Origin of the sequence: Deinococcus terrestris, from assembly GCF_009377345.1 — a bacterium.
Taxonomy (GTDB): domain Bacteria; phylum Deinococcota; class Deinococci; order Deinococcales; family Deinococcaceae; genus Deinococcus; species Deinococcus terrestris.
In genome coordinates, this window is record NZ_WBSL01000007.1 from 57672 (window position 1) to 100231 (window position 42560).

General features: G+C 70.2%; 37 protein-coding genes (1 of these 37 only partly in view). 17 read left to right on the plus strand and 20 right to left on the minus strand.

Annotated features, from left to right (window positions below):
• Positions 1-689, plus strand: the 3' portion of a protein-coding gene (locus F8S09_RS13310) for a MetQ/NlpA family ABC transporter substrate-binding protein (protein ID WP_152871980.1). Its footprint begins 82 nt before the window's first position; only the last 689 of its 771 coding nucleotides appear in the window; the start codon falls outside the window, past its left edge; the stop codon is at positions 687-689.
• Between the two features lie 50 nt (positions 690-739).
• On the opposite strand, the gene F8S09_RS13315 is transcribed toward F8S09_RS13310, so the two are convergent.
• The 3 genes from F8S09_RS13315 to uvrA form a co-directional block, all read right to left on the minus strand.
• Positions 740-2137 carry a hypothetical protein gene (locus F8S09_RS13315; RefSeq protein ID WP_152871981.1) on the minus strand — a complete coding sequence of 466 codons (1398 nt, stop codon included), beginning with the start codon at positions 2135-2137 and terminating at the stop codon, positions 740-742.
• 507 nt (positions 2138-2644) lie between these two features.
• The gene (locus F8S09_RS13320) at positions 2645-3829 is read right to left on the minus strand and encodes a baeRF10 domain-containing protein (protein WP_152871982.1); all 1185 of its coding nucleotides are present in this window, start codon (positions 3827-3829) and stop codon (positions 2645-2647) included.
• A gap of 110 nt (positions 3830-3939) precedes the next feature.
• On the minus strand, positions 3940-6468 hold the full coding sequence (uvrA, locus tag F8S09_RS13325; RefSeq protein WP_152872014.1) for an excinuclease ABC subunit UvrA: 2529 nt from the start codon (positions 6466-6468) through the stop codon (positions 3940-3942).
• Between the two features lie 145 nt (positions 6469-6613).
• Between uvrA and F8S09_RS13330 the strand changes: the two genes are divergently transcribed.
• Positions 6614-6883 carry a hypothetical protein gene (locus tag F8S09_RS13330; protein WP_152871983.1) on the plus strand — a complete coding sequence of 90 codons (270 nt, stop codon included), beginning with the start codon at positions 6614-6616 and terminating at the stop codon, positions 6881-6883.
• Between the two features lie 33 nt (positions 6884-6916).
• Here the strand turns inward: F8S09_RS13330 and F8S09_RS13335 are convergent, their stop codons facing one another.
• On the minus strand, positions 6917-8134 hold the full coding sequence (locus tag F8S09_RS13335; protein WP_152871984.1) for an MFS transporter: 1218 nt from the start codon (positions 8132-8134) through the stop codon (positions 6917-6919).
• Positions 8135-8620: 486 nt separating this feature from the next.
• Between F8S09_RS13335 and F8S09_RS13340 the strand changes: the two genes are divergently transcribed.
• Together F8S09_RS13340 and sufU are read left to right on the plus strand one after the other, a co-directional pair.
• Positions 8621-9433, plus strand: coding sequence for an alpha/beta fold hydrolase (locus F8S09_RS13340; RefSeq protein ID WP_152871985.1), 813 nt, complete (start codon positions 8621-8623; stop codon positions 9431-9433).
• A 181-nt stretch (positions 9434-9614) separates the two neighbouring features.
• Positions 9615-10049, plus strand: a complete 435-nt coding sequence (gene sufU, locus F8S09_RS13345) for a Fe-S cluster assembly sulfur transfer protein SufU (protein WP_152871986.1) — start codon at positions 9615-9617, stop codon at positions 10047-10049.
• Between the two features lie 52 nt (positions 10050-10101).
• Here sufU and F8S09_RS13350 read toward each other — a convergent pair whose 3' ends face one another.
• Positions 10102-11367, minus strand: coding sequence for a cysteine desulfurase (locus F8S09_RS13350; protein WP_152871987.1), 1266 nt, complete (start codon positions 11365-11367; stop codon positions 10102-10104).
• 340 nt (positions 11368-11707) lie between these two features.
• Here F8S09_RS13350 and F8S09_RS13355 point away from each other — a divergent pair, with 340 nt between their 5' ends.
• On the plus strand, positions 11708-12832 hold the full coding sequence (locus tag F8S09_RS13355) for an META domain-containing protein (RefSeq protein WP_152871988.1): 1125 nt from the start codon (positions 11708-11710) through the stop codon (positions 12830-12832).
• Positions 12833-13098: 266 nt separating this feature from the next.
• Here F8S09_RS13355 and F8S09_RS13360 read toward each other — a convergent pair whose 3' ends face one another.
• The gene (locus tag F8S09_RS13360; RefSeq protein WP_152871989.1) at positions 13099-14037 is read right to left on the minus strand and encodes a universal stress protein; all 939 of its coding nucleotides are present in this window, start codon (positions 14035-14037) and stop codon (positions 13099-13101) included.
• Positions 14034-14861: a cysteine hydrolase family protein gene (locus F8S09_RS13365; RefSeq protein ID WP_152871990.1), complete on the minus strand. Its 828-nt coding sequence runs from the start codon at positions 14859-14861 to the stop codon at positions 14034-14036. The genes F8S09_RS13360 and F8S09_RS13365 overlap by 4 nt, the downstream gene beginning before the upstream one ends.
• Positions 14862-15140: 279 nt before the next feature.
• On the opposite strand from F8S09_RS13365, the gene F8S09_RS13370 reads away from it, so the two are divergent.
• The 3 genes from F8S09_RS13370 (at position 15141) to F8S09_RS13380 (ending at position 17015) form a co-directional block, all read left to right on the plus strand.
• Complete coding sequence (locus F8S09_RS13370; protein ID WP_152871991.1) at positions 15141-15647, plus strand: hemerythrin domain-containing protein; 507 nt, start codon at positions 15141-15143, stop codon at positions 15645-15647.
• A 51-nt stretch (positions 15648-15698) separates the two neighbouring features.
• A complete protein-coding gene (locus F8S09_RS13375) occupies positions 15699-16289 on the plus strand; it encodes a hypothetical protein (protein ID WP_227978688.1) in 591 nt (196 codons plus the stop codon).
• A gap of 120 nt (positions 16290-16409) precedes the next feature.
• A complete protein-coding gene (locus F8S09_RS13380) occupies positions 16410-17015 on the plus strand; it encodes an FmdE family protein (protein ID WP_322618826.1) in 606 nt (201 codons plus the stop codon).
• 209 nt (positions 17016-17224) lie between these two features.
• Here F8S09_RS13380 and F8S09_RS17710 read toward each other — a convergent pair whose 3' ends face one another.
• Both F8S09_RS17710 and F8S09_RS13385 read right to left on the minus strand, forming a co-directional pair.
• Positions 17225-17380 (minus strand): hypothetical protein, encoded by a 156-nt coding sequence (locus tag F8S09_RS17710; RefSeq protein ID WP_194165345.1) that lies wholly within the window; start codon positions 17378-17380, stop codon positions 17225-17227.
• 475 nt (positions 17381-17855) lie between these two features.
• Positions 17856-18731 (minus strand): hypothetical protein, encoded by an 876-nt coding sequence (locus F8S09_RS13385; RefSeq protein ID WP_152871992.1) that lies wholly within the window; start codon positions 18729-18731, stop codon positions 17856-17858.
• A gap of 574 nt (positions 18732-19305) precedes the next feature.
• On the opposite strand from F8S09_RS13385, the gene F8S09_RS13390 reads away from it, so the two are divergent.
• Positions 19306-20256 carry a tyrosine-type recombinase/integrase gene (locus F8S09_RS13390; protein WP_152871993.1) on the plus strand — a complete coding sequence of 317 codons (951 nt, stop codon included), beginning with the start codon at positions 19306-19308 and terminating at the stop codon, positions 20254-20256.
• Between the two features lie 392 nt (positions 20257-20648).
• Here the strand turns inward: F8S09_RS13390 and F8S09_RS13395 are convergent, their stop codons facing one another.
• A complete protein-coding gene (locus tag F8S09_RS13395; protein ID WP_152871994.1) occupies positions 20649-21803 on the minus strand; it encodes an N-acetylglucosamine-6-phosphate deacetylase in 1155 nt (384 codons plus the stop codon).
• A 56-nt stretch (positions 21804-21859) separates the two neighbouring features.
• On the opposite strand from F8S09_RS13395, the gene F8S09_RS18190 reads away from it, so the two are divergent.
• The gene (locus F8S09_RS18190) at positions 21860-24064 is read left to right on the plus strand and encodes a phospholipase D-like domain-containing protein (protein WP_152871995.1); all 2205 of its coding nucleotides are present in this window, start codon (positions 21860-21862) and stop codon (positions 24062-24064) included.
• 292 nt (positions 24065-24356) lie between these two features.
• Here the strand turns inward: F8S09_RS18190 and F8S09_RS13405 are convergent, their stop codons facing one another.
• The 6 genes from F8S09_RS13405 to F8S09_RS13430 form a co-directional block, all read right to left on the minus strand.
• Positions 24357-25067 (minus strand): ABC transporter permease, encoded by a 711-nt coding sequence (locus F8S09_RS13405; RefSeq protein ID WP_322618827.1) that lies wholly within the window; start codon positions 25065-25067, stop codon positions 24357-24359.
• Positions 25064-26005, minus strand: a complete 942-nt coding sequence (locus F8S09_RS13410; protein ID WP_322618828.1) for an ABC transporter ATP-binding protein — start codon at positions 26003-26005, stop codon at positions 25064-25066. Before F8S09_RS13410 ends, F8S09_RS13405 begins: the two co-directional genes overlap by 4 nt.
• On the minus strand, positions 26002-27159 hold the full coding sequence (locus tag F8S09_RS13415) for an ABC transporter permease (protein ID WP_322618829.1): 1158 nt from the start codon (positions 27157-27159) through the stop codon (positions 26002-26004). The genes F8S09_RS13410 and F8S09_RS13415 overlap by 4 nt, the downstream gene beginning before the upstream one ends.
• A complete protein-coding gene (locus F8S09_RS13420) occupies positions 27156-28058 on the minus strand; it encodes an ABC transporter substrate-binding protein (protein WP_152871996.1) in 903 nt (300 codons plus the stop codon). Before F8S09_RS13420 ends, F8S09_RS13415 begins: the two co-directional genes overlap by 4 nt.
• Positions 28059-28209: 151 nt before the next feature.
• Positions 28210-28923, minus strand: coding sequence for a gamma-glutamyl-gamma-aminobutyrate hydrolase family protein (locus tag F8S09_RS13425; protein ID WP_322618830.1), 714 nt, complete (start codon positions 28921-28923; stop codon positions 28210-28212).
• Positions 28920-29333: a hypothetical protein gene (locus tag F8S09_RS13430; protein WP_152871997.1), complete on the minus strand. Its 414-nt coding sequence runs from the start codon at positions 29331-29333 to the stop codon at positions 28920-28922. Before F8S09_RS13430 ends, F8S09_RS13425 begins: the two co-directional genes overlap by 4 nt.
• Before the next feature lie 236 nt (positions 29334-29569).
• On the opposite strand from F8S09_RS13430, the gene F8S09_RS13435 reads away from it, so the two are divergent.
• Positions 29570-32989 carry an ATP-binding protein gene (locus F8S09_RS13435; RefSeq protein ID WP_152871998.1) on the plus strand — a complete coding sequence of 1140 codons (3420 nt, stop codon included), beginning with the start codon at positions 29570-29572 and terminating at the stop codon, positions 32987-32989.
• 422 nt (positions 32990-33411) lie between these two features.
• Here F8S09_RS13435 and F8S09_RS13440 read toward each other — a convergent pair whose 3' ends face one another.
• Together F8S09_RS13440 and F8S09_RS13445 are read right to left on the minus strand one after the other, a co-directional pair.
• Positions 33412-34152 (minus strand): tyrosine-type recombinase/integrase, encoded by a 741-nt coding sequence (locus F8S09_RS13440; RefSeq protein WP_152871999.1) that lies wholly within the window; start codon positions 34150-34152, stop codon positions 33412-33414.
• Between the two features lie 164 nt (positions 34153-34316).
• Complete coding sequence (locus tag F8S09_RS13445) at positions 34317-34754, minus strand: MerR family transcriptional regulator (RefSeq protein WP_152872000.1); 438 nt, start codon at positions 34752-34754, stop codon at positions 34317-34319.
• An 88-nt stretch (positions 34755-34842) separates the two neighbouring features.
• Between F8S09_RS13445 and F8S09_RS13450 the strand changes: the two genes are divergently transcribed.
• Positions 34843-35367 carry a DUF5946 family protein gene (locus F8S09_RS13450; RefSeq protein ID WP_194165346.1) on the plus strand — a complete coding sequence of 175 codons (525 nt, stop codon included), beginning with the start codon at positions 34843-34845 and terminating at the stop codon, positions 35365-35367.
• A 375-nt stretch (positions 35368-35742) separates the two neighbouring features.
• Positions 35743-36018 carry a VOC family protein gene (locus F8S09_RS13455; RefSeq protein WP_227978689.1) on the plus strand — a complete coding sequence of 92 codons (276 nt, stop codon included), beginning with the start codon at positions 35743-35745 and terminating at the stop codon, positions 36016-36018.
• A 47-nt stretch (positions 36019-36065) separates the two neighbouring features.
• Here F8S09_RS13455 and F8S09_RS13460 read toward each other — a convergent pair whose 3' ends face one another.
• Positions 36066-36989 carry a MerR family transcriptional regulator gene (locus F8S09_RS13460; RefSeq protein ID WP_152872001.1) on the minus strand — a complete coding sequence of 308 codons (924 nt, stop codon included), beginning with the start codon at positions 36987-36989 and terminating at the stop codon, positions 36066-36068.
• Between the two features lie 55 nt (positions 36990-37044).
• Between F8S09_RS13460 and F8S09_RS13465 the strand changes: the two genes are divergently transcribed.
• Together F8S09_RS13465 and F8S09_RS13470 are read left to right on the plus strand one after the other, a co-directional pair.
• On the plus strand, positions 37045-37935 hold the full coding sequence (locus tag F8S09_RS13465; RefSeq protein ID WP_152872002.1) for a DUF2268 domain-containing protein: 891 nt from the start codon (positions 37045-37047) through the stop codon (positions 37933-37935).
• Positions 37936-38153: 218 nt separating this feature from the next.
• A complete protein-coding gene (locus F8S09_RS13470; protein WP_152872003.1) occupies positions 38154-41090 on the plus strand; it encodes a Tn3 family transposase in 2937 nt (978 codons plus the stop codon).
• On the opposite strand, the gene F8S09_RS13475 is transcribed toward F8S09_RS13470, so the two are convergent.
• Complete coding sequence (locus tag F8S09_RS13475) at positions 41069-41527, minus strand: metallophosphoesterase family protein (RefSeq protein ID WP_152872004.1); 459 nt, start codon at positions 41525-41527, stop codon at positions 41069-41071. The two genes, F8S09_RS13470 and F8S09_RS13475, sit on opposite strands and share 22 nt — an antisense overlap.
• A 66-nt stretch (positions 41528-41593) precedes the next feature.
• On the opposite strand from F8S09_RS13475, the gene F8S09_RS13480 reads away from it, so the two are divergent.
• A complete protein-coding gene (locus F8S09_RS13480; protein ID WP_194165347.1) occupies positions 41594-41977 on the plus strand; it encodes a DUF559 domain-containing protein in 384 nt (127 codons plus the stop codon).
• A gap of 44 nt (positions 41978-42021) precedes the next feature.
• A complete protein-coding gene (locus F8S09_RS17715; protein ID WP_194165348.1) occupies positions 42022-42495 on the plus strand; it encodes a P-loop NTPase family protein in 474 nt (157 codons plus the stop codon).
• Positions 42496-42560: the final 65 nt, after the last annotated feature.

A 42560-nucleotide genomic window follows, 5' to 3' on the forward strand; every position in this document is an offset into this window, starting at 1 on the left:
TGCCGCACGCCGAGCTGCTGGAGTTCGTGAGGCCCACCCTCGCCAAGCAGGGCGTCAACCTCGTGATCCGCGAGTTCACCGACTACGTGCAGCCCAACCTCGCGCTGGCGGACGGCAGCATCGACGTGAACTTCTTCCAGCACCTCCCCTACCTGCAGGAGTTCCAGAAGAACCGCCCGCTGGGGCTGGTCGCCGGGGCGAAGGTGCATGTGGAGCCCATGGGCCTGTACAGCCGCCGGGTGCGGTCGCTGCGGGAGCTGCGCTCCGGGGCCACCGTCGCCCTGCCCAACGACCCCAGCAACAGCGGGCAGGCCCTGAAGCTGCTGGAGCGGGCCGGGCTGATTCGCCTCAAACCCGGCGTGGGCGTGCAGGCGACCGTGCGCGACATCACGGCCAACGTTGGGCGCCTGCGCTTCCGCGAGCTGGAAGCCGCGCAGCTTCCCCGTGCCCTGGCCGATGTGGACGCGGCGGTCATCAATACCAACTACGCGCTGGAGGCGGGACTCAACCCCCTGAAAGACGCGCTGATTTTCGAAGACCGCCGCAGTCCCTACGCGAACCTGCTCGTCGCCAAACCCTCGACCCTGAAAAACTCGGATTATCTCAAGCTGGTGCGGGTGCTCCAGAGCCCCGAGGTGAGGGCCTTTATCCTGAAGAAGTACGGGGGGGCGGTCGTCCCGGCCTTCTGAGCTGACGTTCTTCGTCCAACCACCGTTCCCAACGGTGGTTTTTAATGGGCTCACTTCGGCCGCGTGGCCTGCAGCCGCTGGTAGTGCTGCACGATCAGGGGGTCATTGGTCTGGGCGCCCCGCACGCAGGCGTCGGCCTGGGCAGCCCACTCGCGCGGCGCACAGGTCAGGGCGGCGACGGCCCATTCGAACCGGGCGCGGCCGTCCTCGGTGGCCTGCGCGAGGGGCAGGGTCGTGTGGAGCAGCGCCCGCGCCTCCTCACGCTCGCCTTGCCGGTGGAGGATGCGGGCCTCCAGGGAAGCGGCGATCACCCGCAGGCTGAGGACCGGGTGGGATGCGTTGACACGCAGGGTGTGCAGGGCCTCGCCGAGTTCGCCCAGCCGGAACTGCGCGGTGCCCAGCGACTGGTGGATGTAGGCGGTCATGCTGAAGTCCCCCTGGTCGAGCGCCTCGGCGGCGAGCATCTGGGCGCGGGCACTGTCGCCGGTCGCGTTGAGGTGCCACAGGTAGAAGGTGAGCACCCCGCAGTGGTCCTGGGCGGAGGGAGCAGCCCGCGCTGCCTGGAGGGCCAGTTCGTGCCACAGCCGCGCCGCCCGGAAGTCCTGGCGGGAATCGTGGGCGCTGGCGACCGTCGCGTACCACAGGGCGGGGGACCGCGCCGGGGCGAGGTGCGCGAGCCCCAGCAGGGCGAGGCGCTCGGCCCGCACCGGCTCTCCCGTCAGGTCCGCGAGGTACCCGGCTGTGTAGCAGATGTCGGCCTGCGGCTCCGGCGTCGCCCGCAGCGCCCTACCGCAGTACTCGCGGGCCAGGGCGTACTCGTCGCGCCCGATGGCCTGGTGGGTCAGCACGTCGAGGGCCAGCGCCGCCCCCTCGCCGCGCGGCGTCAGGTCGAGCGCGGCGCGGGCGGCGGCCTCGGCCTCGCCGGGCCGGTCCAGGCGGGCGGCCCCCAGGGCCTCCTGCCCCAGGTCCAGCGCCCGCCGGTCAGGGGACGTTCGCCGCCGGGCCGGGAGCGGCTGGAGGTGCCCCAGCAGCCGCGCCTCGGTGCGCTCGGCCCATTCCAGCCACTGCTCGGGGCCGTCCGCCCGGTGCCCGGCCATGAATTCGCGCCAGGTTCCCTCCAGCGCGAGGTCGGCCGAGGTCAGCCCCAGCACGTCGACCTCCACCCGCGCGAGGTCGAGGTGAAGCTGGTGCCCGCGCTCGGTCAACACGTCGGCGTGCTGGCCCAGCACCCGCCGCAGGGTGTAGAGGGTGGTCCGCAGGTTGTGCAGGACCCGCCCGCTCCCGCCGCTCCACAGCAGGTCCGCCACCCGCCGCCGGGGCTGGGGGCCGTCCAGCGCCAGCACCGCCAGCAGCCGCAGCGCCCGCGCCGGACAGCGCGGCCAGCCCTCCTCCACCCGTAACGCGGCCCCACCCAGCAGGCGGAGACCCAGCGGCCTGCCCTTGGACATGTCGCTTTCCCCCCACCCAGCGTAGCCGGGTCAGGGATAGGGAAAAGAGGGGAATGAGGTCGGCGACTCTTCATGAGCTTGACCTCCTGCCGTGCAGAGCGGGGAAGACGGGCAGGGCGTCCTGGAAGGTGTCAAGCGTGTCCAGTCCAGGTCGGAGGCTGGCGACGCACTCCGGGAACGAACGAGTCCCGAACAGTGCTCGCCAGGTCCAATCGGGTCAGGGTCCCGGTGTTCCTGGAGGGCTCAGCCGGACTCGCGAAGCTGCGTCGGCACAGGGAGCAGGAACAAAAATAAAATGGTCGCTGGGCCAAAGGATTGGAATCACGCCACTACAGTCCCCGGAGCTGTCCACACGCTTAATGGGGGTGGGTTAAGGAGTTGCTGCCAAGTGAAAAGTGAACCGGTGGACTGGGGCAGGGTCTTTGTCACCCCAGTCCACCGCTTTACCTGTGCCCGGCCGCGCCCCGTTCAGCGGGCGCCGGGGGGAATCGGTCGGGCACCTGGATTTCAGTAGCGCGGCAGCCCGGCGAGCCCGCCGTATTCCCGGACCAGCTTCCCGGCGTGGTCGCCGTGGACGCGCCGGACCTCCAGCCCGTACAGTTCCTGCAACTGCGGCAGCACCTCTTCCAGCGTCACCCGCGTCATCAGGGAACCGTCGAGGGGACTGTCCTGCACGTCCTTGCGGGCCGTGAAGTAGGGCACCTCGGGGTTGTGGCTGCGGAAGATATGGAGCCCCGAGCCGTCCTCCGGAATCACGAGCTGGTAGATGCGGCCCTGCTGCACCATCTCCAGCACGCGCTCCATCTCCATGACGCCCTGCTCCTGAAGCTGCTCCATCAGCCGGGCCTCGTCCTGCCGGGCGAAGTCTTCCAGCAGGGGGGGCAATCGGTCGATGATGGTCTGCTCGGGGGCGCTGCCGGTACCGACCTCCACGTTCGTCTCCCCGATCACCTCGAAGGAGGCGGTGGCGGGAATCTCGGCGCGGAACTCGGCCAGCCGGGCGACCGGCCCGACGAGGACCAGATGCTTCAGGCCACGGGCTTTCAGCTCCCCGGACAGCTCGCCCGCCGTCTCGTTGTAGAAGCGCTGTTGGAGGGCGTCGACGTGGCGCTGGTAGAGCTCGGCGCCGCTGTCGCTGCGCGGCCCGCTGCCCTGGGCGCTGAAGCCACTGCCGTCCTGGGCACGGGCGGCGCCAGGAGCGCCGGGCACGGCGGTGGTGGATTCGGTGTAGTTGTCGCGCTCCAGGTCCTCCAGCTCGGTGTTGCGCTCGCGGCGCACCTCGGTCAGCTCGCCCTGGTCGAAGACGAAGAGCCGCGCCCAGTCGCGGTCGACCGCCAGCACCCCCACGCGGGGCAGGGCGTGGGCCGCGTTCTCGACCAGGGTCGGGAGGGGCCGCCCGAAATGGAAGCGCTCGGGCAAGTCGAGTTGCACGTCGAAGCGTTCGTCCACGTCCTCGCCCAGCACGTACACGGCACTCTTGCCACGGGCCTCGCGGGCACGGGCCACGTCGTCGAGCAACCGCCCGGCCAGGGTGGGCGGCACCCCAAGGTCGTTCAGGGCGCTCTTGACGCGGGTGGTGAGGGCGTCGCCGTGGTTGTCCTGATCGGCGGGGTTGACGTGGACCACCGCCATCAGGACTGAGCCGTTCTCGGGCAGGCTGCGGATACGCTTGAGGTCGTCGGGCGTGATCATGGGGCCTCCTTGCCGGGTGAGGCGGCGTCAGAGCCAAGGAGTCAGTGGGGGCGTCCGCCTCTTCCACCCCGACCCTAACGCGGCCCCCGGTCAGGAACCTGAGCCGGGCCTTAAGGAGCGTCGGCGGCGGCCAGCCCCAGCGCCCGTGCCAGATACGGGGCTGTCCGGCTTTCCTCCGCCCGCACCACCTCCTCCGGCGTGCCCTCGGCCACGACCTGCCCGCCCGCCTCGCCCGCGCCGGGACCGATGTCAAGAACCCAGTCGCTGACGGTCACCACGCCCAGGTCGTGCTCGACGGCGATCACGGTGTGCCCCGCGTCCACCAGCCGCCCGAGCTGCCGGGTCAGCCGCTCCACGTCGGCGGGATGCAAGCCGGTGGTGGGCTCGTCGAGGACGTAGACCGCGTGTCCCCGCCCGGCCCGCTGCAACTCGGTCGCCAGCTTGATGCGCTGCGCCTCGCCGCCCGAGAGTTCGGTCGCGGGCTGCCCCAGCCGCAGGTACCCCAGCCCCACCTCGCGCAGGGTGTCCAGCGCCCGGAAGACGGCCGGGTCGTCCCGGAAAAACTCCCAGGCCGCGTCCACCGTCATCCCCAGCACGTCGGCGATGTTCTTTCCCCGCTCCTTGACCTCCAGCGTTTGGGCGTTGTAGCGCGTGCCGTGGCACACCGGACAGGGCGCGTACACGCTGGGCAGGAACAGCAGTTCGACCATCACCCACCCTTCGCCCTGGCAGTGCTCGCAGCGCCCGCCCTTCACGTTGAAGGAAAAGCGGCCCGGCCCGTACCCGCGTTCCCGCGCGAGCGGCGTCGCGGCGAACAGCTTGCGGACGTGATCGAAGAGGCCCGTGTACGTCGCCAGGTTGCTGCGCGGCGTGCGCCCGATGGGTTTCTGGTCCACCCGGACGAGGCGCGAGACTAAGGCCACGTCGCCCCCGAGGTGCGCGGTGGTAGGGGTGGGGGCGTCTTCGGCCTCCTCTTCCTCTTCCCCTTCCGCCAAGTTCTGCCCCAGCCGGGCCGCCAGCGTCTCGACGAGGACCTGACTCACCAGCGTCGATTTGCCTGACCCCGACACCCCCGTCACGCTCGTCAGGACCCCCAGCGGAAAGCGCACGGACAGGTCTTTCAGGTTATGGCGGGTCACGCCCTTCAGCTCCAGCCAGCCCGATGGGGAGCGCGGCTCGTGCGGCTCACGGGCCTCCTCCCGGAAAAGGTAGCGGGCCGTCTGAGACGCCTCCACCCCGCGCAAGCCCTCCGGCGGCCCGCTGTAGAGGATCTCGCCGCCCCCCTCGCCCGCGCCCGGCCCCACGTCGACCAGCCAGTCGGCCTGGCGCACCACATCGAGGTCGTGCTCGACCACGAACAGCGAGTTTCCGGCGGCCTTCAGCCCCGCCAGCGCCGCGAGCAGCGCCTCGGTGTCGGCGGGATGCAGCCCGGCGGAGGGTTCGTCGAGGACATACACCACGCCGAAGAGGTGCGAGTAGAGCTGCGTGGCGAGCCGCAGCCGCTGAAGTTCCCCTGGCGAGAGGGTCGGGGTCGAGCGTTCGAGGTGCAGGTACCCCAGCCCCAGATTCAGCAGCACTTCCAGCCGCGCCACGAGGTCCCCGGCGAGCCGCTGCCGGGCGAGGGCCTGCTCGGGGTGAGCCTCGGCCTTGCCGTCGTGGTCCTGTTTCTCCGAATAAGGCCGCAGCAACTCGGCCACCTGCGCCAGCGGCAGCCTGGAAAACTCGGTGATGTCGTAGCCCGCGAAATGCACGGCCAGCGCCTCCGGCCGCAGCCGTTTGCCGTGGCAGACCGGGCACTCGGTGGCGATCATGTACTCCTGCACCCGCCGCCGCATCGCCGCGCTCCCGGTGTGGGCGAAGGTGTGCATCACGTGCCGCCGGGCGCTGGAAAAGGTGCCCATGTAGTCGGGCGGGTCGCCGCGTTTCACGGCCCGCCGCGTCTCCTCCGGGGTGCAGCCGGGGTAGACGGGCACAACCGGCTGCTCGTCGGTGAAGAGAATCCAGTCGCGCGTCTCCTGCGGCAGCTCGCGCCAGGGCACGTCCACGTCGATCCCCAGGGTCACCAGAATGTCACGCTGGTTCTGCCCGCCCCACGCCTGCGGCCAGGCGGCGACCGCCCGCTCGCGGATGGTGAGCGAGGGATCAGGCACCATCGAGGCCTCGGTCACCTCATAGACCCGCCCCTGCCCATGGCAGTTCGGGCAGGCCCCCTCCGGCGTGTTCGGGGAAAAGCCCTCGGCGTAGACGATGCCCTGCCCCGGCGGGTAGTCCCCGGCCCGCGAGTAGAGCATCCGCACCAGATTCGACAGGGTGGTCACGCTTCCCACCGAGGACCGGGTGCCCGGCGCCCCGCGCTGCTGCTGGAGGGCCACCGCCGGGGGCAGCCCCTCGATGGCGTCCACGTCTGGAGCACCGACCTGATGAAAGAGGCGCCGGGCATAGGGCGAGACCGACTCCAGATACCGCCGCTGCGCCTCGGCATACAGCGTCCCGAAGGCCAGCGAGGACTTGCCGGAGCCGGAGATCCCGGTAAACACCACCAGGGCGTCGCGGGGAATCCGCACCGACACGTCCCTCAGGTTGTGTTCCCGCGCCCCACGCACCTGCACGAATCCGGAATCCTCGCGCGAGAAGGTCATCGCCCCGCAGTATGGAGAGCCCTCCGCGCGGGGGCGGGCGAGTCCCAAGGTTGGCCCAATCCGCCAGGTCCCACGCGGGCGTTCCCCGGCGGCCAGGTCGAGCACCACCTCGAAGTCGCGCAACTCGCAGCTCATCAGCATCTCGTTGAGGCTCAGGCGCGTCATTCGCCGCGGCAGCCGCAGCAGGCGCTGCAAGAAGCCCCTGACGCTCGACACCGGGCTGGACCTGGCCGCGCAGTACTTCATCCGCTCGTTTCTGCACCTGACCGAGTGGTGGCTCGCGCCGCCGGACGCGCAGGCGCACGGCCCCGAGCGTATGGGCGAGATCTACGCTGAGCTGATCTTGCGCCCCACCCTGGCCGCTGCCCTGCGGGCCAGCGTCACCCGCCCCCCGGCCGATACGGGTTCCGGCTGAACAGTCGGCCTCACGCTCAACCGGAATCCAGATTCAGTTCCCCATTCTCTCCGGCGCTTCCTCTCCACCGCCCACCCGCGTGAAGACCTCGTAGAGGGCCAGCAGCAGCGCGGCGAGCACGGCGATAGAAGCCCCGATCAGTTCCAGGCCACCCCAGCGCGAGAGCACGCCCACCAGCGCGGTGAGGGCGGCTCCGCCCAGCCCGGCGGCGGCGACCTGAAAGCCGATGGCGCTGTCGGCGTGCGCCTGCCCGACGCGCCCCGGCGTCAGGCTGATCAGCGAGGCGAAGATGGGCGCGAGGAAAAAGCCGATCATCATCAGCCCGGCGGCCGAGAGGGCCTGGGTCGGCTCCAGCCAGAACAGCAGCGCCCCGGCCACGCTGGCGATCAGGCACAGCCGCAGCGTGCCCACCAGCGGCACCCGGTTGGCGACCGCCCCGAACAGAATTCGCCCCACCATCAGGCTGCCCCAGTACAGGCTGACGAACAGCCCCGCCGCCCCCTCCGGCACGCCCCGGCCCAGCGTGAGCAGTGAGTAGCTCCACTGGGCGGTCACGGCCTCGACCCCGGTGTACAGGAAAAAGGTCAGCATCCCCAGCCACACGGCGGGGCGGCGCAGCGTGTCGCGCGTGCGGGCCGCCGGGACGGGCGCAGCGCCCGCTCCACCCGCCGGCGTCCCCTCTACCCAGCGCCGCCGGGTCAGGAAAAAGGTCAGCGCCAGGGCGAGCTGGGCGCCTCCCACGATCACGTAACTCCAGCGCCAGACGTTCCCCGACCCCAGCACCGCCGTCACGATCAGTGGCCCCAGAGTGGTGCCCAGCCCGAAAAAGGCGTGCAGCCAGTTCAGCGTCCGGGCGCTGAAGTGCCTCGCGCCGTAGGCGTTGAGCCCCGCGTCCACCGCCCCCCCGCCCAGCCCCGCCAGGAAGCCGAAGGCGAGCAGCAGCGGCCAGGCAGGCGCGACGGCAAAGCCCAGCAGCGCGGCGGCGGCGGCCAGCGTCGAGAGCGCCAGCACCGTGCCGATGGGCATGACCCGCAGCAGGCGCCCGCTCAGGAAGCTGGAGGTGAGATACCCCGCCGTCTGCACCGCCGCGAGCAGCCCCAGCGCGTCGAGGGGCACCCCGAACGTTTCCCGCATGGACGGCCACGACACCCCCAGCAGGCCGTCCGGCAGCCCCAGGCTGATAAAGGCGAGAAAGGCCAGCAGCGCGAGCAAGGGGCGGCGGGACGCGGCGGCGGGCGAGGGCAGGGTCATCCACTTCCATTACAGCAGAGGGAGCGGGAGCGCCCAGGGATCGGTCGTCGCCAGGGTCCAGTTGCGGTGCCCGCAGAGGCAGGGGGAGGCCGTGCCGGACTGAACCCGCTCACAGGCACGGCAGGCCACCAGCCCGGCATAGTCGCCAGGCACGGTGGGCGGCGGCTGGAGGTCCCAGGGCGGCGCGGTGGGCAGGCTCCGGCGGCAGCAACACCGAGAGGTGTCCCCCCTTGCTCCAGGTAGGTCCGCCGCACCTGCCCGAGGTGCTCGCCCCCCTCTCCACGATCACGCCGCCCCGCATCACTGCCCGTCATCCGCAGCAGCAGCCGGGGCCAGTCGAAGGCCTGAGAGCCTGGGTCACCCGGCGCACCCATACGGCGGGGCCGTCCAGCAGGGGAGAGGAGCCGTACCCTGTCCATGCGGGCATCACTGGCGAGGCCACGCGGACACCTCGGCCCCAGCGCGTGTGGCAGACTTCCCCGGTTGATGGCCCTCCCCCTGCCCACCTCCGAAGACCGCTGGGTCGAGCATCCGCAGGGTCGCCTCTTTGCCTGCGTCTGGCACCCGGCGGTCCTGGCAGCGCAGACCCCCCTCCTCCTCTTTCACGACTCGCTGGGATCGGTGGAGCTGTGGCGCTCCTTTCCCCAGGCGCTGTGCGCCGCGACCGGGCGCCGGGTGGTCGCCTACGACCGCCTGGGTTTCGGGCGCTCTGACCCCCGGCGCGGCCCCCTCCCCCCCGACTTCATCGCGGACGAGGCGCGGACGTTCCTGCCCGTGCTGCGCGAGCAGTTGGACTTGACCACTTTCATCGCCTTCGGCCACAGTGTCGGCGGGGCAATGGCGGCAGAGTGCGCGGCCCAGTGGCCGGAGGCGTGCCGGGCCCTCGTCACCGAGTCGGCGCAGGCCTTTGTGGAGGACCGCACCCTGGAGGGCATCCGCGTGGCCCAGAAGCAGTTCGCGGCGCCGGGACAACTCGGGCGCTTGGAGCGGTATCACGGCAGCAAGGCCCGCTGGGTGCTGGAAGCCTGGACCGGAACGTGGCTGGCCCCGGCCTTCGCCGCGTGGTCGCTGGCCCCCGCGCTGCCGGGAGTGCGCTGCCCGCTGCTCGTGCTGCACGGTACCCACGACGAGTATGGGTCGCCCCGCCACCCGCAGCGGATTGCCGCGCTCTCGGGTGGACTGGCGTGGATGGAACTGCTGGAGGGCCTTCACCACGTGCCGCACCGGGAGGACCCCGCGCGGGTGCTCGCGCTGGTGGCCGAGTTTCTGGCCCCCTGGACTGATACGGAGTCCGGTTGAACAGTTTGGATACCTGTTCAACCCGGCCGGAGGGAAAGGGAACAAAACGTTGGCCGGGAAAGGAGATCTCCCAGCGGCGCCCTCCCAATGGGAGAACGGATTGGACGGAAAACAGGTGACCCCCACCGGAGTCATGGTGGGGGAGGGGCCGGGCGAGCTAGCCTCCGGCCAGGAGGGTGAGATGAACAGGGCCGAAGAACTGTACCGAACGGTGATTCTCGATCACTCGCGCCGTCCCCGCCACCACGGCACGCTGGCCGCTCCGACCGTGACCCAGGCGGGCCTGAACGCCTCGTGCGGGGACCGCCTCTCGCTGCAACTCCGGGTCGAGGACGGGGTGATCGCGGACGTGGCCTTTACTGGCTCGGGCTGCGCCGTGTCCCAGGGCACCGCCTCGCTGATGACCGTGGCGCTGAGGGGCCGCCGGGTGGAGGACGGCCTCGCCCTCGCGGGGGCCTTCGAGGCCATGCTGCGCGGCGCCCACCCCGACCCGGCCCTGGGCGACCTCGTGGCGCTGCAGGGCGTGGCGCGGCTGCACGCCCGGACGAAGTGTGCCCTGCTGCCCTGGGACACCTTCCGGGCGGCGGTGGGGCAGGTCGGGGGGCGCTCCCACTAGGAAAGAGGCCGGGGGCGGGTGTCCGCCGCCCCCCGGCTCCCGCGTGTGCGGTTCAGGCGGACGCGAAGAAGGCCGCGCAGCGCTCCACCGCCCGGAGGAAGGCGTCCACGTCCTCCGGGGTGGTGTACACGCCGAAGGAAGCCCGCGCCGTGGCGTCCACCCCCAGCGCCCGCATGGCCGGTTGGGCGCAGTGCTGCCCGGCCCGGACAGTCACGCCGTCCTCGTCGAGAAAGGTCGCCACGTCGTGCGGGTGCACCCCGCGCACGTTGAAGGAGATCACGCCCGCCCGGTCCTCCCCCTGGGGGCCATAGGTCACCACATCGGGCAGGGCGTCCAGACCCCGCAAGGCCCGTTCCAGCAGCGCCGCCTCATGCGCCCGCACGCGGTCCAGACCGATCGCCTCCAGGAAGCGCACCGCCGCCGCCAGCCCCACCGCCTGCGCGGCAGGCGGCGTGCCCGGCTCGAAGCGCAGGGGCGGGGGCGCGAAGGTCGATTCCCCGATCTCCACGGTCTCGATCATCTCCCCGCCCCCCATGAAGGGCGGCATCGCCTCCAGCAGCTCGGCCCGGCCCCACAGCGCCCCGATACCGGTGGGGCCGTACATCTTGTGTCCGGACAGGGCGTAGAAGTCGGCGCCCAGCGCCTGCACGTCCACCGCCCGGTGCCCGGCGGCCTGCGCCCCGTCCACCAGACACAGCGCTCCCGCTGCGTGCGCCAGCCGCGCAATCTGCGCGACCGGATGCACCGTCCCCAGCACGTTGCTGACATGGGCTACGGCGACCATCCGCACCCGGCCCGAGGCCAGCAGTTCGCGCAGGTGCCCGAGGTCGAGGCGGCCCTCCGGCGTCAGGCGGACGGCCCGCAGCCGCGCCCCGGTCGCGCCCGCTGCGAGCTGCCACGGCACGAGGTTGCTGTGGTGCTCCAGCTCGGTCACCACGATCTCGTCGCCGGGCCGGAGCGCGTACCGGCCCCAGGCGTGCGCGACGAGGTTGATCGCCTCGGTCGTGCCCCGCGTGAACACCAGGTTGCGGGGGTCCGGCGCGTTCAGGAAGGCCGCCAGCGTGGTGCGGGCAGCCTCGTACAGCTCGGTGGCTTCCTGGGCGAGTCCGTACACGCCCCGGTGCACGTTGGCGTTGTGGACGGTGAAAAACGAGTCCGTCGCCTCCAGCACCGCGCGGGGTTTCTGGCTGGTGGCGGCGGTGTCGAGGTAGACCAGCGGGTGCCCGTTTTCCAGGCGACTCAGCAGGGGAAAATCGGCCCGCACGTCCAGGTCGGTCCATGATGGACCGCTGGAGGTCGGCCGGGAAGAGAGGGTCATGGCAACTCCGGTCTCCGCCGCGTCGGCGGGTCAGGAAAGCGGGCAGGCGCCTGCATGGGCGAACTCAGGCCGGGGAGCGCGGCGCTGTGGTCCCCGCCCCCCGCCAGCCTAGCCCAGCTCAGGTCGGGCGAATGCCCCCGTCCTGGGCGGACTCCTTCTGACGCGCCAGCGTCACGCTGAAGGTGGCTCCCTCCCGACCCGCGTGCAGCGCCAGCGGCGAGAGGTCACCCGACAGGGCCGTGACGAGGCCGTGGGGGTTGGGGTGCGGGTGGGTGGGTCGGCCAACACGAGGTCATACACCCCTCAGCCTCCCGTCAGGTCGGCGCATTACAACGGCAACATGCGGACCCTTGCTGCCCTGACCACCCTGACGGCCCTCGTCCTCGCGGGGGCGGCGGAGGCCCGGTCTTCCGCCGCGCAGACCCCGCCCGTGTCCGGCATCACCTGGACACTGGCCCAGCTTCAGCAGGATGGCCGGACCCTCATCCCCGTGGGCACCGAACGGCCCACCCTGCGCCTTGACGGGCGCACCGCCTCGGGCTCCACCGGCTGCAACACCTACCGGGGGGCCTACGCGAGTCGGTCGGACGTGCTGCGCTTCGGCCCGCTGGCGACCACCCGCCGGGCCTGCCCCGCTGCCTTGGAGGGGCAGGAGACGCGCTTTCTAAACCTGATGCGGCAGGTCACGGGCTACCAGCTCAGCGGCCAGACCCTGACGCTCTTCGCTGGTGCCCGTGACCGACTGATCTTCCGCGCCGGCAGCGCGGTCACGACCCCGGAGAACACCGTGAGCCTGAACGGCGGTTGGCAGTTGGCGGGCGGCACCGCCCTGACTCCCGTCGCGGGCAGCGTGCCCAGCCTGACCCTCGCGGGAAACCGGGTGAGCGGTTCGGCAGGCTGTAACCGCCTGACTGGGGGCGTGGAGGTGCAGGGGAGCCGGATCACCTTTGGTCCCCTGGCGACCACCCGGATGGCCTGTGCCCCCGCCGTGAATGCCCAGGAAGCGGCCTTCCTGCGGTTCCTGACCCAGCCTGGCCTGCGGGCCAGCGTACAGGTCCAGACCCTGACGCTGACGGCGGCGAACGGCCGCACCTTGATCTTCCGCCGTGCGGGCAGCGGCCCGGAGAGCGGAACATTCAACCCGGCCGCGCTGACTGGACAGACCTATACCCTGGCGGCCGTCAATGGCCGTCCCGCCGCCACAGCCCAGCCCGTGACCCTGACTTTCGAGGCCGGTCGCCTCGGCGGCAGCGACGGCTGCAACCAGTACGGCGCCCCCTACCGGCTGGTGGGCCCGACCCTGGTGCTGACGGGCGAGCCGGTCAGCACCCTGCGGGCCTGCCTGGACCAGCCCGCGACCGTCGACCTGCCCACCTTCCTGGCGTCGCGGCCCACGGTCACCGTGACGGCGACAGGGCTGACGCTGCGGGCTCGGGGAACCACCCTGACCTTCACCCGTTCCTGAGGCTCATCCCAGTACAGCAGAGTTGCTGCCGGGCTTCGGCCGTTCCGCGACCCACACGCCGATCTGGCCTGTTCTTTTCGCAACGAACGCGGTCGAAACAGTCCTTCGCCCAACGTCAGGACGCTCCTGGGGTGGGGCGAGGGACCCCCACGGTGCCCCGGCGGCACGCCTTGATGACCCCACTTGTCGGTATGTGGCCCTGCGCTTTCCTGCGGAGCCAACCTCCGGGGCCGACGGCCGGACGCGTGCTTGACCGACGGGCGCCCTTAGATGTCCGGCTGCGGTTCCGCCAGGTCCCGCGCTGTCAGCACCGGGATGGGCGACTCGCGGACGATGCGGAGGGCCACCGATCCCAGCATCAGCCGCGAGAGGCCTCCCTTGCTGGAGGTGCCGACCGCTAGCAGGTCGTACTCGCCGCTCGCCGCGCGGTCCAGCGCGATCTGCGCGGGGTCCCCCCGGACCACCTCACCGCCGCCCAGTTCGGCTACCCTCGCCCGCGCTTCCTGCTCCCAGGCGGCATTGCGCTCTTCCAGCATGGCGGAGCTGACGCCCCGCAGCGGGGGGGCGGGCACGTCGGGCAGAGGGAAGGGCACCACCAGCGAGGCCGGATCCACCACGTGCAGCACCTCGGTCTCGGCACCCGGCAGATGCGTCTGCACGAATGCCAGGGCCTGCCGCGCGGCAGGCGAGAAATCCATCAAGACGAGCACACGGGGGACTGGTGCGTCCGCCTCCTGCTCCAGGTCGCGCAAGGCCCGCAGCCAGCGCCGCCGCGAGAGCACCGGCAGGGGCTGGTGGTCCCCGGGGTCCGGCGAGTGTACGCTCAGCACTGGGACGGGTGACTCCCGGATCACCTCCTCGGCTACCGACCCCAGCAGCAGCCGCGAGAGGCCTCGCCGCCCGGCGGTGCCCAGCGCCAAGACGTCGCACTCGCCTGCCCGCGCCCGCCTCAGCGCCTCCCCGGCCGGATGGCCCAGCGCGAGTTCGCCGCCACCCAGCGCCGCGAGCGCCCCGCGCTCCTGCGCGTACCACTCGGGATGGGCGCCCACGTCCGGCACGTCGGCCGTCCCCGTCACGCGGCCCACCGGCAGCGAGGGCACCACGTGCAGCACGGCAGGGCTCTGCTCCGGAAAGGCCGCCCGCGCCACCCGCAGCGCTCCCAGCGCGGCCGCCGAAAAGTCCATCAGCACTAGGACGCGCGTCACGGCCGCTCTCCCTGCGCCGCAAAGGGCCGGGCGTTCGCGAACTGCTCGGTCGTCATCGAAAAGCCCCAGCAGTTGCGGGCGTTGAACACGACCGCGTCATAGCAGAAGTCCGGGCTGGAGGTCGCGCAGGCGTCTTCCAGCAGCACGGCGTTGTAATCCCGGAAATACGCCTCCTCCATCGTGGAGGTCACGCACTGGTCGATGTTGACCCCGGCGAACAGCAGCGTCTCGATGCCCTGCGTGCGCAGCACCTGATCAAGGTGGGTGCCGAAAAAGCCGTTCATGCGGACCTTCTCGATGTGGATGTCCTGCTCCTGCATCAGTGGCAGCAACTCGTCCACCATGCGGGCACCCCACGACCCCTCGGTGAGCACCGGCCCGTGCTCCAGCTCCTGCCCAATGCCGCGCTGGTCGGGGGTGTGCTTGAAGGAGTACAGGGTCGGCGCCCCGAGGTTGCGCAAGTCGGGCCGGTTGTGCCAGTACACCCAGATCACCCACATCTGGCGCTCGCGGGCGACCTCCAGGGCGCGGGCCACGCCGGGAATCGCCCGGCGGCAGCGCCCGTAGTCCAGCCCCGAGGCGTCGGTCCAGCCGCCCGGCGAGCAGAAATCGTTTTGCATGTCGATAATTACCAGCGCCTGGCGGCTGGGGTCGTCCACGAAGGGCTTGAGGTTGGCTTCGAACCGCAGCAGGTCACCTCCCCGGTGGTGCGGTGCGAGGTGGACATGGTCCTCGTAGAGGTGCCAGCGGTCGGCGCTGGCGGCAAACTGCACGCCGCCGTCTTCGGTGGAGGCGTAGATCTCGCGGTAGTCCTTCTGGCTCATGGGGTCCTCCTGTGGCGCGTCGCGCCGGGTGGGGTCGTGGGGCCTCATCCCGTAGACTCGTTCTCGGGCCGCCGTCCTGTGTAACGGGACGCTTCAGAGAACTTCGCGCCTTGCTCATCGTCTGGCAGGGGCGCGTGTCATACAGGGGCCGCCGCCCTATTGGGGCACAGGCGCCGTAGCCTACCTCCAGTAATTCTGGACATTGACATCCAGTTTGAGCGGGACTAGCGTTGAGACAGCTCAATCGCTCTGGATCTGAAGGTCCAGGAAGGAGAAGCCGTGCTTGCCCGCAGTGCTCCGCCCTCGCCAGAGGACCCTCCTGATCCGGGTCCGGAGCCGGAGGCCACCGGGGCCAGCCCCCTTGCCGCCGCCCTCGACGGGATGCAGGCTTCCCTAGAACGGCCTGTGGACGGACCCCAGTGGGAGCGGGTTCGGCGGGCCTTCGGCGACCTCGCGGACGCGGCTCGCGCCCACCTGCTCAAGGAGGACGTGATGTTCTTCCCGGCGCTGCGTCACCTCGCGGCGGGGCGTTCGGCGCAAGTGCCCCTTGGCCTGCACCTTCAGGGACCGGCCGAGCTGCTGCGCGGCGAACATGCGGCCCTGCTGAGCAGCCTGCACAACGGCCTCGCGCTTCTGGAAGACGGAGGGCTGGACCCGAGTCCTGCCGAGTGCCGGACCCTCCAGACCCACGCCGACGCGCTGGGCCGTGCCCTGCGGGATCACATCCAGCTTCAGGATGAGGGTCTTTTTCCCAGCGTGCTGGCCGGAACCGCGCCCATGCCCTGAGGTGGCCGGAGCTTATTAACGCTTTGTAAGTCCCCGCCGGACGATGGACCCGTGACCACCCTCCCGCAGGCCGGAGCGACCGAGGTTCGGGATCGTCGCCGGGTGCTCACGCTCTCGACCGCCGCGTTCACGCTGATGTTCGCGGTGTGGCTGATGTTCGGCATTCCGGGGTTGCCCATCCGCCAGGAATTCGGCCTGACCGACGTGCAGCTCTCGTGGCTGACAGCGGTGGCGGTGCTCAACGGCTCGTTCTGGTGCCTCCCGGCCGGGATCATCACCGACCGCCATGCCCTGTTTCCTGATCGCGCAGGTGCAGAGCTGCCCCGCGCTGCTCTTCCTCGTCGGCGTGAGCATGGGCGTGGGCAAGGCCGCCGTCTACAAGCACATCCTGGAGTATTTTCCGAAGGACGTGGGCGCGGTTGGCGGATTGATCGGGCTGCTGGGCGGCCTGGGCGGCTTCTTCCTGACCCGATGTTCGCCTACGCCAAGAACGCGCTGGGCTTTTCGCAGCGCACCTTCTTCGCCGTGTTCGTGATGACCCTGATCTTGGTGGTCTGGATGCAGCTCACCATCATGCGGATGATGAACCGCGCCGCACCGCACCTCCAGGCCAACGTCGACGGCGACGCCGTCCATTCCTGAATCCCCGCAAGGAGCCGCTGCCATGACTGACCCCCGTGACCAAGACCGCCCCCAGTCCGGCCCTGCCGGGGCGGAGACCGACAACAGCGGCGAGACCGACGGGGCCGGGATGTGGGGGCGGTGACCCCCCTCATGTGCCCGCCCCCCCGCCTGGAACGCCTGCCCGCCCTGCTGGAGCAGAGTGCGGCCCTGCACCGCCACCTCTGCCCCCGGCAGGTACTGGGTGCCCGGATCGGCCTGTTGGCGGGCGAGTGGCTGGGGCTGGACTTTCCGCGCAGCGACAAGCGGGTGCTCGTCTTCGTGGAAACCGACGGCTGCTTCGCGGACGGCGTGTCGGTGGCGAGCGGCGGCTGGCTGGGGCGCCGCACGATGCGGCTGGTCGATCATGGCAAGGTGGCGGCGACCTTCGTGGACACGAAGACCGGCCGTGCCGTGCGGGTCGCCCCCCGCTCCGACCTGCGTGCCCGCGTGCGGGAGGGCCGCCCCGACGGACAGAAGCGCTGGGACGCCTACATGGCCGCCTACCAGACCTGGCCCGACGAGGCGCTGTTCACCGTGCAGCCCGTGCGCCTGACCCTCGACCTCGCGGCGCTTATCAGCGTGGCAGGCGTGCGGACCGTGTGTGGCCGCTGCGGCGAGGAGATCGTCAACGGACGCGAGGTCATGCTCTGCGGTGAAACGCTGTGCCGCGACTGCGCGGGCCAGCGCTACTGGGAGCCGGGCTGAGCGTTACCACACGTCCCCGCTCCGGAAGTCTTAGGTGAGGGGCAGATTGGGGTCGAGGCCCCCGGTGAGCGCGTACACCAGGACGCCGCCCGCTTCCTCCAGCGTCAGGACCCCCAGCCGCCCACCCGGTATAGGCCGAGGCCCTTGCCGCTCGTCGACGTGCCTTCGTCCTCCTCGTGCAGGCCGTCCGGCAGCACGATATCGGCGTGCTAAGCGGTTTCGGATACATCGGCCACCGCCCGCTCGACCCCGCTCCGCAGCGATTTCAACCGGCCGCGCCACGAGCCCGAAGCGTCCCGCCAGACCGAGATCACAAATTCGGGCCGACCAGGGGAGGCCTGCCGTGGAGGGGGAGTCTCTGCCATGCGGGCAGTGTGGGAAGACCCACTCACAAGCGGCTAACAGGAGAGGGGCGGTGGTAGGGTTGGTCCCAGCGCCCACTTGGAGAAGGGTGAGGAGCGTATTGCAAGGGTCCGGGCCGATTTCTGCTGCGGTTGCTGTCCAATCCGTTCTCGAATCGGGAGAGCGACGACACGGGAACGGGCGGCGAAGCCGTTCCAGTCCGATCACGGCATCTCTTGGCCTCCCAGTAAGACTCTTGTTAAGGCGGAGTCAGGCATGCTCAGCTCTCCCCGCGCATGCGGGCGTTGCTGCCCAGGTGACGCGATCTGACCCACCGCGTCCCAGTTCAGGGCGTTGAAGCTGTCTGTTACCGCGGCTTCTGCGGCCCGGAAGGGGTGGGTGGGAGCCAGGCCGCCGTTTGCTGGGACCGCCACGCCCAGGGCGGCGCCGACTGTGCTGTCTCCTGTCCCCGCTGCCGGGCTGGAGGTCCGGTGAGGCTCAGGAGTCCCGGGGTGGAGCATGGCTGAGGGACGCTCGTGCCAGGGTGATGGCCCGCTGGAACTGCTGTTGACTGCCGGGCGTGAAACCGGCGGATTCGAGGGTGTGGGGGAAGTCGCGCAGCGAGGCTTTGCGGAGGTCGGCAGGGGAGATGAAGGGGGCGTGGCCCCAGGTGGCCTGGAAGATGCCTTTGCGCAGGGTGTCGTGGTTGGTGTAGGGAAAGAGACGCTCGTGCTCGGGAGCGAAGGCGGCGCCCGCACGGGCGTACAGCCGGTTCAGGGCGTGGTGGGCTTCCCGGTCCAGGCGGGTGACGGCGCGGCGGCGCAGCAGGGTGCCGTCACGCGGCTCATAGGCGCCCCAGGTCAGGGTGAGCAACTCGGTGACCTGAAAAGCGTGGTGGTAGATCAGTGTCAGGGCCACGTGCAGAGGCAGGTGCTCAGGCGTGTCTGTGAGTGAGAGGACTGTCCTGACGTGTTCTGAGGACGGCAGTGGGCGCTGACTGGCTTCAGCGGGAGGCCGCTGAAGGCCGCGCATGGGGTGGCCGGTGGTGATCAGGCCCTCGTCGATCAGATGATCGTAGAGGCGGGCCAGGAGCCCCAGACGGGTCCGGACGGTGTTGGGACGAACGGGGACACCGGTAACGCCGGGCCGAGCGGCGGCCTGGAGGAGCCAGGGATGGAAGTCGGCGGGCGGGGGCGGCCGCAGCAGGCTGAGCCCACTGGCCTCGGCGGCTTCGAAGATGGGTTTAAGCAGGGTGTAGACGTTTCTGCTCGGGCGCGACCAAAGGTGACGCGTGAGCCCGAGCAGCGCATCGAGGTCCGCGTGCATCATCGCGCGGGCAAGCTGGGCGGCGCGTTCATCTTGCGGGTGAGGCATGAATTAGTCTAGATCAGGGAGTCGCAAGGGAGATTAGATCGAATATACGAACTCTTCTCCGTCTCGGTCTCACTTAGCAATCTCCGTTTAGATCGATCCCTTGCCACTCACCATGCCTAGGCCCAAGCGGAGGCATTACGAAGCAGGAGGGTGGCTAAGGCAAAAAAGATATGGAGGACAAACTATCTTCATTGTCTAATCTCCCTTGTGACTAGTTCGATACCAGATCTGGACTGGGGGCTCGTCTTCAGACGGTCGGAGCCCTGCACCGTACGCGAAGGAGAGAGCTTCCCGTTTTAATCACAGTCTTTCAGCACTTGCGGGCACCCGGCACTGCCCTCCAACATTCAACGCTGGGGCGTAGGGAACACATCTATGCAGCGAAACAGGTACAGGGATAGTGTCTGTCTCTTGCCACTAGGTTCATTCAAGTCGCGACGACAGCGACTTCTCTAATCCGGCCATCCAAGCCCATATGATGAATTCACACTAATCCGACTTAGTATGAACATAGATCGGGGGATACACTGGACTCCATGCTCAGACCCTTAGCCTGTCAGTCCGCAGAGGGGCCATGACCCTCGTCCGCCAGGAGGCGCCGCTGGCGCTGGCCAGCCTCAGTGATCAGGCGCTGCGGGTGCGCGCGGTGGAGGCCGCGAGTACCTACGACGCCGAAGGGCTGGTGCAGGTCACGCTGGCGTACATGACCACCGCCAGCCGCAAGGGAGCACGCGGCAGTGCCAAGACACTGGCCGCCTACGCGCTCGCCATACGGGATTTCGTACCCTGGGCGCGGGAAAGCGGGGTCCAGCTCCTGCGCCCAGGGCGGCGCGACGGGGGGCGGTACGTGGCGAACCTCCAGACCCGGCCCTCGCGGGGGCGCGGGCGCACGGGGACGCTCTCCTCCGCCACGGTGGCGCAGTACGTCGCCGGGGCCAGGGCGCTTTACCGTGCCCTGCGCTGGGCGGGGGCCACCGAGGCCCAGCCCTTCGAGGACGCGCACGTGCCGCCCGACCCCACGCCCGGCATCGTGAAGAATCCGCCCTACCTGCGCGAGATTGACGCCGTGCTGGGGCACTGCGACGCCCGGCTGGCTGCCTTGCTGCTGCTGTGCGCCCACGGCGGCCTTCGCATCGGCGAGGCGCTGGGCGTCCACACCGAGGACCTCGGGGGTGGTCTGGTCACCGTGCGCGGCAAGGGCGGCAAGGTCCGGCGGGTGCCCCTGAGCCAGCGCACCCGGACGGCGCTGGCGGGGCTTTCCCCGGCCCGGCCCGATGGGGCGCTATTTGACTGGACCTACGCCCAGGCGGCCTACCGGCTGCGGTTGGCCTTCCGCCGGGCCGGGCACGGGCACACCTGGCGCGGTTTTCACGCTGCCCGCAAGCACTCGGGCACCCGGCTCTACCGGGCGACCCGCGACTTCACCCGCGTGGGCCTCTTCCTGGGCCACAGCAGTGTGGACACCACCCGCCGCTACGTCGCCGTGGACGAGCACGACGTCGCCCACGAGGTCGAAGACTTCTGAACGCGTGGTTGACGAGGGCCTCGCTGCAGGAGTGGTGGGACGGCGTTGCCGCTTACCCTCCTGCCAGCCTCTCACGGTGCGAGCTGTACCTATCGTCTGAAAACGCCTGATGGGTCGTGCGATCTGAATGGGCCAGGTGCGTAAACACGTGTTTCGCAGCTGACGTGAAGGCAAACTGCACCTGCCACCTCCCTCTGCTCCGCAGCTCTGCGAGTTCCCCCTAAGGAGAAAATCCCGCCCGAGCCGCTGATCTGCCTCTTGCACAGCGAGGATGGGTGGAGACTGATACAGCCCTGCGGAGCACCTCTGCGAGTCCGCAGAAAAGGCCGTGAGCGGCAAAACCGTTCCAGACGGGCCATCTTCCCTTTGTCTCCTCTGCCGGGAACCTTCCCTCAGGCGCGTTCCTCCAGCACGGGCTGTCCCGCCACGTAGACCTGTCGGACGGTGAGCGCCCGGTCCAGCACCACGAGGTCCGAGCGCAGGCCCGGTACGAGATGTCCCCGATCGGTCAGGCCCAGCGAGGCGGCCGGAACCGCGCTGAGCATGGCGCTGGCCTCGGGAAGGGACACGCCCAGCCCCACGGCATTGCGCAGCGCCCGGTCGAGGGTCAGCACGCTGCCCGCCAGGGTGCCGTCTGGGAGGGCGGCGCGGCCTCCCCGGACCGTGACCCGCTGGCCGCCCAGGTCGCTCTTTCCTTCCCCGAGTCCCGCCGCCCGGATCGCGTCGCTGACCAAGAGGACCCGGCCGGGGGCGGCGCGGCGGGCGAGCTGGAAACTGGTGGGATGGACATGGTGACCGTCGAGGATGACTTCCAGAAAGGCGTGGGGGGCAGAAAGCAGCGCTCCTGCCGGGCCGGGCGCCCGGCCCTCGACGCCGCCCATCGCGTTGTAGAGGTGGGTCGCGCTGCCGCGGCCCCCGGCGGCGTGGACGGCTTCCAGCAGGGCCGTGACCGTCTCCGCGTTCGCCCGCGTGTGGCCGACGCCCACCCGGACCCCGGCGCGAGCGAAGGCGAGGGCGGCCTCGCCCGCGCCCTCCAGCTCGGGGGCCAGGGTCACCGCCCGCACCACGCCGAGCGCGAGCACCTCGGCCACCCGCTGCGGGGTCGGGAGGAGGGTATGCGGCGGCTGGGCTCCCAGGCGCCCCGGACTGATGAAGGGGCCCTCGAGGTGGGCGCCGGGGAGATCGGCACCACCGGGAACCCCCCCGGCGTCCATCACCTCGCGCACGCCCCGAAGCGCCGCCAGCACAGTTTTCCAGGGACGGGTGATGGTCGTGGGCAGCAGGGTCGTGGTGCCGTGCCGGGCATGCCACCGCGCGAGGGCAGCGACCCCGGCCGGGCCGTCCATCGTGTCGCCGCCGCCCCCGCCGTGGACGTGGGTGTCGACAAAACCGGGGAGAATCAGGTGGTCGTCCGGGACCCCGGAAAGCGGGGTAACCGCTTCCAACCTCGCCCCGAAGCGGACCTCGCCGGGGCTGACCCCGCCCGGCAGGACGAGGTGCCCGCGCAAGGCCCGCCCGCTGCCCCCCACGCTTTGCCGGTTCCGCATGGGCCTGATTCTGGCAGGCCGCCGGGCAGGGACCTCGCCGTGGGACAATAGGCCCCATGCCGCGTCCCCTCGCGCGACTTTTCTTCGCCGCGCTGGCCGGGCTGCTGGTGACGGGTGGGCTGGCCCTGCTCGCCGTTCCGCCGGTGCTGGGGGCGATTCCCGAACGCCAGGTGTTCCTGCGGGCCTACGCCGGGATCATCGCGGCCTACCTCGCGGTCGCCGCGGGTTTTGCCAGCATGGGTGCCCTCAGCGCGGCGGCCCTGCCGCTGGCGGAGGTCGGGGTGCCCCCGCGCCGTGGGCCGTACCGGACAGCGGTCTCGCTCGCCGTGCCGGGCGGGGTGCTGGTCATTCCGGTCCTGCTGCTCTCGGTGGTGGCCCTCGTCGCCCAGGAGGGGGCGCTGGGCGGGGTACTAAGAAATGGCAGCTTGATTCTGGCCCTGTGCGCCGGGGCCTACGGGCTGCTCGCGGGCCTGGGGCTGGGGCTGCTGACCGTGCGGCTGCGGCACCTGTGGCGCCCGGCGCTGGCAGGGCTGGCGGGAGCGCTGGCGGCGGGAGTGGCCTGTGGGCTGGCGCTTGAACTTGTTCGTCCCCGGGCGGTGCTTCAGAGCACGCCGGGGCTGGTGCTGCTGGTCTCGCTGGTTGTCGTCACGATTCACCTGGGGTGGGGCCTGGCCGTGCGCGGCGCCCTGGGGCGGCTGGCGGCGCTGGGCCGCCGCAAGGCCGCCGCCGGGGGAACGCTCCAGGCCGCCAGCCGGGCGCAGGTGGCCGTGGTCGCCACGCTGGGCCTGAGCCTGCTGGGCAGCGTGGTGGGCCTGACCCGCACCCTGGGAGACTTCGTGACGGCCCGCCCGGCCGACCCTGCGCCCCTGCGGGTGGCCCGGCCGCTGAACGTGCCCGGCTGCCCCGAACCCACCGACCCGCTGGAACGGGCGGTCTGGGCGGTCGCCGTCCAGGGGGGGCGGCCCGACCTGTCGTGCGGCAACCGGCTGGGGCCGCTGATCGAGTTGCCGGGGGGCACGGCGGCCACGCCGCTGAGCAGCGGCTTCGACGAGGTGGCGGCGCTTGTCGAGGGCGCCCGGTCCGAGGTGCTCTTTACCACGATGCAGTGGGACGGCGGCGAACTGAGTCCCGGCTCGACCCTGGCGGGTGCTCTCGCCCGGCTGTACGCGCGGGTGAGGGCCGACCCGGCCGCGTACCCGGACGGCATGCGGGTACGGATCACGCTGGGCAACTACCCGGTGATTCCGGCCTTCGAGTGGGGCGCCGAGGTCTGGACCGCTCTGGAAGACCTGCTCGCGGCGGGCGTGCCGCGTGCGGACCCTGCCCTGGGGTGGCAGGTCGAACTCGCCAACTACGCGGGGACCTTTCCGCACAGCCATGTCAAGCTGGCCGTGCTGGACGGCGAGACACTGCTGACCGCTGGATTCAACTATGCCCATGGGCACTACCCGCCGGATCACCCGTCGGGGCGGGGGGGAGGGCTGTACGACCTGGGGCTGGTGGCGCGGGGACCGGCGGCGCAGGACGGGGCGAACATCTTCGACGACCTGTGGGCACGCAGCCGGGTGGTGGTGTGCGCGGGCGAGCCCCGGCCCGGCCGCGTTCGGCAGGCTTGCGACCTGGGCGGCCTGGGAACGCCCCGGCACCCTCCCGCCGCCCGCCGCGCGGTTCTCGCCGGGGGAGCGCGGGCCTTCAGTCTCTACCGCCGGGAGGGCTTCACCCAGGCGGACGAGGCGCTGACTGCCCTGCTGAATGCCGCGAGCACCCGCACCGACCTGCTGCACGTGAATTTCAGCATGGCCCTGGACTGCATCGTGGCGGTGCTCAACCCGGCCCTCTGCACCGACGAGGACCCCCTCCCCTGGATGACAGCGCTGCTGGGGGCGATGGAACGTGGGGTGAACGTGCGGCTGCTGACCGATGGAGGCGGCAGCCTGGGGGCCATCGAAAACCGCATCGCCCTCGCGTACCTGCGGCGGGAGATGGCGCGGCGCGGGATTCCGGCCTCCCGCTTCGAGGCCCGCTGGTTTCCCGGACCGCTGCACGCCAAGGCCACGCTGGTCGACGACCGCATGCTGGTGGTCGGCTCCATGAACCTGCACCATTCCTCCTGGACCCAGGGCCTGCTGGGGCTCAACGAGGCGGTTCTCGCCACCACCGACCCTGCCCAGGCGCGTGACTTTCGCGGACTGTTCGGGCGTTTCTGGGCCGGGGCCGACCCCGCCGAACTCCCGGCCTTCGCCCAGGTGGGCGAACCCTGAACCCGCCCACGCCCGCGGGGGGCGGAGAAAGGCTGGTGGAGTCACGGCGCATCCCGGCCAGGCTCGCGGAGGAGGGAGAAAGAGGACGACCGGGAGCGAGCCGGAGCCCTGCTCTCACGGACCCCGCTTGAACTGCGGGGACCGAATCTTTCCTCCGGGGAAGCGAGAGGTCAGCAGGGACAGGCCGCACCGGCCGTCCGCTCTACGGAAGCCCGAGCCCCACTGCTCCCGTTTCGTGACCCGCCGGGGAGCGGCACCCAATTTTCCCGGAGGAACCAGGCTGCGGCCCGGATCAGGCTCCCTCCGGGGCCATCAGCTCCAGCAGGGCATCGAGCGTAAGGGCCAGCAGCGCGGCGGGCAGGGCGCCCAGCAGCACGAGCGCGGTGTTCTGCTGCGACAGCCCGTCGATAATTGGGCGGCCCAGCCCTCCGGCCCCCAGGGCTGCTCCCACCGCAGCGGTAGCGACCCCGAACACCAGCGAGGTCCGCACCCCCGCCCACCACACCGGCAGTGCCAGCGGCGCCTCCACCCGCCACAGGCGCTGCCGGGCGGTCATGCCCAGGCCCCGCGCGGCGTCCAGCACGTCCGCGTCCACGCCGCGCAGGCCTGCCACGCCGTTGGAGACGACCGGGACCAGCCCGTACAGCACCAGCCCCAGCAGGGTGGGGGCCACCCCGAAGCCCAGCAGCGGCACCGCCAGCGCGAGAATTGCCAGGGTCGGGACCGTCTGCCCCAGCCCGGCCAGCGCCTCGACCAGCCCCAGCACGGCCCCGCGGCCGGGGCGGGTGGCGTACAGCACCACCGGCACGGCCAGCAGCAGCACGAGCGCCTCGGCGAGCAGCACCAGCCCGAGGTGCTCGGCGGTCAGGCGCCACAGCGGCACTTCCAGGGCCGGGGCCTCGCCTCCCGCCACCGGGGCCAGCAGGGAAGCCAGCAGCCCCGGCCAGAGGCACAACCCCAGCAGCAGGCCCCATACGAGCGCGGCCCAGGGACGGCGCCTCACGCTCCCCCGGAGCGGGGGTCGTGGCCCAGGTCGCGGAACCCGACGACGCCGATCACTGCCCCCCCCTCCCCCACGACCGCCACCCCGTCGGTGCCCTGACGCAGCATCAGCGCGAGCGCGGTGCGGGCGTCCGCTTCGGCGGGCAGGCGCGGCAGGCCGTGGGCGTCGCCGGGCCGGGCCAGGGCGGCCGCCCGCACTCCGCCGAGCTGCTCCAACGCGGCGTCCATCCCCATGAACTGCGCCACGAAGGGGCTGGCCGGGCGGCGCACGAGGTCGTCCGGGGTCCCGAACTGCGCGAGTTCGCCCGCCTGCATCAGCGCGACGAAATCGGCCATCCGCAGCGCCTCCGGGATGTCGTGGGTCACCAGTACGACCGTCTTGGCGAGGCGGCGCTGGATCTCCAGCACCTCTGCCTGCAGGGCCTCCCGCGCGATGGGGTCGAGTGCCCCGAAGGGCTCGTCCATCAGGAGCACGGGCGGGTCGGCGGCGAGTGCCCGCGCCACGCCCACCCGCTGCGCCTGCCCGCCCGACAGCTCGGCGGGGCGCTTGTGCCGGAAGGTGCCCGGCTCCAGCCCCACGAGGCTGAGCAGTTCGTCCACCCGCGCCCGCACCCGCGCGGCGGGCCAGCCCAGCAGCTCGGGCACGGCGGCGACGTTGCGCCCGACGGACAGGTGCGGAAAGAGACCCACCCGCTGAATCACGTAGCCCATGCCACGCCGCAGCGCCTCGGGGCTCAGCTCGCGGGTGTCGCGCCCGGCCAGCCGCACGTGGCCGGAGGTCGGTTCGGTCAGGCGGTTGATCATCCGCAGGGTGGTCGTCTTGCCGCAGCCCGACGGCCCCAGCAGCGCGGTCACGGTCCCCACCGGAAAGGTCAGGGTGAGGTCGCGCACCGCGAAGGTGTCGCCGTAGCGCTTGGTCAGCTCACGCAGGTCGATCACGGGGCCACCATCCCCGCCCCGCGCGGCAGCCCCAGGCGCCGGGCCAGCCCCGCTTCCAGACTCCGCCACGCGGCGTCCGCCAGGATCGCCAGCAGGCAGGCGGGCAGCGCCCCCAGCAGAATCAGGTCGGTGGCCGAGGCGTTCAGCCCCCGGAAGATATAGACCCCCAGCCCGCCCGCGCCGATCAGGGCGGCGACCGCCGTGACCCCGATCAAGAGGACGGTCGCCTGCCGCAGCCCCGCCAGCCACACCGGGAGCGCCAGCGGCAACTGCACCCGCCAGAAGAGCTGTCCCGGCGTCATGCCCATGCCGCGCCCCGCGTCGAGCGCTCCGGCATCCACCCCGCGCAGGGCGGCCACACCGTTTCGCACCACGGGCAGCAGCGCGTAGAGGGTCAGGGCCACGAGCGCGGGCGCCGTCCCGATCCCGCTCACCCCCAGCGAGCGCAGGGCGGGGACCGCCTGGCTCAGCGCCCCCAGCGGCGCGATCAGCAACCCCAGCAGCGCGAGGCTGGGCAGCGTCTGGATGCCGCCCGTTACCGCCAGGACGACCTGCCCCGCCCCTGGTCGCCGGACCGACCACACCGCCAGCGGCCCGCCGATCAGCACCGAGAGGCCCAGCGCCGCAGCAGTCAGGCGCACATGCTGGGCGAGTTCCTGCCCCAGCCGGGCCGCCTCGACCTGTCCCTCCTGCCACACCGACCAGGAGGAGAGGCCGCCCAGCAGGACATATCCCAGCGTGACGGGCAGCCACGCCCAGGCCCACCCGCGAACCCGTCCCGCGTAAGCCGCGCCCCACAGGGCCACCGCACTCCCCAGCAGCCACAGCCACCAGCCACCCCCGGCGGCGACGCGGGCGACTGGAGGCTGCCCGGTCAGCGCGGCGGCCGCCCCCTGCCCCAGCGCGGCCACACCTGCCAGCACCGCGAGGTTGCCCAGCCCGAGGGCCAGACCGGGACGGCGGGCCGCGAGCAGCAGCGCCGCCGCGAGGGCCGCGCACGCCCACGCCCACGCTCCCGGAGGCAGCGGCACCCCGGCCGCGATGCGGTTGGGGCGCAGTTCCAGCCAGGGAAGCAGCAGGCTGAGGAGCAGCAGCGCGGCCCCCAGCCGGATCAGGCCCTCGGCCCCGCCGGGAAGACGGGCAGGGGGCGTCACTTCAGCAGCTTCCGGCTTTTCAGGTACCCCTCGGCCACGTCACGGGCGCTGCGGCCCTCGACCGCGATGCGGCCGTTGAGGATTTGCAGGGTCTTGCCGTCCAGGGTCGCGAAGACGCGGTTGAGCAGGCCCTCGACCTGCGGATACGCCTTCAGGGTCGCGGTGCGGATGATGGGCGCGGGCTGGTAGACGGGCTGCGCTCCCCTGGGGTCTTTCAGCACGACCAGCCCCAGGGCGCCGAGCGTCCCGTCGGTCCCGTAGGCCATCGCCGCGTTCACCCCGTTGGTGCCCCGCGCGGCGGCCGACTGCGTCTGCACCGGGGTGGCCCCGGCCAGCACCAGTTTCTGACTCGCCTTGAGCTTGAACCCGTAGGCCTGCTCGAAGGCGGGCATGGTGTCGGGCCGGTTGAAGAACTCCGGGGACCCGGCCACCTTGAGGGTGCCGCCGCGCCTCAGGTACGCGGCGAGGTCCGCCAGCGAGGACAGCTTCTGCTGCCGGGCGAGGGCCTGCGGCACCGCGAGCGCCCAGGTGTTGTTGGCATTGGCGGGTTTCAGCCAGGTGATGCCGTTGGCCGCGTCGAGCCGCTTGGCCTGGGCATAGATCTGCGCGGCGTTCTTGCTCACGGCCGGGCTGATCTTGGCCTTCGGGAAGAGGTACACGGCGTTGCCGGTGTACTCGGGGTAGATGTCGATCTCTCCGGCCAGGATGGCCTTGCGGTTGACGCTGGTGTCGCCCAGGGTGGTCTTGTCGACGACCTCCAGTCCGGCGTTCTGAAGGGTCAGGAGGATCATCTGCCCGAGCAGCTGCGCCTCGGGGTCCAGCTTGGAGCCGACCACGATGGGCCGGGCGAGGGCGCTGCCGAGCAGGCAGAGGCTGAGCAGAGCGGCGAGCTTGTGCATGGGGTCTCCTGGGGGTGGCAAGGGGCGCCTTCAGGGGGAAGGCTGACCCGGTCGGGGCACCTGGGGGGCAATCGCTCCCAGGATAGCGGCCTGCGCCCCTCCGCGTGGGTCCGGATCGGGCGGGGGCAGCCCCGGCCTCTTTCTTGCCCGGTCAGCCCCGCCGGACCCCCACCATCTCCTCCAGAAAGACCCGGAAGGGGGCCAGCGCCTCCGGATACCGGCTCAGCAGCATTTCCGGATGCCACTGCACGCCCAGCAGCCCGTCGCCCTCCAGCCCCTCGATGACCCCGTCGGGGGCGGTGGCGGTCACCGTCAGGCCCGGCGCCACCGCGTCGACCGCCTGATGGTGGTAGGAGTTCACCCACGCCGCCGCCCCGTGTGCCCGCCCCAGCAGGCTGCCGGGCCTGAGGCACACCTCGTGCCCCAGGCCCGGGGGCTGGGCCACCTGCGCGTGGTCGGCCCAGAAGCCCGGCACGTCGGGGAGGTGCTGGTGCAGGGTGCCGCCCTCCAGCACGTTGAGGGTCTGCATGCCCCGGCAAATGCCCAGCACGGGCCTGCCCAGGGCGCGGGCGGCCCGGTAGAGCGCGGTCTCGAAAGCGTCGCGCTGCTCGTCGACCTCGCCCAGCCCGCGCCGGGGTGATTGCCCGTAATGGCGGGGGTGCAGGTCGGGGCCGCCCGTGAGCACGACCGCGTCCACCTGCGCGGCGTAGTCGGCGGCCAGCTCCGGCAGGTTGGGCAGCAGCAGGGGCAGCCCCCCCGCGAGGCGGACGGCCTCCGCGTAGCGGCGGGGTACCCCGTTCACTTCGTGGGACAGGTCCTGGGTCAGTTGCGAGGTGCTCAGGCCGAGCCGGGGCCGGGCGCTCACGCTTCCCTCCGGAGGGTCACGGCCACCCCGTCGGTCACGAAGGTCATGCCCGAAGGTCCCGGCCGGAAGCCCAGCCGGGCGCCGGGACCGAAGTCGAGGGCCTGAACCCCGTACGCGTCGTAGACCGGCCCCACCGCCCGCACAAAGGCCTGCACGTCGGCCATGCCGCGCGGCCCGCCGCTGCCAGGTACGGGGGACACCCCCAGCGCCCCGGCGGCAGCCCGGTGGTCGGCGGGCGCCAGGAACTCGAACGCGAGGTCGCGGGTGACGAACTCGCCGTCCTCGGACAGGCCCAGCCCTCCTCCTCCCGCGGCGCGGGGCAGCACAGCGGCGACCCCGTGCTGCACCATCAGGGTCATCAAAGCCTGCGCGAAGGCGGTCATGCGGTCAGGGCGGGCGTCGGAGGTCATCGTCTCCCAGACTACGCGTCCTCCGGAGCGCGTCCGAGTTCCTGCGCCGTCCGGGAGGGGAACGCAGCGCCCGTACCCGCCCGGACCGCGCCTCAGCGCCGCCTGCCTCGCGGCCGTGCCTGGGGTGGGACACGGGGGAGGCGGTCTTCATGGGTTCTTGAGACACGTTCGGGGGTGGCTTTCCGCCCCGGCGCGGCCTCATCTACAGTGCGGGCCACGGTCCGGCCGCCTGCTCCATGACCAATCCCCCTTCCCTTCCCTCCCCGGCTGACCTGCACCGCGTGCTGGAGTCGCTGCCCGACCCCTTCTTCACGCTGGACGGGGCGTGGCGCCTCACCTTTGCCAACGGGCACGCGCTGCGGTTCGTGGGGCGTGAGGCCGGGGAGCTGCTGGGGCGGGTGGTCTGGGACGCCTTTCCAGACACCCTGGGCACCCGGTTTGAGACGGAAACCCGCCGCGCCCGGCAGGAACAGCGGGTCGTCGAGTACGAGGAATTCTTCGTCCCGCTGGGCCGCTGGCTGGAGGTGCGGGTCTTTCCGGACGCCGGGGGCCTGGGGGTGCATTACCGCGACGTGACCGGACGCCGCCTGGCCGCTGCCCGTGCGGAGGCCCTGGCCGGGGTCGCGCGGGACCTCGTCGCGGCAGTCACGGCGCAGGAGGTGGCGGGGGTCCTGACCGGCGGGGTACGGGAGGCCCTGGGGGCTTACAGCGCGGTGCTATACCGGCTGGAGGGCGAGGAACTGCGCGAGACGGCCCGCACCGGGCTGGCGGCGCCGGACGCGTGGCGGCAGATCAGCCTGCACGGCCCGCACCTGCCCGCGAGGGTGGCCCGCGACGGGGAAGCGCGCTTCTTGCACGAGGAGGATTTCCGGCAGCACTACCCCGGCGCGGGGTGGGCCGAGCGCACCCGCGCGGCGGCGGTGCTGCCCCTGCGGGCACGGGGGGAGCTGCTGGGCGTGCTCGCGTACAGCTACGACCACGCGCCCACCTTCAACGAGGCGGAGCGCTCCGCACTGCTGACCCTGGGCGGGCAGGGCGCCCTGGCGCTGGAGCGCACCCGGCAGGCCGAGGCCGCCCACGACCGCGAGGAACGCTACCGGGTGCTGTCCAACGTCACCAACGACGCGATCTGGGACTGGGAGTTCGCGGGCAACAGCGTGGTGTGGAACGAGGGGGTTTCGGCGCTGTTCGGTTACCCGCCGGAGGAGGTCGAGCCCACCGACCGCTGGTGGAAAGAGCACCTGCACCCCGACGACCGGGAGCGGATCGTCTCCAGCATTCACGCGGTGATCGCGGGCGAGGCGCGGGAGTGGCGGGGCGGCTACCGCTTTCGGCGCCGGGACGGGTCCTACGCCACGGTGCTTGACCGGGGGCAGGTCATTCGCGACGCGGCGGGGCAGGCCATCCGCATGATCGGCGGGATGACCGACCTCAGCGAACGCGAACGGACCGCCGCGCTGCAGGCAGAATCGGACGCGCTCTCGGCCTTTGCCGCCTTTACCGGCTCGGCGGGCGCCGAGACGGACCTCACCCGGCTCGCGCAGCGGGCGGTCGACACCCTGGTGCAGACGCTGGGCGACGGCAGCGCGGTGTACTACGAGCCTGGCGGCGAGCGGTGGCAGGCCCGGGCCTGGGCGGGGGAACTGCGCGGCGAGACGCTCGACCTCGCCCGCCGGGGCTTTGCCCTGCGCGAGTTGCTGCCTGATCCCACGAGCCCGGACCCGCAGTATGTCGAGTCCTGGGGGCAGCGGGGCGGCGAGGTCGGTGCCCGAACCCCGGAGTACGGCGCCGCCGCTTTTTTCCCCGTCGCGCAGGACGGCACCTGGCGCGGGCTGCTCACGGCGGGGCTGAAGGCCGCGCGGCACTGGACGCCGCGGGACCGGGCGGTGTTCGAGGCGGTCGCGCACGGCCTCACGCTGGCCGCCGAGCGCACCGCCTCGCTGGAGCGGCTGGAGGAGGAACGGGCCGCGACCGCCGCCTTCGCCGCCTTTACCGAGCGGATCGGCACCGAAACGGACCTGTCCGCGCTGGCCCGGCAGGCGGCGCAGGTGCTGCACGGGGCGCTGGAGGGCGTGAGCGCCGGGTACTACGAGCTGGAGGGGGACAAGTGGGTGGCCCGCGCCGTGGCCGGAAGCCTGCCCTCCGGGGTGATGGACGGGGCGCTGGGCCGCTTTCCGGCCGGGCGGCTGGACCTCCCCGCCGACGTGCTGTTCGTGGAGGGTGAGGACGCGGCGGCGGCCTTCTTTCCCTATTTCCTCCGGGGCGAACCGTGCGGCCTGCTGATGCTGGCGTCGGACACCCGGCCGACCTGGGGAGCGCGGGCGCAGGCGGTGTTCACCAGCGTGGCGCGGGGGCTGGCGTTGGCCTTCGAGCGCACCGGAACGGCGCGGATGTTGCAGGAGCAAAACGCCCAGTTGCACGCGCGGACACGGGCGCTGGAGGGCTTCGCGGAGCTGGCCCGGGACCTCGCCTTCGAGACGGACACGCTGGCCCTGGTGCGCCGCGCCCAGGAGATCGTGCTGACGCTGCTGCCGCCGGGCGTGGCCGTCTACTACGAGCCGCGCGGCGACCGCTGGCGGGTCCGTGCCCAGACGGGCGACGTGGGCAGCCCGGCGCTACAGGCGGCCCTCGACGCCGGGCTGCCTGTGAAAGAGGCGGGCAACCTGACCCAGCCGTGGCACACTGGGCAGGCCCACTACCAGGACGCCTATGCCCCCGACACCGACGGGCTGGCCGAGCAGACCCGGCATATCGGCGCGACCGCCACCGTCCCGATTCTGGTGGGCGGGCAGCCGCGCGGCGTTTTTGCGGTGGCCCTCTTCGGCTCCCGGTCCTGGGACGCGACCGACCGGGTGGTGCTGGACACGGCGGCCCGGCACCTCAGCCTGGCGCTGGAGCGGGCGGGGGTGGCCGCCGAACTCGGCCGCCAGCGCCTGGAGCTGGAAGCCGCCAACCAGGAGCTGGGGGCCTTTTCCTACACCGTGTCGCACGACCTGCGGGCGCCGCTGCGGCACATCGCGGGTTTTGCCGGGATGCTGCGCCGGGCGGTGGAGGCGGGGGACGCCGCCCGCGCCGCCCGTTCCCTGGACGTGATCGACGGGGCGGTCGCGCAGGCGGGGCGCCTGATCGATGCCCTGCTGGGCTTCTCGCACCTGTCCCGGCAGGAGCTGACCAAGACGGCGGTGGACCTGCGCCGCCTCGTCGAGAGCGTGCAGGCCGAGGCCGAGGCTGAAGCGGGGGGCCGCGAGGTGGAGTGTGCGGTGGCCGAGCTGCCGGAGGTGCGGGGCGACCCCGACCTGCTGCGGCAGGTGCTGTCCAACCTGCTATCGAATGCCGTGAAGTACAGCACCCGCTCGGAGCGCCTCCGGGTGGAGGTGACCGGCGAGCGGCGCTCCGGCGAGACCGTGATTTCGGTGCGGGACTCGGGCGTGGGCTTCGATCCCCGCTATGCCGATCGGCTGTTCGGCGTCTTCCAGCGGCTGCACCGCCAGGAGGAGTTCGGGGGCACCGGCATCGGACTGGCGACCGTGCGGCGCATCGTTCAGCGGCACGGCGGCCGGGTGTGGGCCGAGAGCCAGCCCGGCCAGGGCGCTGCCTTCCACTTCAGCCTCCCCGAGGACCCCGCCTGGCTGGGCGGCCCGTACCCGGAAGCCTGAGCCGCCTCCAGCAGTCAGGGCGCCGCCACAGCTTCTCCGCGCTTCCAGTTCAGAGGGACGCAGGAAGCCACACCAGGCAATCCCTGTCTCCGTGGATCTCCATGAACGGCAGAGGGGGACGGCGCCAAGGCGCCGTCCCCCTCTGCTCTGTTTCGTGGAAGGTTCTCGCTCGCGCTCACTTCCCCGTGTAGGTGAAGGCGAGGATCGCGCCGGGGTTGGCCATCTCGGTCACCCGCTGGCCCTGCTGCCCCAGCATCTGCCCGCCGCTGTCGGTGATGACGTAGATGGTGCGCCCGTCGGCCGAAACCGCCGTGTCGCGGTAGCGGTTGTTGGTCGGCAGGACCTTGATGGGGCTACGACAAGATCGACAAATCCTACTACGTTAAGGAAAAAAGAGCGGCCTGGCCGCTCTTTTCCGGCTATTAGCGACCGCTCAGTGCCCGGACGTAGCTCTCGCCCATGCCCCGCGCGCTGGTCTGGGCATAAATCTGAGTGGTGGCGATGCGCTTGTGGCGAAGGAACTTCTGCACCTGGTCGAGCGGCATCCCTGCGTACAGCAGGATCGTCGCCACGCTGGCGCGCAGGCGATGGGGCGTCACCGTCTTCTCGATCCCCGCCCGGCGCGCCGTGTCCTTGACGATGAGCTGGATGGCCCGCGCCGTGTACTGATCATGCCGGTTGCTCTCGAATAAGTAGCCTGTCCGGCGCCCGGCGAGATGGGTGCGCAACTCCTGGGCCAGCGCAGGCAGGATCGGCACGTACCCGTCACTGCCACCCTTGGCGTGAGCGATGTAAACCTGAGGCGGGTCGAGAGCCAAGTGCAGGTCCGTCACGCGGATGTTGACGAACTCCGACACGCGGGCGCCCGTGTAGAACAGTGTTTTCACCATGAGGCCGTACCCGCTGGTCCGCCGGTACGCCGCCTCGATCAGCCGCTCGATCTCCTCGCAGTCGAGGCGGTCCACCGTGCGCCGTCGTTCCTTGGGGGCGGTGAGCCCAAGGGCTCGCCGCACACCTTCGACGACGTGCTTGGTCTGGTCGAAGGTGAGGTGGTGCCTGCGCCACAGCTTGACAGTCCCCCGCACCACCTCGCGCAGGGAGTTCGCTTCTCCTGTTTGACCGCGAAGTTCAGCCGCTTCTTCACCTACTTCTGCTCGTGGCATCCCCCAGCGTACCGCTGACTTTTACGGGGTATGCGGATTCCGCGAAGTTGAAAGGCCAAAAACGCATCCGCTCTCCGTCCTACAGAACAAACTGACCGATGCCAATCGCCCCCTGAGTCACCTCGGGAGGACAGGGAACGGGTGCTGTAAGCCCCTGCCCAGCGTCACGTGAGTTCCTGGCCGTCCTTGTCGAGTCGGCCTGGATGGTCGTCCCCGCCGAACGTCTTCTCTACCCTCACGCCCAGTCGAATCACCTCCAGCAGTTCGGAACCGCTCACTTCCTCCAGGTCCAACCGCTTCAGGCGGTCCAGCAACGCCTGCCGCCGCGTCACGTTCTCCTCTAAGGCCCTGATCTGCTCGCCAAGAAGGGGCTGCGGGTCCTGCTCGGGCCTTCGCAGAACGGCTTGAATCCGGGCCAGGGACAGGCCGTAGGCCTCCAGACTCTGCACCTGCTGGATGGTCCGCAGAGCCGAATCGGAGTACAGGCCTTGCCCTGATGCCGCGCGCCCCACGGGCGCGAGCAAGCCGAGTTGCTCGTAGTGACGTAGGGTGCTGACGGGGAGACCGCTCCGCCGTGCGAGTTGTCTGAGGCTCAGTCGCATGTCGCCCTCCTGAGGCAACGGTAAGACCTGACGCTACGGCAGGATCAAGGGCCGTTCCTGCTCCAGCAGGCCTGAGTAGATTGGGGAGATGACTCCTGCCTGCCCCGGTTGCGGATTGAAGCTCGCTCATGTAGATGGCATCGCGCCGGAGAACTACGCCGCCTCTCCCGCCTGCTGGGCGACCTATGGGGAACTGACGGCCTACAACATGCAGCGCGCCGATCCGGGCTTTCTCCACCAATTGGCCGTGGACGCCTACGCCGCCCAACATGACGGCCCCAGCTCCAAAGCCATCGCCACGGCGTTCGGTCTCATCGGCCTGTACCTGACGTTCGAGCAGGGCTTCAATGGGCGGGAAGTACAGCACGCGCACGCGGTGCTCGCGGGATCCCGACACGACTGGCCCCGACTCGCGGCGCCCCCGTCACGTGGGGCCATGACCGTGGCCGACGTAATGGCCGCACTAGAAGGGGACGAGCGCGACGACCGACTCCGGGAGTGGGCTCGCCAGGTGTGGCTGGCCTGGAGCGAGCAGCACGCCATTGTCGCGGGGTGGCTCCCTGACCCGCAGCGACTGAAGCGCCCGAGCCGCTGGGGGCCAGCTCACTCCTGACCTGTCCAAGGATAGGGGCAGGCTGAGACTTCGCTGTTTGCGTTGCAACCCCAACTTCCGAGCGCTGCCGCCGCGATCTGGCACCTCATGCATGCAGCTCACTTCACCACAACTGGCCTGCCGACCCCCTGAGGTAAATCCGCTCGTCTGCTCTGCCGGAAAGTAGGCCCGTCAAGCTTGCTCTGGCGCCACACCCTGGATATCCTGAACGAAGGCGCTGTGTGCCGACGTCCGGCTGCTTGAGACCTCGTGACACCCCGCCGGGAGTTGCTCCCGTGAGCATTCAATTCAATCACGCCATCATCGCCGCCTCTGACCGCCACACGTCGGCGTTGTTCTTCGCCCACCTGTTCGGTCTCCTCCTGGGGACCCTTTGTGAGCGTCGTCCTCGAAGAAGGCGTCCACCTCCAGTTCGCGGAGCCGGGCGTACCAGAGATTCAGATGCAGCACTATGCGTTCCTGGTAGACGACGACACCTTCGACCAGGTCTACGGACGGATGCAGTCGAGTGGCCTTGAGCACTGGGCTGATCCGCAGGGCACGCTGCCCGGGCAGATCAATCGGCACCACGGCGGGCGTGGTGTGTACTTCAAAGACCCTGCTGGGCACGGTTTGGAAATCATCACGCGCCCCTACAGTTCGCCGCGCTGAAGCGGTCAGTCCGAGTTGCAACGCAAACGGCGAAGTCTCGGGCAGGCTCAAGGAGAAGCGGCCTGTGCCAACGCGTCGAGTAACCAGCGTATCCCCTGGGCGTAGACCGGGGTGTACGTCCAGCCTTTGAGGTGAGCCACCAGCCTCCAGTACCGGTCCATCCGGGGATCGGAGACGGACTGCATGTACTCCAGAAACCAGCGGATGAACCGGCGGTCAGGCTGACGGCCCATCATGAGGGCGAGCGTTTCCAGGGATGCCCTCAGTTGGGCCTGGGCCACAGCGTCCGCCGGGTCGCGCTGCTCCTCCACCGCCCCCCGCCCCAGGATCAACAGGGCCTGGACCGCGTTGCCCCAGGCCTCCACCTGCTCGGTCGGCACTCCCGGCACCGGCCGCGTCTGATTCCCCAGGGTTCGCTGGAAGCCCGCGTCGGTCACCAGCTCCGCCAACTCCAGCCAGGATTCCAGTTGCTCCTCGGTAAGCTCTTCGGGCAGGTCTTCCACCGCCGCCCGCCACACCTCAGGGTGGCCGGTCTGCCCGTCCATGGCGCGTTTCAGGTGGGTGGCCAGGAAGGTCTCACGCTCCAGTGCCCCCAGGCGGGCCAGGTTCTGGAGTCGGCTGAGCCGGGTCAGGATGAACTCCGGTTGGCCGCGCAACACGGCCCGCAGCAACACCTGCTGGCGTTGCAGCGCCCGCTGCTGCATCTCCAGGACTTCTAACTGCAAAGAGACGGCCTGGGCGGGGGAGCAGGTACCTTCCAGCAGACCCGCGATGGTCTCCAGATCGAAGTGCGCTCCCCGCAGTGCGCGCAGCAGTTCCAACCGGGTGCAGTCCTCCTCCGAGTACAGGCGGTAACCGGAGGGACTGACCCGGGTGGGGACCAGCAGGCCAAGGCGGTCGTAGTGACGCAGGGTTTGCACACTCACCCCGGCGCGTTTCGCCACCTCGCCAATCGTCAGCAGGTCAGCCACCGCTTGACTCTACAACCGTTGTAGACCTCAGGCTGTCTGGTGGAGGTACAGAACCATGACCGTTCAGATCATCGACACCCTGGCGGGTCAAAGAGCCGCCCTGGAAACGGGGTCGCTCGACCTTTTCCGAAGCCGGGTGATGGAGCCCATCGCACCGTTCTGGCAGACCATGCTCAGCCGCCGACCCGTAGGCGAGGGGAGTGCTGACCCTGCTCTGGAAATGGCGAGTGCCTGGGGATTCTACAGCCCGCTCGATGACCGCGAGGCGGGCCTGGAGGCCATCGCCGCGTTCGAGGCGGCCGGGACAGCGCAGCAGTGCGCGGACGCGGTGCAGCGGGGATTCAAGGCCCTCGACCCGGGCAGGCACGGCTTCGAGGTGAACCCGGGGTTCGCGTTCCTGCTCGGCCATCTGCGCGTGCTCAAAGGCGATTATGGGGCGTACACCGGAGCCCACACGCCGACCTTCGCGATGGTGATGGGCTGGCCCGATCCCGTGGGCACGCCGCGCTTGCCAGTGGCGGCGGCACACGAACTCAACCATGCTGTGCGGTTCACCTACGAGCCGTGGACACCGGAGACCACCGTCGGGCAGTACATGGTCGCCGAGGGACTGGCTGAGGCCTTCGGGGTCGAGGTGCTCGGTGATCCGGGCCTGGTGGGGCCGTACTCGGCGGCCCTCAGCCCCGAGCAGCTTGCGGCAGTCAGACCACGCTTTCGGGACGCGCTGGACCTCAGCGGCTTCCCTGTATTGCAGGGCTACATTTTCGGTGATTGGGCGGCAGAGCAGTTCAACTATCCCAAACAGGGTCTGCCGGATTACGCGGGCTACTCCATCGGCTATGAGGTCGTGCAGGGCTACCTGAAACATACGGGACGGTCCGCGGCGGAAGCGACGTACGTTCCGTGGCGTGAGATTGTCGAACAGTCAGGGTATTTCGAAGGGTAGCGACATCAGGCTCTTTCTCCGCCAGGGCAGGCGGAACAGTGAGGCTGTGGGGCAATCACCACGTGGATTGTCCACCCACGCCCTGGGTGTGACGGTCGCTTCAGCGTTCCAGGTGCGCCAGTGAGCCGTCTTGCACAGGCCGATGCCACTCACGCTCAGCAGAGGTGGCCTCGACCGCTCAGGAGGAAGGCTCGTTCGTGGCCCCCAGTCCAGCCTGCTTGACCAGAGCGCAGCGCGAGCAGTTCACGCGCTTTCCCCCACTCGACGAGCGCACCCTCTCCCGGTACTACCTCCTCGACGATACCGATCTGCGGCTCGTGCGGGAGCGGCGGCGGGACTTCAACCGGCTCGGCTACGCCGTACAGCTCACGGTGCTGCGTCACCTGGGGCGTGCCCTGCGCCCCAGCGAAACACTGCCCGAGATCGTGCTGGTCTCCCTCGCCGAACAACTGTGGGTGGACCCGGCGTGCTACGCCCGGTACGCCACCCGCGACCCGACCCGGCACGAACACTTCGCGGCCCTATGCCAGCAGTTCGGATACGTGGAACTGTCCCGTCGCCTGAACCACGAGTTGCGGGACTGGCTGATGCCGCTCGCGGTCGTCACCGACCAGCCTTTTCCCCTGATGAGCGCCCTGATGGACGAGCTGCGACGGCGCAAGGTGTTGGTGCCGCGCTTCAGCGTGCTCGAACGTCTCGTGCAGGCCGCGCGTGTCCGGGCCGACCGGCATACTTACGGCCTGCTCAACCTGCCGCTGAAAGGCGACCTCGCCGAGAAGGTGGACGCCCTGCTGGGGCCACAGGGCGCCGAGCCTGTTTCTCGGTTCGCATGGCTGGGTCGGCCCGTGGGCGCCCCCAAGGCCAAAAACGTCCTGGCACTGCTCGACAAGTTGGCCTTCGTGCGGACCTTTCCCGTCCAGAGCAACCTGCGCGCCTTCCTGCCGCAGAGCCGTCTGGAACACCTCGCTGAGGAGGCGAGGCGCTTAAGCGCCTCGCACCTGGGCGATTTCGAGCCAGGGCGGCGGCGGGCGACACTGATGGCCTATCTCTTCGACCTGTCGGAGACTCTGACCGACGCCGTGCTCGACATGCACGACCGCGTGATGGTGGGACTGCTCCGAGATGGCGAACGGGAAGCGGCGGAGGCGTTCGGGCAGCAAGGGCCGCCGCTGGTCGAACAGTTCGGCACCTTCCGGTCGGTCTGCGCGGCGGTGATCGCCGCGCGTGAGCAGGGCGCCGACCCCTACCAGGCCATCGAGGCGGTGGTGAACTGGCAGCAGCTCGTCGAGACCGTGCGGGAGAGGGAGGTAGTGCGCGCCGAACAACTCGACCCGCTGCACCATGCCCTCAAGGGGTACGCCAAGGTGCGGTCCTACGCGCCGCGAATGCTCGCGGCGTTCACCTTCCATGCCGAAGGAGCGGCTGCGCCTCTGGTCGAGGCGCTGGGGCTCCTTCGCGAGATATACGCCGCGAACAAGCGGACGCTACCCGAACACGTGCCCATCAGCTTCGTGCGGCAGAAGTGGGCGGGGCAGGTGTTTAGAGACGGTGCCATCGACCGCCGGGCCTATGAACTGTGCGTGTTGGACGAGTTGCGGCTCGCGTTGCGAGCCGGGGACGTGTGGGTGGCCGGGAGCCGCAAGTACAAGGACCTTGACGCCTACCTATTGCCGCAAGGCGTGTGGCCACGGCGCCTCCCCGAGTTGGGGTTGAGCCTGCCCGAGACCTTCGACGCCTTCTGGGCGGTGACCGAGCCCACGCTGCAAGGACAGCTCCGTGAAGTCGAGGGCTTGCTGGCCCAAGGGGTGTTGTCGTCCGTCACGGTGCGGGGACGGAAGTTGAAGATCGGGAAGACCCCGAAGGCCGTACCCGACGAGGTAGAACCCCTGGAGCGGCTGTTGAGCGCGCGGCTCCCGCGCGTGAAGATCACCGACCTGCTGCTGGAGGTGAACGCCTGGACCCGCTTCACAGGCGCTTTTTTGAACCTGCACAGCGGCAAGGGCGTGGAGCGGCACGATCACCTCCTCACCGCAATCCTGGCCGATGGGCTCAACCTCGGACTGACCAAGATGGCCGAGGCCTCGCCCGACCCGGGCGTGACCGCCCGGCGCCTGATGTACCTCTCGGATTGGTTCATTCGCCCCGACTCTTACGCCGCTGGACTCGCCGAACTCGTCAACTTTCAATCCAAGCTGCCCCTGGCCGCCCTGTGGGGCGACGGCACGACCAGCAGTTCCGATGGGCAACGCTTTCCCACAGGTGGGCGCGGCAAGACCTTCGGGCACTTGAACGCGAAGTACGGCCGGGAACCGGGCGTGCTGTTCTACACCCACCTCAGCGACCAATACGCGCCTTTCCACACCAAGGTCATCACGGCGAATGTCCGGGACGCCCTGCATGTGCTAGACGGTCTGCTGTACCACCTGTCCGAGCTGAAGATCAAGGAGCACTACACCGACACCGCCGGGTACACCGAGCAGGTCTTCGCACTGTGCCACCTGCTGGGCTTTCGCTTTGCTCCACGGATTCGGGATCTGGGCGAGACGCGGCTGTACACGCCGGAAGTCGCTTCGGCTTACGGTCTCCTCGAACCGCTGGTGGCCCAGCGGCTCAACCTGCGGCTGATCCGTGAGCACTGGGACGAGTTGCGGCGGCTCACGGCGTCCATCAAGGCGGGCACGGTGACCGCTTCGCTGATCCTGTCCAAGCTGGCCTCGTACCCCCGCCAGAACGGGCTTGCCCTGGCTCTCCGTGAGTTGGGCAGGGTGCAGCGCACCCTGTTCACCCTGGAGTGGCTGCGCGACCCTGACCTGCGGCGGCGGGTGTTGGTGGGACTGAACAAGGGGGAAGCCCTGCACGCCTTGAAACGGGCGGTGGCCTTTCACCGCAACGGGGAGATTCGGGATCGTTCCTTCGAGGCCCAGATCAACCGCGCCAGCGGTCTGAATCTTGTCACCACCGCTATTGCCGTGTGGAACACGGTGTACTTGGGGCGAGCAGTGGACGCCATGCGTGCCGAGGGACAGGACGTGCCGGATGACCTGTTGGCGCACGTGTCACCGCTGTCGTGGGAACACATTGGGCTGACGGGTGACTACGTATGGCGGCCAGAGACCGTGCCCGGCGAGGGCGCCTACCGGGCGCTACGTGAATAAAAAGCGTGCAGGACGCTCTTTTTCCTTAACGTAGTAGGATTCGCCAATCTTGTCGTAGGCCCCTCCACCAGCAGGGAGGATTGGAGTCGGCCGAGCGGTGAGCCGTCCTCGGCCCGGAGGTTGGCAGCCAGCAGGGTATAGGTCGCGCGCTCGGTCAGGCGCGTCAGGGCCGCTGGACCGTAGGAGATCCACAGGTCGTTCCCCAGCGTCTGGACGGTGACCCCCGCCGCCGCGAGCACGGGCGGCAGGGCGACGCCGCGGGTCAGGCGGCACTCCTCGAACCGACGGTCGAAGGCGTCGCCCGCATCCCAGCGAAAGACGGTGCGCCCCGCGGCTTGCGCCTCCGTCTGGACCTGCCGCGCCATGGTGGTGAGCCGGGACAGGGCGCCGAGGCGCCCGTGAATGTCGTTGGAATGGAGGAAGGTCAAGGACCACACGTTCGCAGTGTAGAGGTGCGAACTCGTTGACGGTTTGCCCAAAAGGGCCTTGCTCTGGGGTTGCCATTGAAATGCAGGAGGCAGGGGGCAGTCATCTATGCCGAGTTCTGCTCGCCAGCGTGCACCGAGGCCTACAAGGTCCAGCTCGCGCATCTGCGGGCCAGTCACCTCGAACAGGTCTATGGGGAGCGGCTGTGCGACGCGGGCCTGGCCTTCGTGCCGCAGTACCCGCTCGGCCCCTACGTGGTGGACCTGGCCTTCCCGCAGGTGCGGTTGCTGGTGGAGGTAGACGGCGAGGTGTACCACGCTGGTCCCCGAACACAGATGCACGATGATTGCAAGGACGCCCTGGCCGCTGTCGGAGGCTGGTGCCTGTTGTTGGGCGAACGTCTCGAAGAGGCCGTTCGCTGGGTGGTCGAGGCATTTCAAGGATGGGAGTCTTCGTCCTGAACCGACTGACCGGGAACAGGGGTTGACAATCAGCGTCCGGGGGCGTGATCGATGTCCCCATGCTCTTCGTCGCCGGAGGGCATGGCCACGACGTATATCTTGTACGCGGAGGAGCGGCCAAACACGTTGTTGATATCGTTGCTGCCGTGAAGCGTGTTCTTGTGATCGGCAGTCCCGGCGCTGGGAAGAGCACATTTTCCATCCAGTTGGCTGCGAAGACGGGCCTGCCGCTCGTCCACTTGGATGACGTCTATTGGAAGCCCGGCTGGGTACGGCCGGCCAAAGCCGAATGGGTGCACCTGGTCGAACAGTTGACCGCCGCAGATGCTTGGATTCTTGATGGGAATTACACCAGCACCCTGAAGCAGCGTGCCGCGCTTGCAGATGAAGTCATTGTCCTGAGGTACTCGCGCCTCTTGTGCCTGTACCGCGCGGTCACACGGGCCTTGTTCAATCGGTACTGCTCCAGGAAATCCTTCAAGCAGCGTTGCGAGACTTCGCCGCTTCCAGCAGCTTAGCCCAGGGGCAGGCGTACCCCAGAGCTGAGTGAAGCCGGACCTGGTTGTACCAGTCACGAAATTTG

What these genes read in the sequence shown, in the direction of transcription:
- F8S09_RS13315 (WP_152871981.1), bottom strand. Translation starts at nt 2,137, where the DNA reads ATGTCCAAGGGCAGGCCGCTGGGTCTCCGCCTGCTGGGTGGGGCCGCG.
- F8S09_RS13320 (WP_152871982.1), bottom strand. Translation starts at nt 3,829, where the DNA reads ATGATCACGCCCGACGACCTCAAGCGTATCCGCAGCCTGCCCGAGAAC.
- uvrA (WP_152872014.1), bottom strand. Translation starts at nt 6,468, where the DNA reads ATGACCTTCTCGCGCGAGGATTCCGGATTCGTGCAGGTGCGTGGGGCG.
- F8S09_RS13335 (WP_152871984.1), bottom strand. Translation starts at nt 8,134, where the DNA reads ATGACCCTGCCCTCGCCCGCCGCCGCGTCCCGCCGCCCCTTGCTCGCG.
- F8S09_RS13340 (WP_152871985.1), top strand. Translation starts at nt 8,621, where the DNA reads ATGGCCCTCCCCCTGCCCACCTCCGAAGACCGCTGGGTCGAGCATCCG.
- sufU (WP_152871986.1), top strand. Translation starts at nt 9,615, where the DNA reads ATGAACAGGGCCGAAGAACTGTACCGAACGGTGATTCTCGATCACTCG.
- F8S09_RS13350 (WP_152871987.1), bottom strand. Translation starts at nt 11,367, where the DNA reads ATGACCCTCTCTTCCCGGCCGACCTCCAGCGGTCCATCATGGACCGAC.
- F8S09_RS13355 (WP_152871988.1), top strand. Translation starts at nt 11,708, where the DNA reads ATGCGGACCCTTGCTGCCCTGACCACCCTGACGGCCCTCGTCCTCGCG.
- F8S09_RS13365 (WP_152871990.1), bottom strand. Translation starts at nt 14,861, where the DNA reads ATGAGCCAGAAGGACTACCGCGAGATCTACGCCTCCACCGAAGACGGC.
- F8S09_RS17710 (WP_194165345.1), bottom strand. Translation starts at nt 17,380, where the DNA reads ATGGCAGAGACTCCCCCTCCACGGCAGGCCTCCCCTGGTCGGCCCGAA.
- F8S09_RS13385 (WP_152871992.1), bottom strand. Translation starts at nt 18,731, where the DNA reads ATGCCTCACCCGCAAGATGAACGCGCCGCCCAGCTTGCCCGCGCGATG.
- F8S09_RS13390 (WP_152871993.1), top strand. Translation starts at nt 19,306, where the DNA reads ATGACCCTCGTCCGCCAGGAGGCGCCGCTGGCGCTGGCCAGCCTCAGT.
- F8S09_RS13395 (WP_152871994.1), bottom strand. Translation starts at nt 21,803, where the DNA reads ATGCGGAACCGGCAAAGCGTGGGGGGCAGCGGGCGGGCCTTGCGCGGG.
- F8S09_RS18190 (WP_152871995.1), top strand. Translation starts at nt 21,860, where the DNA reads ATGCCGCGTCCCCTCGCGCGACTTTTCTTCGCCGCGCTGGCCGGGCTG.
- F8S09_RS13420 (WP_152871996.1), bottom strand. Translation starts at nt 28,058, where the DNA reads ATGCACAAGCTCGCCGCTCTGCTCAGCCTCTGCCTGCTCGGCAGCGCC.
- F8S09_RS13430 (WP_152871997.1), bottom strand. Translation starts at nt 29,333, where the DNA reads ATGACCTCCGACGCCCGCCCTGACCGCATGACCGCCTTCGCGCAGGCT.
- F8S09_RS13435 (WP_152871998.1), top strand. Translation starts at nt 29,570, where the DNA reads ATGACCAATCCCCCTTCCCTTCCCTCCCCGGCTGACCTGCACCGCGTG.
- F8S09_RS13440 (WP_152871999.1), bottom strand. Translation starts at nt 34,152, where the DNA reads ATGCCACGAGCAGAAGTAGGTGAAGAAGCGGCTGAACTTCGCGGTCAA.
- F8S09_RS13445 (WP_152872000.1), bottom strand. Translation starts at nt 34,754, where the DNA reads ATGCGACTGAGCCTCAGACAACTCGCACGGCGGAGCGGTCTCCCCGTC.
- F8S09_RS13450 (WP_194165346.1), top strand. Translation starts at nt 34,843, where the DNA reads ATGACTCCTGCCTGCCCCGGTTGCGGATTGAAGCTCGCTCATGTAGAT.
- F8S09_RS13465 (WP_152872002.1), top strand. Translation starts at nt 37,045, where the DNA reads ATGACCGTTCAGATCATCGACACCCTGGCGGGTCAAAGAGCCGCCCTG.